Genomic DNA, 57,671 nt, shown 5'->3' on the forward strand with positions numbered 1-57,671 from the left:
AGAAGAGAGTCAGACTCCTTAAAAGACTTGATGTTGTTGAAAGCTTCAGAATGTCGGGCAACCGTCCCGAGTGGATGATTCTCGATGTTGTTCCGGTAATTCCGCCGGATATCCGTCCTATGGTTCAGCTTGACGGCGGTCGTTTTGCAACAAGTGACCTTAACGACCTCTATCGCCGAGTTATCAACCGTAACAACAGACTTAAAAAGCTCCTTGAGCTTAACGCACCTGAAATCATCATCCGCAACGAGAAGAGAATGCTTCAGGAATCCGTTGACGCACTCATCGACAACGGCAGACGAGGCAGACCGGTTACAGGACCTAACAACCGTGCCCTCAAGTCACTTTCGGATATGCTTAAAGGTAAGCAGGGCCGTTTCCGTCAGAACCTTCTCGGTAAGCGTGTTGACTACTCAGGCCGTTCGGTTATCGTTGTAGGACCTGAACTCAAAATGTATCAGTGCGGTCTTCCTAAGGAAATGGCACTTGAACTCTTCAAGCCGTTCGTTATGAAACGCCTTGTTGAAACTAAAGCAGAGCAGAATATCAAATCAGCAAGAAAAGCTGTTGAGCGTGCAAAGGACAATGTTTGGGACGCACTTGAAGTTGTAATCAAGGGACACCCCGTTCTCCTCAACCGTGCTCCAACACTTCACCGTCTTGGTATTCAGGCATTTGAGCCTGTTCTTGTTGAAGGTCGTGCTCTTAAACTTCATCCGCTCGCTTGTACAGCATACAACGCTGACTTTGACGGCGACCAGATGGCTGTCCATGTACCTCTTTCGGCAGAGGCACAGGCAGAAGCAAGATTCCTTATGCTCGCAGCAGGCAACCTTCTCAAGCCTTCTGACGGTCAGCCTGTTACAGTTCCTACACAGGATATGATCCTCGGTTCTTACTACCTTACACTTGATAAGGACGGTGAGAGAGGCGAAGGAAAGGTATTCCGTGATGTTGATGAGGTTATGATGGCTTATCAGACAGGCGTCATCGAGCTTCACTCAAAAATCAAGGTTCGCCGTGAGCTTGAAATTGACGGAAAAATCGAATCCGGTATTGTAGACACAACAATCGGTAAGATTATCTTTAACAATCCTATTCCTCAGGATCTCGGCTTTATCGACAGAAGTATCCCCGAAAACAGATTCAAGTTTGAGGTTGACTTCCTCGTTGGTAAATCGGGTCTTAAGAAGATTATTGATAAATGTATCAAAATTCACGGTCCGGTAAGAACAAGCGTTGTTCTTGACCACATTAAGGCACAGGGCTATAAGTATTCTACAAAGGGTGCTATTACCGTTGCCGTTTGTGACGCAGTTATTCCTCCTCAGAAGAAGGCGATTATTGCCGAGGCAGAGAAGGAAGTTGATGTTATTCGTGATGAGTTTATGATGGGTCTTCGTTCAAACGAGGAGCGTTACGAAGAAGTTCTTCGTATCTGGGAAAAGGCTACTAACGATGTAACCGACGCCCTCCAGAAAAACCTTGACCGCTACAACCCAATCTTCATGATGGCTGACTCAGGTGCCCGTGGTAGTATGAGCCAGATCAGACAGCTTGCAGGTATGCGTGGTCTTATCGCCAATACATCAGGTAAAACAATCGAAATTCCTATCAGAGCTAACTACCGTGAAGGCCTTAACATCTTGGAGTACTTTATTTCATCTCGTGGTGCTCGTAAAGGTCTTGCCGATACAGCTCTTCGTACAGCCGACTCAGGTTACCTTACCCGCCGTCTTGTTGATGTATCACAGGAAGTTATTATCCGTGAAGAGGACTGCGGTACTACAGAAGGTCTTGAAATCTTTGACATCAAAGCAGGCGAATCAAATGTTATCGAAGGACTCCACGAGCGTCTTATCGGAAGATATCTCCTTGATGACTTCTGCGATTCTAACGGTAATGTTCTTGTTTCAAAGGATGTTATGATGGGCGACAAAGAGGCTGACATTATCGTTAATTCGGGTGTTGACCACATCAAGATTCGTTCGGTACTTGAATGTCGTGCAAAACACGGCGCTTGCCGTAAGTGCTACGGTTCTAACCTTGCCAACCGTCAGCCTGTTACTGTCGGTGAGGCTGTCGGTATTATTGCCGCTCAGTCAATCGGTGAGCCGGGTACACAGCTTACAATGAGAACATTCCATACCGGCGGTGTTGCATCTGCCGAAGATATCACACAGGGTCTTCCGAGAGTTGAAGAGCTTTTCGAGGCTCGTAAACCAAAGAGCCTTGCAATCATCAGTGAAATCGACGGTGATGTTCGTTTTGAAGAAATCAAAAACGCAAAGCACGCTGTTATCTTTAACAAGGAAACAGGCGAAGAAAGAGCTTACCTCATTCCTTTCGGTTTCCGTGTAAAGGTATTTGACGGCGACCACATCAAAAAGGGTGACAAGATTACCGACGGTGCTGTTAATCCGCACGATATACTCGATATTCTCGGACCCGAGGCAGTCATGAACTACCTTATTTCGGAAGTACAGAGTACCTACCGTTTACAGGGTGTTGAAATCAACGATAAGCACATTGAGGTTATCGTTCGTCAGATGATGCGTAAGGTTAAGGTTGAGGACGCAGGCGACACAGGCTTTATGTCAGGTCAGACCTACGACAAGAACGAAGTTCTTTACGAGAATGAGCAGATTAAAAAGCGTATTGCCAACGGCGAAGAAGGTCTTCGTGAGGCAACATTCACTCAGCTCCTCCTCGGTATCACAAAGGCCGCTCTTGCAACAGACAGCTTCCTTTCAGCCGCATCATTCCAGGAAACAACAAGAGTTCTTACAGATGCCGCTATCAAGGGTAAGGTTGATCCGCTCGTCGGTCTTAAAGAGAATGTTATCCTCGGTAAGATTATCCCTGCAGGTACAGGTATGCAGAGATATGCAGATGTTCAGCTTGAGAGTAATTCTGAGGCAGAAATCGTTGAGAATGACGATACAGACGATGTTATCGTTGCTCTTGAAGACGATGAAATTATGGACTTCTGATTTAACTGAAAACATATAATGTATAAAAAAACCACGGTATGTGCCAAATGGTACATACCGTGTATTTTTTCGTTTGCAAACTGTCTGCCCGACCGCAATTTTCAATTTTCCATTTTCAACTTTCAATTTTAAAAAACTTTCGCTCTGGCATAATATGTTTTTACATTACAAACTGTCTTCACGAACAGGGAATGGCGACTCGCCGTATCACAAATAAAAAAGTCGGGAAACAGAAATTTTGCATTGAAAATCTGCTGCCCGACTTTAATTTTTAATTTGTAACTATTTTCTGCCGAGAATGTAATCTGTGGAAACTTTGTACAAATCAGCCAGTTTAATTAAATGCTCAACAGGAATTGACTGAAATCCTCTTTCGTAGCGTGAATAGACCGTCTGCTGAATTCCTAAATATTCGGCAACTTCACTTTGTTTCATATCATGATCTTCTCGCAAATCACGCAGTCTTTTAAAATACATATTATCACCTTGTATAGTATCTATCGGTACTATTGACTTTATCATAAATGGGTGATACAATGATTTTATAGTACTTAAAAGTACTAAAGCATTTAACTTAAAAGCACGCCGCAGTTTCAAGTGAGAAAAACTGCGGCGTGCTTGAATTTTAGGTTATAAAATTCTCAACATAATTTAATTCACGAAAATATCTTTTCTTCTGTCAAAATAAACCTTGTTGACAATTGCCATAACAATCGGTATAACGCACTGACCGACTGTTGACGCATCGAATGCCATGTAATCTGTTGTGCATGAAATTAAAATGGCATAAATAATCGCAATGGCAATATTAAGACCGTAAAGTGCAACAATCATTTTCGGACCGTTCTTTTTCAATCCTGAAAGCTGAAAACGGGTTACGATCATAAAAACGGCAAGTACAAGAAGCAATATGCCATACACGATGTCAACCGCTTTTACACCCGGATAAAGTGAATATACGGTAAGCGGATCAATTTGCTCGGTTTCGTAAATACTGCCTGTCATGTATAAAACAGCATAGCATACATTAAAGAACGCACCTGCAAAAAGTGCAAAGTAAATCAGAAATTTGTACCAACCCATCTGATGTCCGTTGAATTTATCGGGATACTGTGGATACTGCTGATATGGTTGATTGTACATCGGTTGCCGATACTGATTCGGTTGCTGATATTGGTTGTAATTTGGCTGTTGATATTGCTGATTAGGCTGCTGATAATTAGCCTGCTGATTGTTAAAATCAGGCTGAGTGTTTTGCTGTTGATTGTTTATGAGCGGTGTACCGCATGACTGACAGAATTTTGTGCCGTCAGGACATTGATTTCCGCAATTCGGACAAAACATAGAATCCCTCTCTCAAGTAAAATCAGAGATTAAATCTCCGAAAAAATTTTATCATAAATAATTACAATAATCAACAAAATTCTCAAAATGTACATTAAATAACCCTCCGAAATCATCGGAAAGGTAAATCTTTTATGATTTTATCTGTTTAAGCCCGATTTTCTTTTGTCAAGATAATCCTGAAGAATTATTGTGGCGGCAACCTCGTCAACGACATTTTTACGCTTTTTTCCTCTTGTATTTGTGGTGTTGAGAAAATTGTGAGCCGTAATTGTTGTTCCACGCTCATCCTGCATAACGCATTCAATGCCTGTTTCATTGCTCAGATTTTCGGCAAACGCTCTGGCATTCTGTGCGCTTTCGCCCTCACTGCCGTCCATATTTTTCGGAAGTCCCACAACAATAAGCTCGGCTTTTGTTTCTTTGGCTGTATTTGACACCTTTTCAAGCAACTGTTTCGGTGACTTTTCAAAAATAACCGTATATGGCGACGCTAAAAACTCGGTTTTGTCGCATACGGCAATGCCTGTGCGTGCTTTTCCGAGGTCAACTGACATTATAATCATTTTGTTTGTCCTTTCACTTTGGTTTACTCCATTATAATGCAAAATGAGAATTTTAACAACGGCTTTTTTTAATGTTGAACAATCTTTTGCGTAATTACTTTATTAAGTTTTTTCAAAGCTTTGTTTCTACAAAAGAATATAAAAATTCTCATTCACAAAAAGACAAAACTGTTACCCATAATATCCTATAATAAAAATACAAAAAGAAGTAAATCATTAAAGGGATGTTGATTTTTATGGAAGCAAAAACTACTTTGGCTCACAGACAGGACGCTGTTCAGGGCGATTTTATGCGGAAAATGCTCACAAACGCAGGTTGTCTGCTCTGCGGAATTTTGGTGTCACGGGGAGCGGTTCTCGGAAGCCTTGCACCGTTCGGGGCGTCATTTGCGGCGGCAGTTCCGAGAAAGTATCTTTTGTCATCACTCTTAGGCACGGCATTCGGCTACGTCCTGCTCAAACCCTCGGACAGCTTTCGTTACCTTGCCGTTGTGGCGGCAATAGGCGGTCTGCGGTGGCTGCTCGGTGATCTTGACAAGGTTACAAAAAGCAAGGTTTTTGCTCCGCTTGTGGCATTTGTTCCGATTTTTGCAACGGGTATTTCGTTGCTTTTTGTAAGCACAAGCACGCTGACAACCTTTGCCGATTGCGTGACCGAGGCGGTAATTGCAGGTGCGGTGGCATATTTTATCAGCACGGCACTGCACCTTGCAGGCGACAACAGAAGTTTTGAAGTTTTTTCGCAACAGGAAACCGCAAGCGTGGTTATGTCGGGGTGTATCCTGATTCTGGCTTTCGGCAGTATTGCGTGGCAGAATATCTCGCTCGGCAGAATTATTGCAATGCTCGTCATTTTGCTCTGTTCACGCTACGGTTCGGTTACGGGCGGTGCAATCAGCGGAATTTCAACAGGGGCGATTTTCAGCATTGCGTCAAGAGAGAACGGCTACATCTGCGGAGGTTTTGCATTCGGAGGACTTATGGCGGGGCTTTTTTCACAGCTCGGAAAATTGGGTTGTGCGATTGCCTTTGTAATCTCAAACGGTGTGATGTGCCTTGCGTTCGGTTCGCAGTTTGGAACACCGTCGGGTGTGCTTGTTGAAAGCCTTGCCGCAAGTGCGGTGTTTATGGTTCTTCCGAAAGAGGTCGGCAATGTGATTTCGCCCGTGTTTTCAAGCGACAAAAATACATCGCTCGGAGAGGCTCTGCGAAAAAATATTGTTATGCGACTCGACTTTGCCTCAAAGGCAGTCGGCAATGTGAAAAACGATGTTTCAAAAGTTTCCGAAAAGATGAAAAAGCTCTATTCGCCCTCATTTGACGCTGTTTGTGAGGGTACAAGAAATGAAGTCTGCGAAACCTGCGGACTGAAAATGTACTGCTATGAACACAAGGGCGGTGTCACCCGTGACGATTTTGCAAGGCTTGAAGAGTATCTTGAATCGAACGGCACAATAGGCGAAAGAGATGTTGAAAAATCTTTCGTAAAAAACTGCTGTAAAAAAGGCGAAATTGCCCGTTCAATGAACGCAAACTACCGTGAATATCAGTCGGCGCTTGAGGCACAACAAAGGATTACCGATGTGCGGAGCGTTGTTGCAGGGCAGTTTTCCGGAATCGGCGATATTCTCCACGATTTGGCTGATGAATTTCGCAACACAATGCGGTGCGATAACGAATCTGCACAACGGATAATCAGCGCCCTCACAAGCCTCGGTGCAATTGTTGAGGAGTGCATCTGCCTTGTGTCAAACGGCGGAAGAATGAGCGTGGAACTTACGCTCTCGAATAAGTCCGAAAAGCTTTCTAAGGGCGAGGTTATGCGTGAGATTTCACGCTGTTGCGGAAGAAGATTTGACCTTCCGACAATCAGCCGTGAGGGCAACAGAATCCGTATTGCAATGTGCGAAATGCCCGTGTTTGATGTTGAAATCGGAAGCGACCAGCACACCGCCGACAACGGTAAGCTCTGCGGTGACTGCATAAATTATTTCAATGACGGTTTCGGCAAAACATATGCGCTCGTGTGTGACGGTATGGGTACGGGCGGCAGAGCCGCCGTTGACGGCAATATGGCGGCGTCTGTTATGACAAGATTGCTAAGGGCGGGACTTTCAGCCGACAGCTGTTTGCAGATTGTGAACTCCGCCCTCATGGTGAAAAGTGAGGACGAATCGCTTTCAACGGTTGATGTCACAAGTGTTGACCTCTACACAGGCAAAACCACCTTCAAAAAAGCAGGCGCACCCGTAACATTTGTAAAGAAAAACGGCAGGGTAACGGTTCGTGAAATGCCGTCGCTCCCTGCAGGAATTCTAAACGGTATAAAATTTTCAACTGACACGGTAAATCTGACAACGGGGGATATGATTGTTATGGTATCAGACGGTGTAATTACGGGCGATGACAAATGGCTCGAAAAGCTTATTCGCACATGGAATGAGGGCAGTACCCAGGATCTTGCAAAGGCTGTTGTTGACGAGGCGGTAAAGCACCGTAAGGCCGACCGTGAGGACGATGTCACCGCCGTTGCAATCAGAATTACGGAGAACGGACATTGATTCAAATTAAGTTAAAAATTGAAAAACGGAAAATATAGCGGAGTTAATCGGACACACGCAAGTAAAGGCACAGAATTTATGTAAAATAAAAAGAAAGTACCCGTTTGAGTACTTTCTTTTTTGGTGCGCCAACAGGTGTTTTATCTATCTAAGTTATTCTACCTCGCTTGTTGCGGCTTGTTCAAAGCTAAAAATTCATCAACGCTCTCGCTAAAAACAGTCCGCCGGACTGTTTTCTTAACGCTCGCCTTCGAGTCCCTGTTCACGCATAACGGTAAAATAAAAAGAAAGTACCCATTTGAGTACTTTCTTTTTTGGTGCGCCAACAGGGACTCGAACCCCGGACCGACCGGTTATGAGCCGGTAGCTCTAACCAACTGAGCTATTGGCGCGTATTCTGTTTTCATTTGACAAATAGTTTATGCAATGTCAAATATCGTAATCAGCTTACGCAAAAAATATTATATCAAACTTTCCTTTGATTGTCAATGATTTTTATGCCGTAATATCCATTGTGGTTTTGCACAGTAAATTTAAATAAACTTACTTTTCACTTGTTCAAATCAACTGCTTGTGTTATAATTGCCTTATACGGACGGTGAAGATACACTTGACCGAAAAATAATTTGGAGGTTTTTAATATGGCAGAAATAAAAGCGTTCAGAGGAATGCGTTACAACACGGAAAAAGCAGGCGAAATTTCTCAGCTTTGCTGTCCGCCTTATGACATCATAAGCGAGGAACAAAGACTCGGTTATATCAGTGAAAACGAGTATAATATCATTCGGCTTGAGCTTCCGAAAGAGGGCGAAAACCCGTATCAGACAGCAAGAGAAATCCTTGATATGTGGCGGAACAGGGGTGTTCTTGTGAGCGAGGACAAGCCTGCAATCTATGTTTATGAGGAAGAATTCACGGCTTACGGCGAACGCAAGAGCATCAAGGGTATCATCGTCCGTGTTCATCTTGAAGAGTTTGAAAAAGGAATCATTCTTCCGCACGAGTTCACTCTTTCAAAGGCTAAAGAGGACAGACTTAATCTTATGAAGGCAACAAACTGCAATTTCAGTCAAATTTATGCCCTTTATATGGACAGCGAGCATACAACTCTTGCAACAATTGATAATGAATCTAAGAACGCACCAAAGCTTGAATTTACCGACGGCGAGGGTGTTACTCACAGACTTTGGATTGTTACGGATGAAAATGTAATCGCAAAGCTTTGTGCAGATTTTGCCGACAGAAAGCTCTATATTGCAGACGGTCACCATCGCTATGAAACCGCTCTAAACTATCGAAACTACTGCCGTGAAAACGGTCTTTCAAAGGTTGGCGATCCTTGTGATTATCAGATGATTTACCTTGTTGACATGGAGCATCCGGGACTTGTTGTATTCCCGACACACCGCCTTGTGCGTGATTTGCCGGACTTTAATGTTGAAAAAGTTCTTGACGGTTGCAGGGAATATTTTGATGTTACCGAAATGAACGGTACGGACAATATGGAAAGCGAGCTTGCAAAGCTCTATGACGAGGGCAAAAAGGCATTCGGATTCTATGTCGGAAACGGAAAATGGTACAGGCTTGTGCTGAAAAGTCTTGACATTATGGACAAGCTTCTTCCCGAATTGAGCGAACCGTCAAGACAGCTTGATGTTACCGTTCTCCATTCACTTGTGCTTGAAAGAATTTTCGGCATTGATAAGGAAAATATGGCAAATCAGATTAACCTTACATACACCAAATTTTTCTCAGAGGCTGTTGAGGGCGTTGACAACGGCAAGTTCCAATGCTCGTTTGTGCTTAATCCGACAAGAGTAACCGAAATCCGTGATGTTGCCGCCGCCGGCGAAAAGATGCCGCAGAAGTCAACATATTTCTATCCGAAGATGATTACGGGCATGGTTATGAACGATATCGGAGTTGAATAATGAACGAAAAGATGCGTAGAAAAGACAGGAAAACCACCGAAGAAAGAGCCTATGAAATCCTTAAAAACGGTGAATACGGCATTTTGTCAACAATCGGGGAGGACGGTTATCCCTACGGTGTGCCTGTAAATTTTGCCGTTGAGGGCAACAAAATTTATTTCCATTGCGCTCCAAATTCGGGTTTGAAACTGAAAAATGTTGAATACAGCAACAAGGTTTCGTTTTGCACGATTCAAAACAACAGAATTGACGGTGCAAAACTGACTTCAAAATACGAAAGTGCGGTTGTGTTCGGTACGATTGCAAAATCGGTTAAAAACAAGAACAGAGGTCTTGAACTGATTGTTGAAAAATATGCTCCCGAATTTATCGAAAGCGGAAAAAGGTGCATAGACAAATCGGGCAGTATGACAGGCGTTTATGAAATCACAATCGAAAAAATCACGGGCAAGGAAAATAAATAGTTTATTTATAATTGTTTAAGGGCAGAATATGAAAGAGGTGAGTATATGAAAATTCTTGTTGTCTTTACGGGCGGTACAATCGGCTGTGTGCGTAAGGGCGAGGTGCTTTCGCCCGACAATGAGCAGAAATATATGCTCACGCAGATGTATCTTGACAGGTACGGCGATGTTGATTTTGACACGGCTGAGCCTTATACCGTCCTCAGCGAAAATCTTGAGGGCTGTCACATGAACAGGCTTGCCGACTGTCTGCAAAGCTATGATTTGAACAGCTATGACGGTATTGTTGTAACTCACGGAACGGACACTTTGCAATACACCTCTGCATTTCTTGCTTATATTTTTGACGGCTTAAATGTGCCGATTGTGCTTGTTTCGGCAAATTATCCGCTTGATGACAGCCGTTCAAACGGCTTTGAAAATTTTGTCGGTGCGATTGACTTTATAAAAGCTGGCAGCGGAAACGGTGTTTTTGTTTCGTACAAGAATGCCGATTTGCCCGTGACAATTCACAGAGCGTCAAGACTGCTTGCACATTCGGCATACAGCGACGAACTGCACAGCATTTTTGACGAAAGCTACGGTAAAATTCAGAACGGACTTTTTGTGAAGAATACCCGTTATAAGGCATTAAAAAGCGAGTTTGCTTTTGATGAAAGCGTCCGACTTTCGGATAACAGCAATGTGCTGAAAATTTCCGCAACGGTTGGTATGCAGTATCCTGAAATTACGGAAAATGTAAAAGCCGTTTTACTTGAGGGATTCCATTCGGGTACGCTGAATACTGACGGTAAGGCTTTGAACGACTTTTGTCAAAAAGCAAAAGCAATGAATATTCCCGTATTTTTGACGGGTGCGTGCAAGGGCTTTTATTACGAAAGCAAGCTGAAATTTGACAGGCTTAATATAAAAGTTCTGCCTCCTGCATCACCGATTGCAATGTACATCAAGCTGTGGCTTTTGCCGAAAAGTGAATTTGACAAGGCTTTTTTGCCCTGTGCAGAAGATTTTTACGATAACGATTGACAATTTACAGATATAAAAATAAGGACAAATGACTTGATGGTCATTTGTCCTTTTAGGTTATTGTATTAAATTATTCGTCTTTGCTTTTATCTTTGAAATTATCTTCTGTGATGTTGTAGGTTGCACCTACAACTTCCTGAGTAAGATACTTTTCGTTTTCGGCAAGCTTTTCCGAACGGTTGTCTGCCTCCTCATTTTCTTTACCCGGCCATTTCTTGTAAACTACCTTGAGAAGAATAGGTGTTGCAAGCGATGAAACGATGATGAGAATAATAATAGGAGCAAAAAACTGCGGTGCCATAAGACCTGTGTCAAGTCCCTTTTTGGCAACAATAAGACCGACCTCACCACGGTTCATCATACCTACGCCGATTTTGAGCGAGTCGGGCATATTGAATTTGCAAAGCTTTGCCGTACCGCCGCAGCCGATAACCTTTGTCAAAAGTGCAACTGCAACGAGTGCAATTGAGAACCAGAGCATTGAAAGGTTGAAATCGTTAAAGCTTGTCTGAAGTCCGATACTTGCAAAGAATACAGGTCCGAAAATCATGTACGAGCTGACATCCATCTTTCTTTCGATGTACTGTGAATCCTTGATGTTACAGAGGATAATACCTGCAACATATGCACCTGTGATGTCTGCAATTCCGAAAAATTCTTCCGCACAATATGCACACGCAAAGCAGAGAACAAGGCCGAAAATCGGAATTCTTCTTGAGTGCGGCCAGAGCTTGTCGAGCCACTTGAAGAGAAAATAAAGTGCAAAGCCGAGTATAAATGCAAGAACAAAGAAAAGTACAATGTTGATGCAAACGGACGCAGGCTGAACATCGGGGCTTTTGAAACCGATTACAATGGTGAGAAGTACGATGCCGATAACATCGTCTATAATTGCGGCTGAAAGAATTGTTGTTGCAACCCTTCCTTTCAGGTGTCCCATTTCTTTAAGAGCCTGAACAGTAATACTAACCGAGGTTGCCGCAAGGATTGTTCCCATAAATACAGCCTCAAGCATCGCAAGGTCGCCGTCACCAAAGCCGAATACAAGGTAAACAGCCGCACCGCCTGCAACCGAAACGATTACACCGGCAAACGCAACAAGCAAGGCAACAGGTCCTGTTTTGATAAGCTCTTTAAGATCTGTTCCCAGACCTGCCGAGAACATCAGCAATATAACGCCGATTTCAGCCATACCTGAGATGAACCCGTCATACGAAACAAAATTAAGCATACAAGGTCCTACGATAAGACCTGCAATAATCTCACCCACAACCTGCGGTGCGCCGAGCTTTCTGGCAACAATACCGAGAAGCTTTGCCGCAACAAGGATTATGGCAAGATTCTTCAGAATATCAAGTGTGTTAATTTCCATAACTTCTTTTTCGGACAGACTTCAAACGCCTCCTAAACGGCAGTCTGACCGACTCTCCTTTCTCTCTTATAAAACCGAATATATTCTATCACAATCGACAGCGATTTTAAATAAATATTTTGAAGTTCGACAAAAATCGCACTTTGCACAAATTAATAAATAATACAGCTTGAAAAATATGCAAAAAGTATTTTTATGTATTATTGCTTTTAAGGGTTGGAATGCTTGCTTTTATGAGTTTTGTCATATGCTCGGAAATCACTGAAATCGATTCAATAAGTTCATCCGAATAATCGTTCGTGTTCTCCTGATTTTCAACAAAGGCATAGTATCCGCCGTAGATTGCGTAGTCAAGAAGTGTGCAGAATTTTTTATCATTTATGTACTCGGGATGATTTTCAAAGGTCATTTTCTTTAATGACTTTGAAATCTTCACAATAAGATTAGGATGCTGTGAACCCGAAAATACCGTGTCAATCAATTTCTTGTTTTCAGACACTGCGCCCAAAAGATTGCGATAAAATTTTACGGGCTCGTCAATCATCATCTGCGGATTGCTTATGGTACTTACAATGCCGTCAACTACCTCGCTCTCAATTTTGTCCGAAAGGTCGAACATATCCTCATAATATGTGTAGAAGGTCGATTTATTGATGAGCGCTTTTTCACAAAGCTCCTTAACGGTAATTTTGCGCAGTTCTTTTTTTGAACGCAGATTTACAAATGCGTCAAAAATACTTTTCTTGCTTTTCATAACTCTTATGTCCAAAGATAATCACCTGATTTTAAAATTAGTCGGTTTTCCAACGAAAGTAGCGTAATTGTCGCTTGTTTATGCTTTCGTTATTGTATATTATAACAGTATGGGATAAGTGTGTCAAAAATAAAAATTACGGATGAAACACGCATTCCATGACTATTTTTTGGAACGATTTTCACAGCAACTGACAATATTTCAGGCGAATCGACAAAATTATTTACATAAAAATCGTTTTTACCACTTGTATATTTGGTGAAAATATATTATACTATACTTGTATTATTGAAGAACTGCCTACAATCGCAGAAAAGAGGGTTACTATGGCTTTTAAAATCAATGACGAAAGAGCGCCGCTTGATCAGTTTTTACAGGGCGAATCTGTTCGTGCTTATGAATTTTTAGGCTCACACTTTGTGAACTGGGACGGCCGTCAGGGCGTTGTGTTCAGAGTTTGGGCGCCGAACGCATTGTCCGTTTCGGTGGTCGGTGATTTTAACGACTGGAACAATGACGCAAACTTTATGTATAAAATCTCGGACGGCGGCGTCTGGGAGTTGTTTATTGAGGGAATTCCTGAGTTTGCCTGCTATAAATATTGTGTCGAAACTCCGTGGCATGAGAGAAGGCTCAAAACCGATCCTTATGCTTTTCATTGCCAGACTCGTCCCGACAACGCATCCCGTGTTTACGAGATTGACGGCTACGAGTGGCATGATGAAAAGTGGTATGATTACAAAAAAGAGCATCCGCACAAGAGTATGCCTGTCAATGTTTACGAGGTAAACGCAGGTTCTTGGCGTAAGTATGAGGACGGCAATGTTTTCAGCTATCGCAAGCTTGCTGATGAGCTTATTCCTTATGTTAAAAATATGGGCTACACTCACATCGAGTTTATGCCTCTTACAGAATATCCGTTTGACGGCAGCTGGGGATATCAGGTTACAGGCTACTTTGCCGCAACATCCCGTTACGGTGAGCCGAAAGACCTTATGTATTTTGTGGACAGATGTCATGAAGAGGGCATCGGCGTTATCCTTGACTGGGTTCCTGCCCACTTTCCAAAGGACGCACACGGTCTTGGCAGATTTGACGGTACAGGCTGTTATGAATATGAAGATCCCCGTATCGGTGAACACAAGGAATGGGGTACATATATCTTCAATTACGGCAGATATGAGGTAACAAGCTTTCTCCTTTCATCTGCAATGTTCTGGCTTGACAAGTATCATGTTGACGGTATCCGTGTTGACGCCGTTGCATCAATGCTTTATCTTGACTACAACAGAAATGACGGCGAGTGGATTGCAAACGCATACGGCGGAAGAGAAAACCTTGTTGCCGTTGATTTCCTGCAGAAGCTCAACACGGTTGTACATATGTTCCACCCCGAGGCTATGATGATTGCCGAAGAAAGTACGGCATGGCCGAATGTTACACGCTATCCGATTAAGGATATGGGACTCGGCTTTGACTACAAGTGGAATATGGGTTGGATGAACGATATGCTTTCGTACATCTCACTTGATCCGTTGTGGAGAAATTATCACCACGACACCCTTACATTCAGCATGGTTTATGCTTTTTCCGAGAACTTCATGCTCCCGATTTCTCATGATGAAGTTGTTTACGGCAAGGGTTCTCTCATCAATAAAATGCCCGGCGACTATGACATGAAGTTTAGCGGTGTGAGGGGTTTCATAGCGTATATGATGGCTCACCCGGGTAAGAAGCTTATGTTCATGGGCAGTGAAATCGGTCAGTTTGACGAGTGGAATGCGAACGAGGAGCTTGAATGGAACCTTCTTTCATTTGAAAAGCACCGTCAGCTTAACCTTTTCTTTGCTGAGGTAAACAAGTTCTATCGTGATGTTCCTGCTATGCATGAGAACGACTATGATTGGGACGGTTTCCAGTGGATTGCACTTGATGACTACAAGAACAGCATCATTTCGTTCCGCAGAATTGCTTATGACGGCAGTGAAATCATCTGCGTGTGTAACTTCCAGCCTGTTCAGCACGATAACTATGTTGTTGGTGTGCCCGAATACGGTATTTATGAAGAAGTGTTCAACTCCGAGGCTGAAGAATTCGGCGGTTGCGGAATCAGAAACGAGGGCGAGCTCAAGGCTAAAAAGAAGAAAGACCACGAGCTCAACTATTCAATGGAAATCACAGTTCCGCCGCTTGCTGTTATGTATTTCAAGCTTAAAAAGAAGCTGGCTCTTCCCGTAAAGAAAAAGACTACGGCAAAGAAGGACGCCGCTCTTGCAAAGCTTAAAGCCGAAAAGGCAAAGAAATCGGCAAAGGCTGCTCCGAAAAAGGAAGATAAGGCAGAAAAAGTAAAGGCTGAGGCAAAGTCTGCAAAGGCAGAAGCAACCGCTGAAAAGGTTGAAAAGAAAGCCGAACCCGCTCCCGAAAAGCCCGTTAAAAAGGCAGTAAAAGCAGTTAAGGAGGAAATTCCTGCTCCTGCTGAGGTTGAGAAAAAAGCTGAAAAAACAGAAAAAGCAGTTAAGGCTGAAAAAGTCGAGAAAACCGAAACTGCCGTAAAGGCTGAAAGCAAAACCGTAAAAGCAGAAAAGCCTGCAGAAAAGAAAACAACAGCTAAAAAATAATCAAAATATTACAAATCATTTGTGCCGATGGATTTTTCTGTCGGCATTTTTGTTTGCCCGAAAACGCATTACATACAAAATTTTTGTAAAGTCTATTGTTATTGTGACCGTATTTGTGGTATAATCATTTAAATGCGGAATGCCGAAAATTGCCGTTTGAACGGCACAAAATTGTCGGCTGATTTTAATTTTGATTATTACGGAGAATTTTATATGAAAATCGACAACAAAAAGGCAAGAATAATTCTTGCGGTTATTATTGCGGTGAGCCTTGTCATAAGCACGGTTTATATGTTTGCAAAACAGGGCTTTCACGAGGACGAGCTTCTGACCTATAACCTTGCAAATTCCTCAAAACAGCTTAATGTTGACGGAGGTTGGAACAGTCCCGAGGATTTCAACGAGTATCTTGCCGTGTCGCCCGATGACAGATTCGACTATGCTCAGGTATATGAAAATCAGATTATAGATGCGTCGCATCCGCCTCTCTATTACGCACTTGTTCACACGGTCTGTTCATTTTTTCCGGGCGTGTTCTCAAAATGGCTTGCCTATTCAATAAATGTGCTTGCCATGGCAGGCATTTTGATTATGCTTTATAAAATCGGACGGAAAATCACGGGCAACAATCTTTACGCCTTGATCGGTGTGGGGGCATATGCTCTGAGTATTGCGTGTATTACCACGACAATTTATCTCAGAATGTACGCAACGCTTACCTTCTGGGTGCTTGCGTTCGTTTATATGAGCATAAAGCTCTATGAAAAAAAGAACACCGTCGGCATAAAGGACTGCATTCTGCTTGCAGTTACAGTGCTTTGCGGTGTGCTTACCCAGTATTATTTCATCCTCTTTGCAGGACTTACGGGACTTGTTTTCCTTGTGTTCAAAATCAAGGAAAAGTGCGGTAAAGACCTTATTAAGTACATTATTGCGGCTGTTGTCGGTGCAGGACTTGCACTCTGCATTTATCCGTACATAATCTCGAATGTACTCGGCGGCAACCGTGGACTCAGTTCGCTTGATATGTCGGCGCTTGATATGATTACGGTTGTGACCTATGTTTTCTACAAGCTTTGCACCTATGTTCAGATTCTTGCAAAGGATATGTTCATCAATCAGGTTTGGCTGCTCGGACTTTGTACAGCCGCAGTTATCGGATTCGGAATTTATTTCCGTTTTGTGAAAAAGGTAAAAATTCCTAAAAAGGCGATGTTTGCCGTAGTCCCGGCAGTTTGCTATTTCATCGGCATTTCACTTGTTTCACCGTTTAACAGCGACCGCTATGTTATGGCGTCACTTCCGCTGATTGCAATGCTTTTTGCATTCTCGTTCATCAGAATTTTCACACTTTTCAAAAATCAGAAGATACGCCTTGCCGTGCCTGTATGCATTTTGCTTGCGTCAGTCACAGCGTTTGTTACGGTTAAGCCCTATTACACATACGGCAAAACAAATCTCTATGAGCCAAAGACAGACAACTGCATTTTTGTCGGAACTGCAATGCTTGAATGGAACAAGTGTATTGACAAGTTTATGAACTACGACAGCACAATGATTGTTCAGAGTTCAAAGTTCTCTCCGACTCTCGGTGATGAGCTTGAAGAATTTGCCGAAAAACGAGGAGTTATCACCAACGGAAAGGTTTCTTCGCTTGCCGAGGCATTTATGTTTAACGGCGACACAAATAAGCAGGAAACCGACAGCATGGAAAAACTCAAAACGGACAAAAAGCTTGCGTCACTTGACGAGGTAACGGTTTATGTTTCCCGCCTTGCAGACAAAGATGATGTGCTTAAATACATAACGGAAAACACAAAATTTAAGAATTATGAGCTTATTCAGGCTGATTACAGCTTTGAAGATTTCTACAACTGGTACGACTATTTTGTTGAAACCGAGTCGTATTGCAATGTTTATCGTTTTTATTAACAGAGGTGTTTAAAATGAATTCGGATAAAATCGATCGCAAAAATTCTATCGGTGTAGCATTTTCGGGCGGCGGACTTCAAGGTATTGCTCACATCGGTGCTGTTCAGGCTCTTTATGAACTCGGAATCCATCCGCAGTATGTTTCGGGTACAAGCTCGGGTGCGGCAATGGCGGCAATCGTTGCAATGGGCTGTGATTCCGATGAAATGAAAAGAGTTGCAAAAAAGCATTGGAAAACTCTTGCCGAAATCGACAACGGCCTTATTTTCAAATCTCTTGCACAGCTTATTCTAAATAAAAAGATTCAGAAAGACGGCATCAAGTCGGGGGAACTGATTGAAGATGTTATCCGTGACATTATGAATGAAAAAGGTATAACAGGCTTTGAAAATCTTCCGATTAACCTTTCAATCTGTACGGTTGACACGCTTACAACCGATGAATGTATTTTTACAACCAAGGAAGAAAATCTTGAAAACGAGCATATTCACTACATAACAGGCGCTCCGCTTGAAACTGCTGTTCGTGCAAGTATGTCGTTCCCTGCAATTTACACAACCTGTCCTTATGACAAGTACAACTTTATTGACGGCGGTTCAAAGGACAATTTGCCTGTAAAAATTCTGCGTGATATGGGCGTCGGCAAGGTTCTTGCAATCGGCTTTGATATTATGACCTACAATCCAGACGCAGGCCTTGGCGGTCTTATTAAGGTTATTTGGCGTGCGCTTGATGTTTATTCAATTGACGGCACAAGAGAGTCAAAGAAAATGGCTGACCTCGCAATTGATATCAAGAACGAAAACACACAGCTTTTCTCAATGGACAGCGTTGACGAAACCATTCAGGAGGGCTACGATGCGATTATGGCTCACAAGGACGAAATTTTAAAGGTTTTCGGTGAGCAAAACAGTGCGGAATAATTAAGATTAAAGAGGACTTCTTTTTTGAGAAGTCCTTTTGATGTAGATGAAACGAGGATTTTATGTTAAAAATTTTGAATAAAACCCGAAAGGTATCGGGCAAAATGTCCGTACCAAAACAAATTATGACAACATTCTTTGCTCTGCTTTTTGGCGGTGGCATGGGAATTGTCGCAAAGTTTCTTGATTCGAACAGACTGCCGAGCTTTTTCGATTGGCTTGATTTGTCAAACTTTTTGGGCAGAACAGCACCGTGGATTTTTATTGCCGTGTGCCTTGCCGTATTCAGCAAATCACCCTTAAAAGCAGGAATTAATGTTTTTGCGTTTTTTGTGGGAATGTTAATAGGGTACTATGTGTGGACAAGTGTTTTTGCAGGCTTTTATCCCGATATTCCGTACCTTATGAGGTGGCTGATTCTTGCTGTTGTATCGCCGTTTTTGGCATTTCTGATTTGGTATGCAAGGGGACGGGGTGCGCTTGCAATCGGAATTTCTTCCGTACTCATGGCAATATTCTGTTGCTTTGCATTTAATCTCAACTTTGCCGATTTCAGAATTCTGTATCTCCCCGAATTTATACTTTGGCTTGCAAGCATCGGAATTTTGTTCAAGGATGTAAAACAGAGCGCATTTTCTCTGCTGATTTCAATTCCCGTTGCCCTTTCGCTTGAATACACGGGACTTCTCGGAATTATCGGCATTGGTTGATATTTTTAAATCTCTGTTGTATAATCTAAGTGCAGATTATTTGCATCTCTAAAGTGATGTAAATAATCATAGAAATTCAAAATGTGAAAAATGTAAAAAATTTGCAGGAGGGTGATTTTTGTGAATATCAGCGTTGGCGACAGAGTTGAGATGAAAAAACAGCACCCATGTGGTTGCAAAACCTTTGAAATTCTGCGTGTGGGAATGGATTTTAAGATAAAATGCGAAAAATGCGGCAGAGAGGTTATGGCGCCCCGTGCAAAGATTGAAAAAAATATTAAAAAAATTTTGACGGAGTAAGATATATATGTTTGAAAAAATCGAAATATTTGACAAAAGGTACTCCGAGCTTTCCGAAAGGCTCTACCAGCCGTCAGTAGCGGGCAATCCCGAGGAATATCAGAAAATTATGAAGGAAATCAAGTCGATTGAGGAAATCGTTTTGACCTACCGTAAATACAAAGAGGCTGTTCAGACCGAAAAAGACAGCCTTGAAATTCTTGAGGAAACAAGCGACAAAGAGCTTAAAGAGCTTGCTCAGATCGAGCTTGACGAGGCTAAGGATAATATCAAAAATCTTGCGGAAGATTTGAAAATTCTGCTTTTGCCGAAGGATCCGAACGATGAACGAAATGTTATCGTTGAAATCCGTGGCGGTGCAGGCGGTGAGGAGTCGGCTCTGTTTAGTGCGGTTCTGTTCAGAATGTACTCGATGTATGCCGAAAAAAAGGGCTTTAAAATCGAGATTATCAATGCCAATGAAACCGAAATCGGCGGTTACAAGGAAATTTCCTTTATGATTGAGGGCGAGGGTGCATACTCACGCTTTAAGTACGAAAGCGGTGTTCACCGTGTTCAGCGAGTACCTGAAACCGAAAGTCAGGGCAGAGTTCACACATCGACAACAACCGTTGCGGTTTTGCCGGAGGCAGAAGATGTTGAGCTTGAAATTGACCCGAATGACCTCAAAATTGACACCTTCCGTTCAAGCGGTGCAGGCGGTCAGCATATCAACAAAACAAGTTCCGCAATCCGAATCACTCACTTGCCCACAGGTATGGTAGTTGAGTGCCAGGACGAGAGAAGTCAGTACAAGAACAAGGACAAAGCCCTTAAAGTTCTCAAAAGCCGACTTCTCAAGGAAAAACAGGACAAACAGGCGAGTGAAATTGCCGAAAACAGAAAAATGCAGGTAGGTACGGGCGACCGCAGTGAGCGAATCCGCACATATAACTATCCGCAGGGCAGAGTAACCGACCACAGAATCGGTCTTACTCTCTACAAGCTTGAAGAAATTCTCAACGGCAACCTTGACGAAGTGATTGACGCACTTGTTGCCGCTGACAGAGCCGAAAAGCTCAAAGAAAGTATGGAAAAATAATCCGGTGATAATTGTGAAAACATTGTTGTTAAAAAATACAGAGGAAGATATAAAAACCGCCGCAGAGCTGCTTAAAAACGGCGGTGTTGTAGGAATCCCGACCGAAACAGTTTACGGACTTGCGGCTGACGCACTCAACCCCGAGGCCGTAAAGAAGATTTTTAAAGCAAAGGGCAGACCCGGGGATAATCCGCTGATTGTCCACATCTGTGATTTTTCCGATATTGAAAGACTTAACCTTGTGACGAAGATCCCCGACACAGCAAAAAAACTTGCCGATACGTTCTGGCCGGGACCGCTCACAATGATTATGAAAAAGTCGGATGTTATTCCGAATGAAGTTTCGGCAGGACTTGACACGGTTGCAATCCGTTTTCCGAGCCACAAAACCGCACAGGCGATTATCCGTGAATCGGGTACGGTTCTTGCCGCACCTTCGGCAAATATTTCGGGCTCACCCAGTCCGACAACCGCACAGCATGTTATGAACGATATGGACGGCAAAATCGACGCTGTTCTTGACGGCGGTGCAAGTGAGGTAGGTCTTGAAAGCACGGTAATTACTCTTGCAGGAGCTGTTCCGAGGGTACTTCGTCCGGGCGGAATTACTGTTGAAATGCTTGAAAGCGTTCTCGGCAAGGTTGAAGTTGATGATGCGGTTTTGCACAAACTTGCAGACAATGTTAAGGTTGCAAGCCCCGGTATGAAGTACAAGCACTATGCGCCAAGGGCGAGAGTAATACTTCTTAATTGCAACGATGAGCAATATATTGATTATGTAAACAAAAAGGCGGCAAAGGGAGTTGCTGCACTCTGTTGTGACGAGGATATTCCGCTTTTGAAAACTCCCATTTTCTCTCTCGGAAAACGAAACGACTATACAAGACAGGCTCACACGCTTTTTGACGAGCTTCGCAGAATTGATGAGGACGACAGCGTTAAGGTTGTATATTCAAGACTGCCAAAAACGAACGGCGTCGGAATGGCTGTTTACAACCGTCTTATAAGAGCGGCAGGCTTTGAGGTGATTGACCTTGAACAGAATTAAAATTGTCGGTCTTACGGGACAGAGCGGTGCGGGAAAAAGCACGGTTTCGGCATATTTTGCCAAAAACGGGATGTGCGTTATAAATGCTGACGAGATTGTAAAAAATCTTTACACTCCCGATTCCGTATGCTTAAAGGCTGTTTCGGGTGTTTTCGGTCAGGATATTATCCTTTCTGACGGCAACATTGACAGACCGTTGCTTGCCAAAAGGGCATTTTCAAGCAAAGAAAACACACATTTGCTCAATTCAATTGTTCATCCGTTTGTTACATATGAATTTATGCAGATGGCGAAACAGGCTCAGACAGACGGAAAAAGCGTTGTGATTTATGACGCTCCTCAGCTTTTTGAAAGCGGTGCCGATGTGTTTTGCGACCTTATTGTAAGCGTTACCGCAAAAAAGGAAATAAGGCTTGAGAGAATCTGCAAAAGGGATAACATTGACATTTCCCGTGCAGAGCTAAGAATGTCTGCACAGCTTGACGAGGAATTTTTCAGAAGTCACAGCGACATTGTCATTGAAAACAATTTTTCTATAGAGCAAGTCGAGCTTGCCACACAAAAGGCGGCAGAGGCTATTAACAACCTGATGAGGTGATAGGATGCCCCAATCAAGGCGATATAAAAAGAAAAAAAGTGCAGGAAAGGCGATTTTGGCATGGATAATTGTGCTTGCAATTCTTGCGGCGGGAGTATTTGTGTTTGTTTCGGTCTTTTACGAGGACGCAAAGAAAAAGCTTGATGAGATGAATTATCCACGCACCTACAGCACATATGTTGAAAAAGCCGCCAAGGATTATGACCTTGATCCTGCGTTGATATATGCCGTAATCCACACGGAAAGCGGCTTTGATCCGAAAGCCGAATCGGGAGTCGGAGCGAAGGGTGTTATGCAGATGATGCCATCGTCCTTTGAATGGCTGCAGGAGCAAAGAGGTTGTGCGGGACAGTACACCGAGGATGACCTGTTTGACCCCGAAATCTGTATTGATTACGGTAGTTATCTTTTAAAATATTTTTACGATTATTACGGCACGGAACGCTCGGCAATTGCCGCATATAATGCCGGCTTTGTTGTAAGCGACTGGCTCAACGATACTAATTACAGTTCGGACGGAAAAAATCTTGATTCCATTCCGTATCCCGAAACAGAGAATTATGTTGACAAGGTTGAAAGTGCCAAGGAAATGTATATAAAACTTTATTATTCACAATCTAATTAAGTGCAGAGATGTTCCGATGCCTTTGGCGGCGGATTTCAAAATAAAATGGTTTTGCCGTGTTTTACGGCACAGAAAGGACGGTTATTATGGCTGAAGAAAAGTCAAAGACAACTTTATTAAAGGAAAAAATTATGATGACCGAACCGAAGGGCGTTAAGGCTCTTTCGGAGGAAGAAATTAAAAAGGCAGACAGCTTTTGCGATGGTTACAAAAAGTTTCTTGATAACTCACCCGTTGAGCGTGAGGCTGTTCGCTATACTGTTGAGCTTGCCAAAAAAGCAGGTTTTGCAGAGTATGAGCAGGACAAAGAATATAAGGCCGGTGACAGGCTTTATTATGTAAACCGTGACAAGGCTATTGCTCTTGCTGTAATCGGTAAAAACGGTGTTAAGAACGGTGCAAGGCTTGCAATCGCTCATATTGATTCCCCGAGAGTTGACCTCAAACCGAATCCTCTTTTTGAGGCAAACAATCTTGCTTTCTTTAAGACTCATTACTACGGCGGTCTTAAAAAATATCAGTGGACAACAATTCCGCTTTCACTTCACGGTTCGGTTGTAAAGCTTGACGGTACAAGAGTTGACATCTGCTGGGGCGATGATGAGAACGAAAGCTGTTTCTGCATTACAGACCTTCTTCCGCACCTTGCAAGGGAGCAGGCGTCAAAGCCAATGGCAAAGGCAATTGAGGGTGAAAACCTCAATGTTATCCTCGGCTCTCGTCCGTATGATGCAGACAGCGACGAAAAAGACCTTGTAAAGCTCAATGTAATGGCTGTACTCAATGAGAAGTACGGTATCTGTGAGGGCGATTTTCTTTCGGCTGAGCTCTGCCTTATCCCGTCTTTTAAGTCAAGAGATATCGGTTTTGACAGAAGCATGATCGGCGGTTACGGTCACGATGATAAGGTTTGTGCTTATCCGGCTGTTATGGCGGCTCTTGATGTTGAAATGCCCGAGCAGACTTGTATCACATATCTTACAGACAAAGAAGAAACAGGCAGTGACGGCAACACAGGTATGCAGAGCGACTTCCTCCGTTTCTTCATCTATGACCTTGCAAAGCAGGACGGTGTTGACGGCTACCGTGTTCTTTCAAAAAGCACCTGTCTTTCTGCCGATGTAAATGCCGCATTTGATCCGACTTATGCGTCTGCATATGAGGCTAACAACTGCTCATACATTAACAACGGTGTAATTATTTCAAAATACACAGGTCACGGCGGAAAGTATGACACATCAGATGCGTCTGCCGAATATATGGGAAAAATCAGAGCTATGCTTGAGAACAACGATATTCTCTGGCAGGTCGGTGAACTCGGCAAGGTTGACGGCGGCGGCGGCGGAACAATCGCAAAGTATGTTGCCAATATGAATGTCGATGTTGTTGATCTCGGCGTTCCCGTGCTTTCAATGCATGCTCCGTTTGAAATTGTTTCCAAGACAGATGTTTATATGGCATACAGAGCATTTTTCACTTTTTTTGATACAAAAGATTAATTTCGGAAAAAATACAAAAAACACTTGATTTTTGCACCGAGTTGTGATATCATACTACTTGCGGCTGATAAAAGGCCGCATATGCGCCGGTAGCTCAGCTGGATAGAGTGTCTGACTACGAATCAGAAGGTCGGGAGTTCGAGTCTCTTCCGGCGCGCCAAGAAAAACGCACTTGTGTAAACAAGTGCGTTTTTCAGTTATATTCGCCTGTCGACGAGTGATATTGCCGTGCAGTGATATTCGGTCATACCGAGTGATATTGCCTGCGGCAGTTTTAAAGCGAATATAATATCACCGAGAGCGAAAGCGAGCGATAACACATTTATATCACGCCGAGTTAAACGAGGCATATCACCGATAACTTTACAGACATTCGGCTTTGTGATATATTGTATTTTGGGTGATGATTGTGTCTGAAAGTATTTTACGGAATAAATCAAAAGAATTTGCAAAACAGATTGTATATATGTGTCGTGATATCAAAGCAAATGCAAGAGAATCGGTTTTAACTAATCAACTTTTGCGTTCGGGAACAAGTATAGGTGCAAATATTCACGAAGCACAATATGCGCAGGGTAAAAAGGATTTTATCTCCAAGTTGGAAATAGCACAAAAAGAGTGCTTTGAAACTGAATATTGGCTGGAACTTCTTTTTGAAACAGGATATATATCCGAAACCGTATATAAGCCATTGCAAAATCAGTGCGGCACAATCAGGAGAATGCTGATTTCATCGATCAATACAGTAAAGAAAAACGATAAATGAAACATATAAACATTCTAACGCCGTAAGCGTTTCTGATGATTAAGTTTATCTAATCCTTTACACCTTAAAACTCAGACCTCATCCTTGTACAATAAACACTGTCTTTTAAAGAATGTAGATTAAATTTTGTGCAAAGTATGCATAAAATGAAAATTATTGTGTACAATGGCTTAAAAAAATAGATTATAAAGGCTATTTTCAGCATTTCTACTCTTTGAATTTGGAGCAATTTGTGATAGAATGTACATAAAGTGGTTACAAATAGGTAACAATCACTTTGAATTCAAAAAAAGGAGTGTTTCTTTGCGAAATGTTTTAAAAAGTGTTTTTAGCAAAAAGGTTTCTGCGGCAGTTCTTACGGCTGTAATGCTGTTTGTGTCGGTTTTCTCAATGTCGATGATTGCGAGTGCGGCATCGTTCTCACCGAGACTGTCTGCCCCGAGTTCAAGTAACAAATATTATTACAGTAATTTAAATGTTTTTTATAGGTACGATTACGGCATGCCTAACTGTACAGCATATGCCTACGGCAGAGCTTATGAGATTCTCGGCTCTGAGCCGAAGCTTTCGTGGAACAATGCAGAGCAGTGGTACGGCTACAACAAGGCTAACGGCTACTATAAGTACGGTCAGACTCCAAAGGTCGGCGCAATTGCCTGCTGGTCATACAGCTATGGCGGCGGTCATGTTGCTGTTGTGGAAAAGGTTGAAAACGGTGTGATTACACTTTCAAACTCTGCATACAGCGGTGATAATTTTTACATTTCCACAGCGAGTATCTCCGACCCGAAGGTTGGCGGTAACAAAGGGTGGAATTTTCAGGGCTACATTTACCTTGGCGATTTCAGCGGCAGTACAAGCACTACTCAGGCTACAACCAAAAAGGTAACTTACACAACAGGTACATATAAAACAAATGTTGACGATTATCTCAAAATGAGAAGCGGTGCGGGTACAAGCTATTCATCTATAACATTTGTTCCGAACAATGTTACTCTTAATGTAACAAAGGTTTCAACAGCCGGCGGTTACACATGGGGTTACACCTCGTACAACGGCAAGACAGGTTGGGTTGCTCTTGATTTCTGTACTTTTGTTTCTTCATCAACGGTACAGCCAACAACAGCAAAGCCTACTGTACAGCCTACCACAGCCAAAGCCACGGTTCAGCCGACTACTGCAAAGGCAACTGTTCAGCCGACAACAGCCAAGGCTACACAGCCTGCAACAACTGTTCCTGCTGCAACAGTACAGCCTACTACGGTACAGGCAACAACAGCTCCTGTAACTACACAGCCGAGCAATGACAACAACAATGATACTCCGTATATGATCGGCGATGTAAACCTTGACGGTCATGTCAATGTTATTGACGCAACTGAAATCAGCAAGTACATTGTTTCAATTTCAACACTTTCTGATGTTCAGAGAGAACTTGCAGATTACAACCATGACGGTGAAATCAATGTCGTGGATGCCACAGAAATCCAGAAACTTGTTGTCGGTAACAACTGATAACAACAAAACAGAACCAAAACACGCTCTGCATTTTGCAGAGCGTGTTTTTTGTTTGGAACTTTTATAACAAAGAGGGGTATGCGAGGATGCATACCCTTTTTGAGTTTAATATTTAAGCATTATGTCAACGAAAAATTCACCGTTATTGTTGCCTGCATCAAAAATTCCGTCATAGACTTCGGTTATGCTCTTCATGGAGTGAAGTCCGATGCCCTTGCCCTGATGCTTTGTGGACGAATAAGTTTCGCCGTCCATTTCCAAAGGCTTGCCGTAGTTGTTTGTTGAAACAATGTACAAACAGTCACCTTTTATTTCGGAAGTCAGGTTAAAATATCTTTTGCCTTCTTCTACGGTACAGCAACCGTCAATTGCGTTTTCGAGTATGTTGCCGAAATACTGCAGAGGTCAACATCAAGAATTCTCGATTTGTCGGGCAAATCAATCCGCCAGTTAATGTCAACATTGTTCTCAATCGCCTGTTGACGATAGTGATTGAACAAAGCATTGAGTGCGTCACTTTTGCAGATTCGCACAGGTGCTGTTACAGTCAGCGAATTTTCGTACTGGGCAATGTAGTCTTTCAGCGCCGAAAGATTTCCTTCATCTGCAAGTCGGCTCATAACATGAACTGAATGTTTAAAATCATGCCTTGCTTTTGAGGTGTATTTTATGTACGACTGCAACGATTCTGTGTAACTTTTCTGAATTTCAAGAATGTTGTTTCGTTCTGTAAGCTTTGTTTTTTCAATAGTAGTCTTGCTGAAAATGTAGAATAATATGAATACTATAAGATACAATGCAAGCTCAAATATTGTAATGATGAATCCTTTTGCATAAACCTTTCCAACACGAATATTTGCGTAGGAAATCGGTATGATATAGATGTTTGACACCATAAGTGCAATTGGCAAAATTGAAAACAAATACCACACCTTGCCGATATTTATGTTGTCAATCATCCATGCATAGTATTTTGTAAGCGGAACAAGCGCTCCCATTGCCGCAACCGAAAGCCCCATTTGAATCAGGCTATATGAGGTGTTAACTCCTCGTGAGATTTCTTCCTGAAAAAATGAGTTGATAAAATATGAATACAGCGAAAAGAATGAAATCAAACAGCACACACTTATAAAAACAAACAAACAGCGTGCTGTTCCGGCCTTTGTAACGCTTTTAATAAGGAAGAAAAATATTACAAGGTCGGGGAAGAGAACAAAGTTTAAATTCTGAATGTCAAAAGCCGTCATCACAATTGACGAGAGAGAACCGAGTATAAAAAATGAACACAAAAAGAGCGTTACTATCTTTGAAATCGGGTATTTTAATTGATTTTTTAACGGTAAAAGGCAGAATAAACTTAACGGTATTATTATGACAAAGCTGAAAAATGCCTGAAGAAATTTTATGAATGCGTCCATGTTCACCTCCGCTGGTTTTCTCTGATTTTTTTGAACATATATTCACGGATACTCTGTTCAATCCGAGTTTTTTCACGAATTTTAATCGGGAATCTTTCACCGTTGCCTGTAACACATACAGAGTCTTCAATGTCCTTTATGTAATCGGCATTCAGCACGATTCCCCTGTTTACGGGTATGAAACGGGTGTCGTTGTCTGCAAGCTTGAGAAACTCTGTAATGGTCATTCGTGTGCGATATCTAAGTCCCGAAACAACACCTATGTTGATATAATGTGCATCGGATTCAACAGAAACAATTTCCTTAAGCGAAATCAGCGTGTTTCGACGGTCACACATAACTTCAATGTATTTTGAATTATCCGATACATATGACGAGGCATCATCAAGTACCTTGTAAATCTGCTCAGCTTTGTAGGGCTTTGTTATGTAATGAAAAGCGTGAACGGAAAATGCCTGCATCATAAAATCGGGGCTTGTTGTGACAAATACAATAAGAATATTACGGTCTTTTTCACGAAGCTTTTCAGCCACGGCAATGCCGTTCATCTTCTCCATGAAAATATCTACAAAGGCTATTTTGTAGGTGTTTTCCTTGAATGAATTGAAAAAAGCTATTCCGTCAGGAAAACAATCAATCTGCACATTTTGCTTGTGTCCGCCAAAATATGCGTTGCAGATTGAGTAGAGAATGTCTGCCTGAGGCTTTTCGTCGTCAATAACTGCAATTTTCAAGATATCGCCTCCTTTGAAATAATTTAATTCGGGGCAATGATTAACTGCACTTAGATTATACCATAAATTTGAAAAATATTATATCCGATTGTCATATGTTTTTGCCAAAAGATTGATGTTTGTGCCAACTTGTTGAAATGTTGCATTAAATTGGCTATCATTGAGGTGATAAAAGCGAAACACGAAAATTGTGGTGTTTCGGTAAATCAAAATCGGAAAGTAAAAAATATCGGAAAGAGGTAATCAACTATGAAAAAAATCAAGAAGTTAGCTTTATTGCTTGCAATTTGTATGGTAGGTACAGTAGGTCTTGTAGGTTGCGGTAATGACGGTGACTCGTCAAGCAAAAACGAAAGTTCGGCATCACAGACTGCTGACGACAATGCAAACAGCGCAGATGACAGCGCCGCTGATTCAAAGGACGGCGATTCCTCGGCAAGCGTTGTAGGTACTTGGACTGTAACAGCACTTGAAGGTACGGACGGTACAGCCGTTTCAATTGATGACTACGCAACAGCAAACGGTGTTGACCCCGAAACTTTGAAATGTACATACACATTTGCAGATGACGGTACATTCTCAGGCGAAATGAGCGGTGTGACTGTTTCGGGCAACTACACATTTGAGGGTACAGATCTCGTTATGACAGTAGGCGAACAGAAGTTTAACTACACATATGACGCTGACAATGATATGCTCAAATACACAGATCCTAACACAGGCCTTTCAAGTTATTGCGAAAGACAGCAGTAATTGTAATCTAATCCCAATTTCCTAATACTACACTACACAAAACAACCGCTCACCGAAAGGTGGGCGGTTGTTTCTGTTTGATGACATGATTGTTATTCTATAGGAGCGGATATTATCCGCCCGCAAGTAATCGTCGTACAATGATATGGATAAATCCAATTATATAAATAGAACAGAATTACCGTTATTTTGTAGCGGCGAACACGGTTCGCCGCTACAGTAGGTCAATTACATCGTGACATTTATAAAATATATCTTAATATATAATTTGTGTCGTTACTTACTCGCCGTTAATTTACTTTATTTGTCGGAGTCCCGTTCAGAAAATTTTTGATGTTGTCCGAAACTATGCCCATAAGGCGTTCTCTGGTTTCAACGGGCGCCCATGCGATGTGGGGGGTGATTATGCAATTTTTTGCACCCATAAGAATGCAGTCCTCAACCATAGGCTCAACCTTGAGGGTGTCGATTGCCGCACCGCCGAGGTGACCGCTTTCGAGTGCCTCAAGCAAATCTTCTTCAACCATAACACCGCCTCTTGCCGTGTTTACGAACAATGCACCCTGTTTCATTTTGGCAAAGGCATTTTTGTCAAACATATTTTCCGACTGTGGATTTAGCGGACAATGAACGCTTACAATGTCGCTTGTTTCAAGAAGTTCGTCAAATGAAACATCTTTGATTCCGTCAATATTTTTCGGAGTTCTGCTCGATGCGATTACATTCATATCAAAAGCGTTTGCAATTTTTGCAACAGCCTTTCCGATGTTTCCGAGTCCGACAATGCCGAGTGTTTTGCCTGCAAGTTCATTCAGCGGATATACAAACGGTGAAAAAGTTTTACTTCTTTTCCACTTGCCGTCCTGAACAAACCGATTATATTCCGCAGTGTGATTGAAATGTTCAAGAATGAGTGCAAATGTGTGCTGTGCAACCGCATTTGTTGAATATGAACCTGCGTTGCAGACGGTTATGCCGTTTTTGGCGCAGTAGTCAAGGTCAATGTTGTTGTAGCCTGTTGCAAAAAGTCCTATATATTTCAGATTTTTCGCAAGTCGCATTGTGTGCGAATCAAGCAGAGTTTTGTTGCACACAACGATATCTGCATCTGCAATTTTCTCCGCAACCTCTTCATATTTCAAAAGACCGAACGACTCAACCTCACCGAACCGATTAAGCACATCGGCATTTACAATATCGTCAAGAACAGTCTGTGCGTCTGTTAAAACTATTTTCATCTTATCACCTCGTTTTTTACTGACTATAGTATATACCGGAAATTTTTTCCTTGCAATCCAAATCGAAATTTTGTATAATATTTGTGCATAAATTGAAAGGAACGGTATGTTAATGTATAAAAATTATCTTTTTGATTTGGACGGAACTTTGCTTCCCATGGATATGGAAAAATTCGTAAAGCTGTATTTTTCATCGCTCTGCAAGCGGTGCACTCCTGTTATAAAAATCGAACCAGACGCCCTTATAAAGGCGATGTGGGCAGGTACTGACGCTATGACAAAGAACGATAACAGCCGTACAAACCGTGAAGTTTTCTGGGAAACAGCGGGCAAAGTCAGCGGTGCCGACCTTGAAAAGTTTGATGACCTTTTTACCGATTATTACGAAAACGAGTTTATCGTTCCGAAAGATGCTACAAGCTTTACTCCTTATGCAAAGAAAAGCATTGATTTCATAAAGAAAAACGGCGGCAGACTTATTGCCGCAACAAATCCGATTTTTCCGTTTGTTGCAACAAAACGCAGACTTGAATGGGCAGGAGTTTCTCCCGATGATTTTGAACTTGTTACAACATACGAAAACTTTGGTTGCTGCAAGCCTAACCTCAAATATTTTGAAGAAATCTGCAAAAAGCAGGATATCAAGCCCGAAGACAGCATTATGATCGGCAACGATGTTGACGAGGATTTGTGCAGCGCAAAACTCGGCTTTGATACATACCTTATTACCGACACAATTGTGAACAGGGATAATAAGGATTATTCAGACTACAAAAACGGCAGTTTTGAGGAATTTTACAAAGATTTTCTCAAAGGCGATTGAATATGATTATATTGTGCGGTCAGACGGCATTTTGCTTTGTCTGACCGCTTTTTTTGTGTGCATTTAATTTTACTTTTACAGAATACCTTTTAATGCCTTAAATGAAATAAAAAAATAGTCGAATGTGGTATCATGTGATGTGATACAGGTTATCAGACGGGATTTATTTTGTTTTATATCTTAATTAAGCAGGTGAATGAATTATGTCAGAAGTAATCAGAATTTTTGTTGAAAAAAAGGATGGCTTCAATGTTCTTGCAAAGCAGACGCTTTGGGACATCCGCCACAACCTCGGTATGAAGTCTGTCGAAGATCTTCGTTACATTGTGCGTTACGATCTTGAGGGACTTACTAAGGAAGAATATGACAAGGCGAAAACCATTGTTTTGTCAGAGCCTAACGCCGATGTAATCTATGAAGAAACTCTCCCCGTTGAGGACGGCTGGAAGGTATTCGCAATGGAGTATCTCCCCGGTCAGTACGATCAGCGCGGCGACTCTGCCGAGCAGTGCGTTCAGCTTCTTACTCAGGGTGAGCGTTGCAAGGTTCTTACAGCAAGAGTAATTGCTCTCAAGGGCAATATTACAGACGAAGAGCTTGTAAAGGTTGAGGAGTACCTCATCAACCCTGTTGAAAGCCGTCTTGCATCTCTTGAAAAGCCAAAGACTCTTGATATGGAAATTCCCGTTCCAGAAAATGTTAAGAGGGTAGAGGGCTTCAACGGCTGGAATGACGATGAGATGCAGAAGTATTACGATTCAATGGGCTTTGCAATGACACTTGCAGACCTCAAGTTCTGCCGTGATTACTTCAGAGATACAGAGCACCGTGATCCGTCGGTTACAGAACTTCGTGTAATTGACACATACTGGTCGGACCATTGCCGTCACACAACATTCCTTACAAGACTTGAAGAGATTGAGATTGAAAAGTCTGCTCTCGGCAAGGTTATCGAGGACGCACTCAGCGAGTATTATGCAACCCGTGACGAGGTTTACGGCAAGGATACAAAGAGAATCGTTTCACTTATGGATATGGCTCTCATCGGTATGAAGTCACTCAAGAAAAAGGGACTCATTCCCGACCTTGACGAAAGTGAAGAAATCAATGCCTGCTCAATTCAGGTTCCCGTTACTATAGATGGAAAAACAGAACAGTGGCTCGTTCAGTTCAAGAACGAAACTCACAACCACCCGACAGAAATCGAGCCTTTCGGCGGTGCCGCAACCTGTCTTGGCGGTGCAATCCGTGATCCGCTTTCAGGCCGTTCATATGTATATCAGGCTATGCGTGTTACAGGCTCGGGCGATCCGACAATTCCTTTCAAGGATACAATGCACGGCAAGCTCCCTTCACGCAAAATTACAACAGGTGCCGCTCAGGGTTACAGCTCATACGGTAACCAGATCGGTCTTGCAACAGGTCAGGTAACCGAGCTTTACGATCAGGGCTATGTTGCAAAGAGAATGGAAATCGGTGCTGTTATCGGTGCATCTCCAAAGGAAAATGTTATCCGTGAAACTCCTCTCCCCGATGATGTAATCGTACTTCTCGGCGGAAGAACAGGCCGTGACGGCTGCGGCGGTGCAACAGGTTCTTCAAAGGCTCACGATGAAAGCTCAATCGAAACCTGCGGTGCAGAGGTTCAGAAGGGTAATCCTCCGACAGAAAGAAAAATTCAGCGTTTGTTCCGCAATCCCGAAGTTGCAAAGCTCATCAAGAGATGCAACGACTTCGGTGCAGGCGGTGTTTGCGTTGCTATCGGTGAACTTGCCGACGGTCTTACGGTTGACCTTGACAAGGTAACAAAGAAATATGACGGCCTTGACGGTACGGAGCTTGCTATATCCGAAAGTCAGGAAAGAATGGCTGTTGTTCTCGATAAAAAAGATGTTGACAAGTTTATTTCACTTGCATCAAAAGAAAACCTTGAGGCTACAGCCGTTGCGGTTGTAACCGAAAGTCCTCGTCTTACAATGAACTGGAGAGGCGACACAATCGTTGACCTCAGCCGTGAGTTCCTCAACACAAACGGTGTTACTCAGGTTGCCAAGGCTTATATCGAGGCTCCGAAGTGGGAAGGCTGCTACCGTAAGGTTGCTCCCGCAAAGCTTAAAGATATGCCTGCTGACGAGGCATTCCTTGAAAATATGTCAAGACTTGAAGTTTGCTCACAGATTGGTCTTGCAGAAAGATTTGACGCATCAATCGGTGCGGCTACGGTAATTATGCCGTTCGGCGGTAAGAATCAGCTCACTCCTCAGGAGGCTATGGCTGCAAAGATTCCGCTTGAGAAGGGCGAAACAGACGATGCAACAGCAATGAGTTACGGCTATATCCCCGGTGTTTCACGCTGGAGTCCGTTCCACGGCTCTGCTTATGCAGTTGTTGAGTCGCTTTCAAAGCTGCTTGCAATCGGCGCAAACCCGATGACAGCAAGACTTACATTCCAGGAATATTTTGAAAGACTTAAAGATGTTCCTTCCCGTTGGGGTAAACCTGCCGCAGCACTCCTCGGTGCTATGCAGGCTCAACTCAAGCTTGGACTTCCGTCAATCGGCGGTAAGGACAGTATGTCGGGTACATTTGAGGATATTGATGTTCCGCCTACACTCGTAAGCTTTGCCGTTGCAATGACAAAGGCATCAAAGACAATTTCAACAGAATTCAAGAACGCAGGTTCAAAGGTTATCTTTGTTCCCGTTCCCGAAAATAAAGAAACACTTATGCCTGTATGGGATAAGCTTATCGAAATGTACAACGCTGTTTATGCTCTCTGCGAGGACGGCAAGGTGCTTTCTGCATCGGTTGTTAAAGAGGGCGGTACTGCCGCAAGCGTATGTAAGGCTTGCTTCGGTAACGGCTTTGGCTTTAAGTTTGCAAACGAACTCACAAATGACGAGCTTTTCGCTCCGCTTTCGGGTTCGCTTGTTATCGAACTTGCAGACGGTGCAGAGCTTTCAAACGATGTTCTTCACTATGACCTCGGTACTGTTACGAACGATGCAAAGATTACGGTAAACGGCAAGGAAATCGAACTTTCCGCACTCCTCGAAAAGTGGACTGCTCCGCTTGAAAAGGTATTCCCGACAAAGGCTGAAGTGCCTGAAATCGAAGTTGATGTTCCGCTTTACAGCGAGAGAAATACATCTTCACCTGCAATCAAAACTGCAAAGCCTACTGTATTTATCCCTGTATTCCCGGGTACAAACTGCGAGGTTGATACGGCAAGAGCATTTGAAAAAGCAGGTGCAAATGTTGAAATGCTTATCGTCAAGAACCTTTCTTCAAACGATATCGAGGAAACAATTGACGAAATGGAAAAGCTCATTGCAAAGTCACAGATGATTATGCTTCCGGGCGGTTTCTCAGGCGGTGACGAGCCTGACGGTTCAGGTAAGTTCATTGCAACAACATTCCGCAACCCGAGAATTGCAGAGCAGGTTAACAACCTTCTCAAGAATCGTGACGGTCTTATGCTCGGCATCTGTAACGGATTCCAGGCTCTTATCAAGCTCGGACTTGTTCCTTACGGCGAAATCAGAGAGCTTAAAGCAAATGATCCGACGCTCACATTCAACACAATCGGCAGACATATTTCACATATGGCTTATACAAGAGTTACTTCCGTTAAGTCACCGTGGTTTGCAAATGTCAACGCAGGCGATGTGTTTGCTGTTCCCGTGTCACACGGTGAGGGCAGATTTATGGCTGATGTTGAAACTGTTAAAGAGCTTGCAAAGAACGGTCAGATTGCAACACAGTATGTTGACCTTGCCGGCAACCCAAGCGGTGACATTGAGTTCAACCTCAACGGTTCTGTTTGTGCAATTGAGGGTATCACATCACCTGACGGCAGAGTTCTCGGTAAAATGGGACACAGCGAGAGAAAGGGCGAAAACCTTTACAAAAATGTTCCGTTCGCAAAAGACCAGCAGATTTTTGAAAGCGGTGTAAAATACTTCAAGTAATTTATAACCGAATATTTTATATAAAAACTAAGGACATCCGTTTTTCGGATGTCCTTGTTGTTTGTGCGGTATAGTACGCAATAATATTGTATTGTTATTGTAGCATTGTGACATTAAAATATAATCGGAAATGTTACGCTCGGGCATTATAGCTTTGCATTTGTAAAACTGTCTGCACGAACGGGGGACGGCGACACGCAGACAATAGATGACTTACCGTAATCGGAAATGTTGTGCTCGGGCATTTATAGCTTTGCATTTGAAAAACTGTCTGCACGAAAGGGGTACGGCGACACGCCGTTAATAAATGCCTTGTACGGTGACTTCGCCTGAATTGATAAGTTTGGTGGTTTTGTCGGGAAGCTCTGCAATAAGCTCGCCGTCAGGGTTTACTCCCACAGCTTTTGCGGTAACGGACTTTCCGTCTTTGGTGAATGTTATATCTCTGCCGACTGTTGCGCAAAGGCTTGTGTATTCCTTTAATGCGACAGGGGAAAGCTTTAAATCGTTTTTGATGAATTCCTCTTCAATGTGGTTAAGTACACAGGCAAAGAATTTGTTCTTGTCAAAATGACCGCCTGTTGCAAGATAAATTGAAGTTGCCTTTTCTTTTATGTCATCGGGAAAATCCTGAGTATCGGCATTGATTCCGATGCCTGTAATTACATATTCTACGGCGTCAAATTCGGCACTCATTTCGGTTAGAATACCGACAAGCTTTTTCTTTCCGATGATGATATCGTTCGGCCATTTTATACGGCAGTCAAGTCCCGTGAATTCTCTGATTGCCTTGCAGACCGCAAGACCTGCAAGAGGGGTGATTGACGATACCTCTGACGGGGCAATCTTTGGCCTTAACAAAAACGAAAAGGTGATGCTGTCATCCTTTTTTGCTTTCCAAACTCTGCCGAGTCTGCCCTTGCCCTGAGTTTGTTCTCTGGCAACGGCAACCGTGCCGTTTTCGCAACCGTCTGCACCCAGCTTTTTGAGGTAATCGTTTGTTGAACCAACCTCGTCAAGGACGATGAGGTTTTTACCGATTACGGAGGTTTTCAGGTATTTTTCGATTGCAGGCTCGTTGAGGTGTGGGGGATAGGCAACAAGGCGGTATCCACGGTTTGTTACAGAGTCAATCTTGTAGCCCTGTTCCTTGAGATTGTTAATCGCTTTCCATACTGCCTGTCTTGACACACCAAGCTGTTCGGAAATTTCACTGCCCGAAACATAGCCGTCTGTTTTTGTTAAAAGTTCAATAATTTTCTTTTGCATAACATCACCGATTTTAAAATTTAATGTAAAAAATTACGGACGATTCTAAACAAAATCGCCCGTTTTTGAATGTTAATTATTTACTTTTGTTTGCCGCAACAATTTTCTTGACTGCAATGCTTACTGCCGAACCGACAACAAAGCAAGCAATGATTTCAAGAATGCAGTTGATTGAAAGAGCAGGGATAACCACGGCTGTGATTACATTAAGTCCCATAACTTCGATACTGCCGAAAAGGATTGCCATAAAGCCAAGGAAGAAGGCTGTGTTCATAACAGGGCAGAGTATAGTAGCAATAAGATCGTTAAGATTGAACTTGCCTACAGTTTTACCTTCAAACACCTTGCCCAGACCTTTTGCGATAAGTCCTGTGAACCAACCCATAAGAGCTCGTGCAACAACACAAATTATAAAGGTGTAAAACCAGTTGATTGAAAGCATTGCCGTGCCGAATGCGTCCATACCAAAGCATTGTACAAAGCTTGTGATACCAAAGAGTGTGCCGAGAATCAATCCTGCTGTAGGACCGAGAACGGTTGCACCGATTGCAATCGGAATGCAAAGGAATGAAATGGAGAGCGCACCGATCTTCAGATATCCGAGCGGTGTGAGCGCCATTACAAGCGTCAATGCGATAAGCACTGCAAGAATAACCATTCTTTGCACCTTTGAAAAGTTTCCTGTCTTGTTCATAAAAAATTCCTCCTGCTGTTTCCCTGCTCATTTTCCGCAGGTGAAACGCAAATAATATTTACAAGGGGAGAACCCCGTTGCATCAAATTAATAATTCAAAAACAAGTTGTATATTAAATTGTATTTATTTTTTATTTCTCTCGTAAATAATTTTGAGTCCGTCAAGAATAATATTCTCATCAAAGATAATATCGTGACGGCAGTTTTTGATTGCAAGCGGAGCAAGACCGCCTGTTGCAATAACCTTGCATTCTGTCTTGCATTCCTCGGTAAACATATCAACCATTCCGTCAAGCATACAGGCTGTTCCGAACATAATTCCCGAACGAATGCAGTCGGATGTGTTTGACGAAATTACCTTCTTTGGAGCTTTCATATCAACCGATGAAAGCAATGCGCCGTGATTTGTGAGTGCGTCAAGCGAAATTCCCATACCGGGGGCAATTGCACCGCCGTGATACGCGTTGCTTGCGTCAACATAGACAATTGCGGTTGCTGTTCCCATAAAAATCATAATGAGAGGACCGCCGTATTTTTCACACGCTCCCACACAACCGGCAACGATATCTGCACCCAAGGTTTCGGGATGTTCTATCTTGATGTCAAGACCTGTCTTGAGTCCCGGACCGATGAGCAGACTTTTTTTGCCTGTAACGGTCATAATCGCACGTCTGAGATTATATGTAAATTTCGGAACAACAGAGCTTATAATAGCGCCGTCAATGTTTTTTGCATCAATGTTGTAAATCTGCAAAAATGTGAAAAGTTCAACGGCAAGCTCGTCGCTTGTTTTGTTTTCATCGGTTGAAAAACGGAGTTTGAATTTTAAATTATCTCCGTCAAAAATGCCGAGCTTGACATTGGTGTTTCCGACATCGGCCGCAAGCAGCATTGCTGTTCCCTCCAAACGGTTTTTATAAATATGCTTTTACAAAAGTTTAGATTTAATCGTATTTTACTTTGCTTATTATATCATAAAAAATTATTTCTTCAAGGGCGAATTTAAGGAATTTATCCGATTTTTGGAAAATCAGAAAAAATTGTTGAAATTTGCGTTGGATTGTGTATAATTAAAATAGGTGTGTATAACACGGTCATGTATTACGCAAAATTCTGAAAGGAATGGTTTATTAAATGGACAGTTCAGAAATCAAGCAGCTCCGAATTCTTGCCGCAAGGTCAAGAATGGGCGCAATTCTCGGCACTTACCACGCCAAATCAGGTCATCCCGGCGGATCGCTTTCGGCAGCAGATATTTTCACATATCTCTACTTTAAGGAAATGAATGTTGATCCTAAAAATCCCGATATGCAGGACAGAGATCGTTTTGTTCTTTCAAAAGGTCACTGCTGTCCGGCTCTTTATGCAACACTTGCACTCAAGGGCTTTTTTGAATGGGACGAGCTTACAAAGCTCCGTCATGTAGGCGCTATGCTTCAGGGACATCCCGATATGAAGGGTACTCCGGGTATTGATATGAGTACAGGCTCACTCGGTCAGGGCATTTCGGCTGCCTGCGGTATGGCACTTGCGGCTAAGCTTGATAACAAGAGCTATCGCACATATACAGTTCTCGGTGACGGTGAAGTTGAAGAAGGTCAGGTTTGGGAGGCTGCAATGTTTGCCGCTCACAACAAGCTTGACAATCTCGTTGTAATTGTTGACCAGAACGGACTTCAGATTGACGGTACTGTTGAAGAGGTTGCAGGCATTGAGCCTCTTGATAAAAAGTTTGAAAGCTTTGGCTTTGAAGTAATCAAAATTGACGGTCACGACTTCAATCAGATTGAATCGGCTCTCGAAAAGGCTAAGACAGTAAAGGGCAAGCCTACCGCAATTCTTGCCAAGACAATCAAGGGCAAGGGCGTTTCATTTATGGAAAATCAGGTTGGCTGGCACGGCACTGCTCCCAACAAGGAACAGTATGAACAGGCTACTGCCGAGCTTCAGGCTGAAATTGACAGATTGGAGGGCAACTGCTGATGGCACAGGTAATTAAGAAGGCTACAAGAGAAAGCTTTGGCATGGCTCTTTGTGAGCTTGCAAAGACAAATAAGGACATTATTGTTTTTGATGCAGACCTCGCAGCTGCTACAAAGACAGGAATTTTTAAAAAAGAGTTTCCCGAAAGATTTTTTGACTGCGGTATTGCCGAGGGCAATATGGTAGGCGTTGCGGCAGGTATGGCAGCGGCAGGCAAAATTCCGGTTGCCGCATCATTTGCAATGTTTGCAACAGGCAGAGCATTTGAGCAGATTCGCAACTCGGTTGCTTACCCTCATCTTAATGTTAAAATTGCCGGCAGCCACGCAGGTATTTCAACAGGTGAAGACGGTGCTACCCATCAGTGCCTTGAAGATATCGGTATTATGCGTACAATTCCGGGTATGGTTATCCTTAACCCTGCCGATCACTACGAAATGATGGCCGCTACAAAGGCTGCAATTGAGTACAACGGTCCTGTTTATATCCGTCTCGGCAGACTTGCTGTTGACAGTTTTAATGATCCCGATACCTATACATTTGAGCTCGGCAAGGGTATTACTCTCCATGAGGGCAACGATGTGGCTGTTATTGCAACAGGACTTGTTGTAAACGAGGCTTTAAAGGCTGTTAAGGAACTTGAGGCTGATGGCATCAACGCTCGTCTTATTAACATTCACACAATAAAGCCTATCGACAGAGATATCATCATTAAGGCTGCAAAGGAAACAGGCAGAATCATCACCGTTGAGGAACACAATGTTATCGGCGGTCTCGGTGACGCTGTTTGTGATGTTGTAAGTGCAGAGTGTCCTGTTAAGGTTACAAAGATCGGTGTGAACGATCGTTTCGGTTACAGCGGTCCGGCTCTTGAGCTTCTTGACAAGTTCGGTCTTACACAGCCGCACCTTGCAAAGGTTGTCAGAGATGTTGTTAAAGAGGATAAATAATTTCTGAATTAATTTAATAATTGCAAAATATTAACGGTCGGTTTGTTCAAGCCGACCGTTTTTTGTATGTACCATTCAAGAATAAAAAGCAAAGGGCGGATATCGCAAAAAACGGCAGCCGCCCTTTTTATATTAAAACATCCTCAGCAATAAGCCGAATGGGGCTTTAGTCAGCGTGCTTTATCAGCAGCCGCAGCCACAGCTGTTGTTGTCACAACCACAGCCGCCGTTGTTTCCGCCGCAACAGCAGAGAACGATGATAAGAAGAATAATCCATGAGCAGCAACCGTTGCCGTTACCAAAGTTACACATACGCTTACCTCCTTTCGTTTACACTACATATTATTGCAAAAGGAGAAATGTGTGACATCAAAAAATGACGGCTGCGAAAATATTCGTAACCGTCATCAATTGTAATTATTTAATTAAACATTGAATCTGAAAAGAACGACATCGCCGTCTTTCATAACATAGTCCTTGCCTTCACTGCGGACAAGACCTTTTTCTTTTGCGGCTGTCATACTTCCGCAGGCGATAAGGTCGTCATATGCGATAACCTCGGCTCTGATAAATCCACGCTCAAAATCCGAGTGAATTTTGCCTGCTGCCTGAGGTGCTTTTGTTCCTTTTTTGATTGTCCATGCACGAACCTCCTGTTTGCCGGCTGTAAGGTAGGAGATAAGTCCGAGAAGTGCATAGCATTCCTTGATAAGTCTGTCAAGACCGCTTTCTTCAAGTCCCATATCGGCAAGAAACATTTCCTTTTCTTCCTTGTCCATCTCAACGATTTCTTCCTCAATCTGAGCACAAATTGGAAGAACACCGGCGTGTTCCTCGGCGGCAATCTTCTGAACAGCCTTGTAGCCCTCGTTTGAGTCGATGCCGTTTGAGAAATCCTCGTCACTCATATTTGCGGCATAGATAACAGGCTTGTTTGTGAGGAGTGCAACCTCTGAAAGAATTGCCTTTTCGTCATCGTCACATTCAACACTTCTTGCAGGCTTGCCCTCGTTGAGTGCGTCAAGAACTCTTTCAAAAAGGTCGATGTCTTTCTGATACTTTTTATCGCCCTTGAGCATTTTCTTTGTCTTGTCAATTCTGCGTTCGAGCATTTCAACATCGGAGAGAATAAGCTCAAGATTAATTGTTTCAATGTCACGGGCAGGGTTGATGTTGCCTTCAACATGGATAATGTCATCGTTTTCAAAGCAACGGACAACATGAACGATAGCGTCACATTCACGGATGTTTGAAAGGAACTTGTTGCCGAGTCCCTCGCCCTTTGACGCACCCTTTACAAGACCTGCAATATCCACAAATTCAATTGATGCAGGAGTATATTTGTCAGGATCATACATTTCCGCAAGTTTATCAAGTCTTTTGTCCGGAACTGCAACAACACCGATATTCGGTTCAATTGTGCAGAAAGGATAGTTTGCACTTTGAGCACCTGCATCTGTAATTGCGTTAAAAAGTGTACTTTTGCCGACATTTGGAAGTCCGACGATTCCGAGTTTCATTTATTTTCACCTCAAATAATATTCGGGCAATGCTTGCCTATTTTCACTGAATATTGTATTATTATATCGTATGGATACTTACTCTGTCAATTCACAGACGAGTAATGCACACTTTGTTAAGTATATCACATAAAATTGCTTTAAACAATAAGAAAGGAAATTTTTATGAGCGAAATAAATACATATTCTGTAACAATTAAGGTTGAAGAAGAAAATCTTGCTGTTTCAATGGGCAGCGGCAGTCTTTGTGTGCTTGCAACTCCGTGCGTTGTGGCTCTTATGGAAAATGCCGCCGCAGCTCTTGCAGACAAGGTTCTTGACAACGATGAGCTTACAACTGTCGGCACGATGATTTCAATTGAGCACACAAGCCCTACTCCTCTCGGTGCTGAGGTTACGGCAACAGCCGTTCTCAAAAGCGTTGACGGCAGAATGTTTAATTTTGAAGTTTTTGCCGAAGATAAAAAGGGTGAAATCGCAAGAGGCACTCACACAAGAGTAAGCGTAAAATCAGAAAAATTTCAGATGAAGGCGGACAGCAAGTTTGATGAATAAGTACAAATATTATCTGTTTGACCTTGACGGCACAATCAGCGAGAGCGCATTGGGCATAAGAGAGTCACTTGAAAACGCAATTAAAAGTATGGGCAAGCCGTTGCCGAATCTTGACGATTACACATTGTACATCGGACCGCCGTTGCTCGATACATTCCGCAATATCTGCCGTTTCAATGAGGAAGAATCGGCAAGAGGCGTTGAGATTTATCGTGAATACTATAACACCAAGGGCAAGCTTGTGAACAAGCTTTATGACGGCATTGACAGGGTTCTTGCAGAGCTTAAAAACAGCGGTGCAAAGCTTGCCGTGTGTTCGTCAAAGTATGAAAAGTTTGCCGAAGAAATTACAGAACTTCTTGGTGTGCATGATATGTTTGACGCAATCTGCGGTTCAACACTTGACGGCAGTCGAAAAGATAAAAAAGACCTTATTCCGTATGCAGTTGAAAGACTTGGTGGCAGCCTTGAAAATGACAGAGAAAATATCGTCATGATAGGTGATACTTGGTTTGACACAAAGGGAGCAAGACTTTGCGGTGTTGATTTTGTCGGTGTTGAATACGGCTACGGCGACCTTGAAAGCATGAAAAAAGAGGGCGGCAGGGTGTTTGTGAAAACCACGGCTGAACTCTTGGATGTTCTTACAAAGTAAATAATTTGAAATCGGACAAACGGAATTATCCGAAGATTTTTCGCATACATTTTATCAGAGAATAAAATGTGCGGAGGATTTATAATGTTCGTTTTTAATTTAAAAATTAAGGCTAAGAAAACGGTAATTTTGGCGGCGGTGCTGTCCGTAACAGCGGCAATAATATGTACAGCCGTCACGGTTGCAATAAATTCACGGTTGCCCGATACAGCCGTGAGTGATAAAACAGGGGAGTATTCTCTTGTACTTAATGACGGTGAGGAGAAAAAATTCCTTGAACAGTTCGGAGTTGAAACCGCCGACGCAAAGCCTGAGAAAAGGTCGGTTGTAATTCCGTCGGATTTTAATAAATATTATGAGGAATACAACGAACTTCAGAAGAAAATCGGACTTGACCTCGGAAAATTTAAAGGCAAAGAGGTTACGGAGATTACAGTTCCCCTGAAAAAGCCAAAGGATAACAATGCCGTTTTGCTTGTTTACAAAAACAGGGTAATCGGCGGACACATTACAAACGGAGAATACGGCAGTAAAAATCTGCCGCTTGTTGATTAAGATGGAAAGACTCGATAAGCTTATTTCGTCACAAAGAGCCGACGGCAGAAAAGAGGTTCAAAAGCTCATAAAAAGCGGTGCGGTTCTTGTGAACGGAAAAATCTGTAAAAAGCCTGATACTAAGGTTGACCCCGACAAGGATGAAATTGTTGTGGACGGACAGGCTTTGAATTACAGCAAATACATATATATAATGATGAACAAGCCTGCGGGAGTTGTGTCGGCAACCGAGGACAGGCAGTTTAAGACTGTTATTGATATTATCCCCGAAGATATGAAACGAAAGGGACTTTTTCCCGTCGGCAGACTTGACCGTGATACGGAGGGACTGCTTCTTATTACAGATGACGGTGACTTTGCGCACAGCATTACCTCGCCTAAAAAGCATGTGGACAAGAAGTATGTTGCAAAGCTTGACGGAGAAATCACAGAAGATACCGTAAAGGCTTTTTCTGACGGAATTGAGTTTTCTGACGGTACGAAGTGTCGCAGTGCCGTGCTTGAATGTGACGAAAATGATAAAAAAACAGGAATTGTCACAATTTGTGAGGGTAAATATCATCAGGTTAAAAAAATGTTTTTGTGTTGTGGATTAAAAGTTGTGCATCTTCAACGAATTTCAATAGGCGGTTTGTATCTTGATAGCAATTTGCACATAGGCGAGTGCAAATTGTTAACGGATTTGGATAAAAAGTCGGTTTTTATCGGCAATATACACTAAAAAATGCATCTGAATTTTATCCTGTGTCGGTTTTAAATAAAATAATGCATATATCTTTGGTCAATTTCGGTATGGTCAAATTGTGCGAAAAGTGGTATATTATTGTATGTAATAAAGCTAAGGACTTTATCGTTATCGACTAATTGGAGGTTTATACACAATGGCAAATGTTTCATTAAGACATGTTTACAAGATTTATGACGGCGGTGTAACTGCTGTTACAGACTTCAACCTTGAAATTGCCGACAAAGAATTTATCATTCTCGTTGGTCCTTCAGGTTGCGGTAAATCAACAACTCTCAGAATGATTGCAGGTCTTGAGGATATTTCAAAGGGCGAGCTTTACATCGGCGATACACTCGCAAACGATGTTGCTCCTAAGGACAGAGATATCGCAATGGTATTCCAGAACTATGCTCTTTATCCTCATATGACTGTATATGATAATATGGCATTCGGTCTTAAACTCCGTAAGTTCTCTAAGGAAGAGATTAAGAGAAGAGTTGAAGAGGCTGCAAGAATCCTCGGTATTGAGCAGTATCTTGACAGAAAGCCAAAGGCTCTTTCAGGCGGTCAGAGACAGCGTGTTGCTCTCGGTCGTGCTATCGTTCGTAACCCGAAGGTATTCCTTCTTGACGAACCGCTTTCAAACCTTGATGCTAAGCTCCGTGCTCAGATGAGAACAGAGATTTCAAAAATTTATCAGCGTCTCGGCACAACATTTATCTATGTAACCCATGACCAGACAGAGGCTATGACAATGGGTACAAGAATTGTTGTTATGAAAGACGGTTTCATTCAGCAGGTTGATACTCCTCAGCATCTTTATGATCTGCCTTGCAATATGTTTGTTGCCGGATTTATCGGTTCACCTCAGATGAACTTCATCAACGCTGTTCTCTCTAAGAACGGCGGTAAGTATACTCTTGATTTTGACAAGTATCACGTTCCTGTTCCGGAGTCAAAGGTCAATGCTGACCTCGACAACTATGTTGGCAAGGAAGTTGTTTTGGGCATCCGTCCTGAGCATGTTCACGATGAGCCTGAAGAAATTGCTAAGGCTGAGTGTCTTCTCAAAGCCAATGTTGATGTTACTGAGCTTATGGGCGCTGAAATTTATCTCTATGTAAATATCAACGGTACACCTATCACAGCTCGTGTTGAACCTACTTCAACAGCTAAGCCGGGCGACGAAATTGAGATTGCTTTCGATCTCAGCAAGATTCACATCTTTGATAAGGATACTGAGAAAACAATCACAAACTGATTATAATTTAATTTGGTTTTTACGGCGGAGCGTTATGCTCCGCCGTCTTTGCGTTTTGTGTAACAGTAGCGGCGGTCAGTGACCGCCAATCGAACCGATTTTCACAATCGGTTCGACATTACAAATGACCTGTTTAATTAACAATGATATAATAATGTATTTGCTGTGTGTCGTTTTGGTTTTGCAACCAAAACGATTGGCGTTCACTGAACGCCGCTACTGTATGTACTATCAATTGCAATGTTTCGCTCTGGCAAAATATGTTATGATTTTTTCAAACTGTCTGCACGAATAGGGAACGGCGGCTCACCGTGGTTGAATTTTAATGTATGAACATTTTTCGTATTTTGTCACAAAATCAACACAATGTTGTGATATATTAAAAAAGTAATAAAGTTATGTAACAATTGTTTAATTTTGCTTTCAAAACTGTAACTTGTTGCTGATTATGCAAATTCTCTAAAAAAATTCAAGAAAAATTGTAAATAGAGGTTGATTTTTTTCTCGTTTTTGTGTAATATGTATATGAGACAGATTGTATTTTATTGAACTCTTTTACAATCACAATATATAACTGCGGAGAAAACGAGGTAAAAATTTATGTCAAACAGATTATTTCAAGGTATTGTACACCAGATGAAAGACGCAATCGACAGAACGATTGGCGTAATTGACGAGACTTCGGTTGTTATTGCCTGCTCCGAGCTTGGAAAAATCGGCGAGGTAAACGAGAGCGTTAATTCCGAAACACTCAGCTCGACAGCACCGTTTGTTGTGAACGGCTATACATACAGATCTTTCGGCAGCAATGCAAAGTATGATTATGCAGTATTTGTTCAGGGTACCGATGAGTATGCTCAGAAGTATGCTCAGCTTTTGTCGGTTTCTTTTGCAAGCATCAAGCAGTATTATGACGAAAAGTATGATCGTTCAAACTTTATTAAGAATGTTATTCTTGACAACATTCTTCCGGGTGACATTTACCTTAAAGCAAGAGAGCTTCACTTTAACAGCGAGGTTTCCCGTGTGTGTCTGCTTATTAAAATTGTTTCAAAAACAGATGTTTCCGCTTATGATATAGTTCAGAATCTTTTCCCGGACAAGTCAAAGGACTTTGTTATAAACATTAACGAGGTTGAAATTGCACTTGTTAAGGAAATTAAACCCGACACAGAGAGCCGTGACCTTGAAAAGCTTGCAAGCTCGATTTCAGACACACTTTCGAGCGAGTTCTACACACACTGTGTTGTCGGCATCGGCACAACGGTTACAGGCATCAAGGATCTTGCAAGAAGCTTTAAGGAGGCTCAGTCGGCTCTTGAGGTTGCAAAGGTATTTGACACAGACCGTACAATCGTAAGCTATGATAACCTCGGCATTGCCCGTCTTATCTATCAGCTTCCCACAACATTGTGTGAAATGTTCCTCAAAGAAGTTTTCAAGCGTGGTTCAATTGAGAGCCTTGATCAGGAAACTCTCTTTACAATCCAGCGTTTCTTTGAAAACAACCTCAATGTTTCCGAAACATCAAGAAAGCTTTTTGTACACAGAAACACTCTTGTGTACAGACTTGAAAAAATTAAAAAGCTCACAGGTCTTGACCTCCGTGAGTTTGAGGATGCAATCGTGTTCAAGGTAGCTCTTATGGTTAAGAAATACCTCAACGCAAGTCCTACAAAATACTGATTTAGTTAAAGTGTGCCCGAGCATAGTGCGTTCGCTGTGCTCTGGGCGTTTTGACTTTTTATGAGTATTTGTACAATAACTACAAAACAAAGGTGACTTTATGATTGATTTTATAAATGTGTCTAAAACATACCCTAATGGCACTCATGCTCTCTACGGTATTACGCTGAGTATTGATAAGGGCGAGTTTGTATTTATTGTCGGTGCATCGGGCGCAGGCAAGAGTACATTTCTTAAACTCATTATGCATGAGGAAACTCCGACATCGGGCAAAATCGTTATCAACGACACTGATATTACAAAGCTGAGAAGGAGCAAGGTTCCTTATATGCGCCGTCATATGGGCATTGTTTTTCAGGATTTCAGACTTATTGACAAGATGAATGTTTTCGACAATGTTGCGTTTGCGATGCGTGCTGTCGGAAAACCTTCGGCAGTAATTAAAAAGCGTGTTCCGTATGTGCTTGAGCTTGTCGGTCTTAAAGATAAGATGAAAAACAGACCAAGTGAACTCTCGGGCGGTGAGCAACAGCGTGTAAGCCTTGCAAGAGCCCTTGTGAATAACCCCGAAATTATTATTGCCGATGAGCCGACAGGTAATGTTGACCCCGAGATGTCACACGAAATCATTGAGCTTCTCAATGAAATTAACGCAACAGGCACAACCGTTATTGTTGTAACGCATGAACATGACCTTGTTCGTGAGTTTGACAGACGAGTTGTTGTTCTTGACCACGGAAAAATTAAGAGCGACACCAAGGATTTGTTTGTTAAAGATGACTATGCTGACGATTACGGTGATGACAGCGGTGAAGAAGAAAATACACCGGATTATCCCGATAATGCAGTGGTTGTTCCGGAATAATGCGTTTGCGCAAATAGGATTTTGAAAGGATTTTTGATATGACCGGATTTGGTTATTTGGCAAAAGAAGGTTTCAAAAATGTGTGGAACAACCGTATTATGAGTATCGCTTCTGTCTGCGTACTTATAAGCTGTCTTGTTCTCACAGGTGCGGCGGCACTTTTTTCATTGAATGTTGACAAGGTTGTTGAATCTGTCGGCAAGTCAAACGAAACCTCAGTTTATGTTAAAGACGGATATTCACAGCTTGAGGCTGTTTATGTAGGAAAAGAAATTGAAAAGCTTGACAATGTTGAGTCGGCAACCTTCCTTTCAAAGGAAGATGCAATAAAGCAGTATAAATCTACTCTCGGCGATGATCTCTTTGCAGAAATGCAGGGCAGAAACAAACTCCCTGATTCATTTATTGTTGTTATGAAGGATTTGTCAAAGTACGATGAAACTATTGCACAAATCACGAAAATTGACGGTGTTGAGAGTTTCAGCAGTCACCGTGAACTTGCCAAAAAGCTTACGGACATCAGCAATCTTGTCAATATGATTTGTATTGCGGTCGTTTGTGCGCTGACAATCATTTCAATCTTCATCATTGCCAACACAATTCGTGCGACAATGTATTCACGAAGATTTGAAATCAGCATTATGAAATCGGTTGGTGCAACGAACTCGTTTGTACGATGGCCGTTTCTTATTGAAGGTATGATAATCGGACTTATTTCCGCAATTGTTTCAACAGGCGCAATTGCAATCCTCTATGAGACTGCACAGGCTCTTGTTTATCAGATTGTTCCGATTGATTTTATCCCGATTAACAATGTCATCTGGATTACAGGCGGCTTGTTTGCAATTGCAGGTATTGTTATCGGCTTCTTCGGCAGCTTTATTTCAATCAGAAAATACCTTAAAATGGAAGGTAACGAAATACTCGGTTGGTAATCCCGACAGAAATCTTAAAGGAGGAGATTACAATGAACAAATTAAAAAGAATTTTATGTGCAATGCTCTGCGTATGCATGATTTCAATTCCAATGGCAATACCGACTACTGTTTCTGCTGAGGACAGCATCTCAGACCTTGAACAACAGCTTCAGCAGCTTGAACAGGAAAATCAGAAGTATCAGAAGATTCTTGATGATACAAAGTCTGACATCGCAGAAAAGGAAGAATACAAGAGCGCCCTTGTAAGCAAGGTTCAGGTTCTTGATGAAAAAATTGCAGTAACCCGTGAGAAAATTTCAAGCCTTAACGATGATATTAAGGAAAAGCAGGACGCTTATGACAAGGGACTTTCGGAAGTTGAGGATCAGTTTGACGCACTTGCAAACAGACTCAGAATTCTCTATATGTCAGGCAATGCAACCGACCTTGAAATCATTTTCGGTGCAAAGGATTTTTCTGACCTTATTGATAAGATGGAGCTTGTAAAGAGCCTTGCAAACAGCGACAAGGAGCTTATCAGCGAAATCCAGACAAAGCTGGACGAGCTCAGCACCAAGAAGGAATCCCTTGAGGCCGACAAGAAAGACCTTGAAACTCAGCAGGCGTCATTGAAGTCGGATCAGGACGAGTTTAATAAACTCATTTCCGATAATGACGAGATTCTTAAAAATCTTTACGCATCAAATTCCGAGGCGCAGAATTCCTTGGAAAGTGCGGCTTTGCAGAGTGATGAGATTGAAGCTAAAATCAGCCAGTACTATGCCGCTCAAAAGGCTGCTGCGGAACACGCTGCTCAGGCTTCACAGAGCTCAAGCTCAAGCAGTTCATCAAGCAGCTCTTCAAGCAGTTCATCAAGCGGCTCAAGCAGTTCGGGTTCATCAAGCTCAGGTTCATCATCTGTAATTGTTCCGTCGGGTTCGGGCTTTGCATGGCCGACACCGGGCTTTGTAAGCCTTTCATCTGAATGGTTTGAGGACAGAGAAGTTTATAACCACGGCGGAATTGATATTGCCGGCGCAGGCATCATGGGAACTCCTGTTGTTGCGGCTGCCGACGGTACTGTTGTTGCAACCAACAGCAGTTGTACACACAACTGGGGCAAGAGCTACAGCTGCGGCTGCGGCGGCGGTTATGGTAACTATGTAATGATCAGCCACGCGGGCGGTAAGATGACAGTTTACGGTCACCTTACAAGTCTTACAGTAAGTTCAGGTCAGTCTGTTTCTAGAGGACAGGTTATCGGCTATGTCGGTTCAACAGGTAACTCAACAGGACCTCACCTCCACTACGAATGCCGTCTTAACGGTGTAAGATACAACCCGATGTCTGAGTATCCGTACATGTGATAATTTCTTTGATACATACACAATTTGATAATTAATTTAAAAGCCTTCGCATATACTTAAATAAGTAAATATGCGGAGGTTTTTGTTTTGATTACTTCATTGAATGTTGTGTTTCCCGAAAAGTGCGGGAAAATAAGGGGATTTTTTAACAGGCTGAGAGGGGACAAGGTGTGCCTTGAAATCAAAAGGGCAAGGGGCGTAAGCGTAAAACAGCTTACATACATCTGTCGCAGACAAAAGGTCAATCTCAATAAAATTGACAGGGCAATCGGCAATCAGCGCACAAGACTTTTGTGTTGCGAAGAAATGACTTTTCCGAACGACAGCGGTTACAAGCGTTTTTACTCGCCGCTTTTTTCAGCAAGACTTTGTACCAATATGGCACTTTTTGCCCTCGGCAAATTTGATACTCCCGAAAGGCTGACGGTCGGAATTTATGATCCCGATGCTCAATGCACCGACCTTGTTTCATTTGTGTTGAAATATACTGGCAATGTCTGTATTATCACAGACAACGAAGATGTGTTCTATGATGAGCTGAATACCATTGCCGAAGAAACAGGTGCGTGTGCCGTTGTTACTCACCACCGTGAACAGCTTTCAAATTGTGACCTTGTCATTGCACCGTTTGAAATTGAAGAAAATCTGCCTGTAAGAAATGATGCGGTTATCCTCACAAACGGCAGACCTAAGGAAAATATAAAGGGCTTTGTGTATTTTCGCTATTGCTTTAAAATGCCGAACGGATTCGCACTTTTGCGGCCTGAGGGATTGTCGGAGGAATACTTCTGCTCAGCACTCTATACACTCGGTTCACAGTACGAACTCGGTTCAATTGTTCCCGATTTGTGCCGTAATGATACAGAGGCGCAGACAGTGAAATCTCTTTGCAGTTATCTTGCCCGTTTTGCTTGACAATCGGTGTGAAAAAAATTATAATAAATCTATATGCAGTTTTTTGCTGATATGAAAGAATTTTATACCGTATGCACGCTTGTGCAGGTGCGGTATTAACTGAAAGGAACGATATAAAATGGCAGCTAAACCAACAATGCTTACTGCGGAAGGTCTTAAAAATCTTGAAGAGGAACTTGCAGAATTACAAAATGTCAAGCGTAAAGAAATTGCAGAGAAAATCAAGGTAGCCCGTTCCTACGGCGACTTGTCCGAGAACAGTGAATATGATGACGCAAAGAACGAGCAGGCTATTATGGAGGCAAGAATCGCTACTATCGAGTCTATCCTCAAAACTGCTCAGATTATTGATGAGTCCGAAACATCTAACGATAAGGTACATCTCACTTCTGTTGTTACAATCGAAATGGTTGGCACAGACAGACAGATGACATACAAAATCGTTGGTTCGGGTTCTAACGAAACAAATCCCGCACAGGGCAAAATTTCAGACGAATCACCTGTGGGCAAGGCTCTCATGGACAGATGTGTCGGTGATGTTGTTGAGGTTGAAACTCCCGGCGGTGTAAAGACATTTAAGATTCTTGAAATCTCAAAGTAATTTGTTTATCTATTGAATTTTTGCTGACGGATTCTGCTTTTGCAATCCGTCAGATTTATTGATGTTGAAAAGAGAGGAATGATTGGAAATGAGTCAGAAGCCACAGCAGACCGGCACAAGCGATGTTATCAAGGTCAGATACGAAAAGCTTAACGCCCTCAAAGAAGCAGGCAGAGATCCGTTTGTAATTACAACAAGTGCCCGTGATGTTCTCACGGAAACAATTAAAAACAATTTTGAAGAGTACGAAAACAAAGATGTATGCGTTGCAGGCCGTTTGCTTTCAAAAAGAGGCAAGGGCAAGGTTTCGTTTATGGACCTTTGGGATCGTTCGGGCAAAATCCAGATTTTTGCAAAATTTGACGATCTCGGTGAAGAAGAATACGGTTTCCTTAAAAAGTGGGATATCGGTGATATCGTTGAAGTAAAGGGCTTTGTTTTCAAAACGCAAATGGGCGAAATTTCTGTTCATGCAAAAGAGGTTAAGCTCCTTTCCAAATCACTCAAACCCCTCCCCGAAAAGTATCACGGTCTTACAAATACAGACCTTCGTTACCGTCAGCGTTATGTTGACCTTATTATGAATCCCGAGGTAAAGGATACCTTTGTAAAGCGTTCAAAAATTATCGGCAGTATCCGCCGCTACCTTGACAATCAGGGCTTTATGGAGGTTGAAACTCCAATGCTCGTTGCAAACGCAGGCGGTGCGTCGGCTCGTCCGTTCCTTACTCACTTCAACGCTCTTGACGAGGATTTAAAGCTCAGAATTTCTCTTGAACTTTACCTCAAAAGACTTATCGTAGGCGGACTTGAAAAGGTTTACGAAATCGGCAGAGTATTCCGTAACGAGGGTGTTGACACCCGTCATAACCCAGAGTTTACTCTTATGGAACTTTATCAGGCATATACCGACTACAACGGTATGATGGATCTTACCGAAAACCTCTATCGCCATGTTGCACAGGAGGTTCTCGGCACAACAACAATCACATACAACGGCATTGAAATGGATCTTGGCAAGCCGTTTGAGAGAATTACAATGCTTGACGCTGTTAAAAAGTATTCAGGTGTTGATTTCAACGAAATTCATTCTGACGAAGAGGCTAAGGCAGTTGCTAAGGAAAAGGGTGTTGAGTTTGAAGAACGCCACAAGAAGGGCGACATCCTCAACCTTTTCTTTGAAGAATTTGCAGAAGAGCATATGATTCAGCCTACTTTTGTTATGGATCATCCGATTGAAATTTCTCCGCTTACAAAGAAGAAACCCGAAAATCCTGATTATGTTGAGAGGTTTGAGTTCTTTATGAACGGCTGGGAAATGGCTAATGCATATTCAGAGCTTAACGATCCGATTGACCAGAGAGAGCGTTTTAAGGCTCAGGAGGCACTTCTCGCACAGGGCGATGATGAGGCTAACACAACCGATGAGGATTTCCTCAACGCACTTGAAATCGGTATGCCTCCGACAGGCGGTATCGGCTTTGGTATCGACAGAATGTGTATGCTCCTCACAGATTCAGCCGCAATCCGTGATGTTCTCCTCTTCCCGACAATGAAGACCCTCGGTGGTGTAAAATCCGAAAATGGTGTAAAGGATAAAGAAGTTTCTACACCAAATTCAGAGCCTGAAAAGATTGATTTCTCTAAGGTAAAGATTGAGCCTTTGTTTGAAGAAGATGTTGATTTTGATACATTCTCAAAGTCTGATTTCAGAGCCGTTAAGGTTAAAGAGTGCGTAGCAGTACCGAAATCAAAGAAGCTGTTGCAGTTTACTCTTGATGACGGAACAGGCACAGATAGAACCATTTTAAGCGGTATTCACGCATATTATGAGCCGGAAGAACTTGTCGGTAAGACACTTATTGCAATCACAAATCTTCCTCCGAGAGCAATGATGGGCATTGACTCTTGCGGTATGCTTCTGAGTGCAGTACACGAAGAAGAAGGCGAAGAAAAGCTCCATCTGCTTATGGTAGATGACCATATTCCGGCAGGTGCAAAGCTCTACTAAGAAGTACCGTTTTACCCTAAAAAACGGGATGTACTTCATTTGTGAAAAAGCTCTGAAAATACACAAATACACCAAATTTACACCAAATGGTGCTTGAAACGGTGCAGAGTCTTAAAAATCGCATAATTTTCAAAATATATGGGCAGTCCCAATCGGGATTGCCCATTTTCAAAAGTATGATAAAAGTCTAAAATGAAATTTAACAGAGTGGCTAATTATGAAGATTTGGGAAATCAAAGAAAATAAAAAACAATTCCTTTCATTACTGCTATTGGCAGATGAACAGGAAAATATGATAGACCGCTATCTTGAAAGAGGCACTATGTATGTGCTTAATGATAACGGTGTGAAAGCTGAATGTGTTGTTACGGATGAGGGCAACGGTATTCTTGAAATAAAGAATATTGCGACCGTTCCAGAATATCAAGGTAAAGGCTATGCCAAAGCCTTGATAGATTTTATTGTTAAAGAGTATGCCGACAATTATTCCGTTTTACAGGTCGGAACCGGCGATAGTCCTTTGACAGTTCCATTCTATGAAAAGTGCGGTTTTGTTCGTTCTTATATCATACCGAACTTTTTTACAGATTATTATGACCACCCAATATTTGAATGTGGCGTCAGGTTGGTGGATATGGTGATTTTTCAAAGAAACCTATAAACTAATGCATTCAAGCCCTTTGAGAGAGGAGAAATCTTTTCTCAAAGGGCTTTTTCTATTTATACAGATATTCGCAAACTACAAGTAAAAGCCAAAACCTCATATACTCTAATCACAGAGGAAGTGGAGGTTTTGATATGAGTAACCGTTTATCGGCAGTACATCCCGAATTAGTTGCCGAGTGGTCGGATAGGAATTTACCGCTGACACCGGACAGCATAACTTTCGGCTCGAATAAGAAAGTATGGTGGAAAGGTGCTTGCGGTCACGAGTGGGAAACAAGCGTAAAGGCTCGTTCCAACGGCGAGAAATGCCCGATATGTTCAGGTGCAAGAGTAGTCACTGGCATTAATGATTTAAGTACATTGAAGCCGGAATTGGCTTCTGAATGGTCTGAGAAAAATAAAATCAAACCGACAGAGGTATCTATTGGTTCACACAAGAAAGTGATATGGAAATGTAAATTGGGACACAAATGGATAGCCACTGTAAAAAGCAGAACCATCAACAAAACAGGCTGTCCGTATTGCTCTCATAATAAAGTGCTTGTCGGATTTAATGACCTTGCAACCCTGTTCCCGGAAGTTGCAGACGAATGGTCTGATAGAAACGAAAATAGCCCAACAGAAGTTATGGCGTTTACAAACAGCAAGGCTTGGTGGAAGTGCAGAACCTGCGGTTATGAATGGAATACTCTTATCGCTACACGCTCAGACGGCAGTAAATGTCCCTGTTGCAGTGGCTATACATTTATAAAAGGCAAGAATGACCTAAAAAGTACACACCCACAGATAGTCAAAGAATGGTCAGAGAAAAACTATCCTCTGCAACCGGATGAAGTCAATGCAAAGTCGAGGAAAAATGTATGGTGGCATTGCAGAAAATGTGGAAACGAGTGGAAATCAGTTATCAATGCCCGTGTGAAAGGAACAGTTTGCCCTGTCTGTGCAGAGCGAGAAGTGCTTGCCGGATACAATGACCTTGCAACGACAGATAAGCAGGTTTTAGAAGAATGGGATTATGAATTAAATAAGTTGAAGCCCACAGAAGTTTCAAGAAATTCGGCAAAGAGAGCGTGGTGGAAATGCAGATACGGTCATTCTTGGAGTATGAAGATAAACGAGCGTACTGTTCTCAATAAAGGATGCAGAATATGTGAGCAGGAGTATCTGTCATTGTTCCCGGCTCTTGCAATCAGTTATTATGCCAATTTGAAAGGATTGAAAGTTGAACTTGGCTCTGATAGGTTATTCGGCATTCCACTTGATGTATATATTCCACTGGAGCAGGTTGCCATTCAAGTGAATACGGACTCGGAGAAGATAGATATACTAAAGGAACATCTCTGTAAACAACGTGGAATCAAACTCATTAAGTTGCCGATGAAGCCAAACGAAGTGGAACCCGAATATGCCCAGCGTATCAAAGCGGCATTTCAGAGCGCACATATATTTATATCTTCCGATACAGAAGAAGATGTTAAGATAATCAGGAAAATGTTTAAGAACTGGAGGAACAGCCGATGAGAGAAAAGAAATATCACATTTACCTAACCGATGATGAGCAAAGCAGAGTGATACAGTCGCTTATCAATCTGAAAAATAACCTCATAGTACAAGGAAGATACACCGACGCAGTGGATGAAGTTCTTCTGAAAGTGCTGTCCGCAAAGAAAAAGAAACTGAAAATCAAATAATTTCAAGCATTTATGCCGTCTGTTTTTTAACCGAAACAGGCGGCTTTTTTTGTTGTCAAAAATTTTTTGAAATTTTTTTCGGAAAAGCAGCGATTTTGGGTGTCCAAAATGAAGCCTTTTGTGCAATGAGTGAAGGGGTTAATTCCTGATGATGAAAACGGAAGCCTTTTCACTTGTTCTTTGACAACTGAATACACAGGTCGTTAAGACTTTAATTCTGATGATAGCCACTTTAGTGGGTACGCCGAAACTTCTGAAAATTTCAGAACAGCGAGAACTCCTGCTATGAGTATCGGATTGCAACCGATATGGCGATGACAGTCAGAAAGATAATGATACTTCTCTACGGAGCTGGCGGAGTACCCGGCAGAGGTTAGATTCCTATGATACAGATAAGCAACCTGTTCCTTAACGACTTCCCGAAAGCGATATGCTTGGCAAGGGATATTGAGAATAAATATTGCCACGACCGTTTAGGAAATGAAACGGTCAAGTACATAGCCGTTTCTATTGGCTATGAATAACTTGAAAGGAGGACGCAAGAGGTGTCAAACTGCAAAACGATTGCCATATGCAATCAAAAAGGCGGAGTCGGAAAGACAACGACAACGGTTAATCTTGGTGTTGGTCTTGCAATGCAGGGTAAGAAAGTGTTGCTCATAGACGCAGACCCGCAGGGAGATTTAACTACTTGTCTCGGTTGGAGAGATACGGATAACTTGGGTATCACGCTTGCAACGAAACTTACAGATGTGATTAGTGAAACGATGAATGACCCGACAGACGGTATCCTGCATCACGAGGAAGGCGTTGACCTTTTGCCGGCGAACCTTGAACTTTCGGCGATGGAATATAACCTAATGAACGCTATGAGCAGAGAAACCACTTTGAGAAATTATTTAAGTCAGGTCAAAGACAGATATGAGTTTGTTCTGATTGACTGTATGCCCTCACTAAGTATGGTAACACTCAATGCTCTATCTGCGGCAGACAGCGTGATTATTCCGGTGCAGGCACAGTATTTGCCAGCTAAGGGTATGACCCAGCTTGTGCAGACCATTTCAAAAGTCAAGAAGTATATCAATCAGGATATTAAGATAGACGGTATGCTTCTCACTTTGGTGGATAACCGCACAAACCTTGCCAAAAGTACGGTGGAAGCGTTGCGGGAGAATTTCGGAAATCAGATTAAGCTGTATCGCACATCTATTCCGATT

General features: G+C 42.4%; 51 protein-coding genes, 2 tRNA genes and 1 pseudogene (2 of these 54 cut by a window edge). 39 read left to right on the forward strand and 15 right to left on the reverse strand.

Annotation, left to right across the window (positions count from 1 at the left end):
* Positions 1–2,880: pseudogene (gene rpoC, locus AC2HW8_RS05770) on the forward strand (DNA-directed RNA polymerase subunit beta'); its annotated part reaches 604 nt to the left of the window's first position; the annotation flags it as partial.
* A 395-nt stretch (positions 2,881–3,275) separates the two neighbouring features.
* Here the strand turns inward: rpoC and AC2HW8_RS05775 are convergent.
* The 3 genes from AC2HW8_RS05775 to ruvX form a co-directional block, all read right to left on the reverse strand.
* A complete protein-coding gene (locus AC2HW8_RS05775; protein ID WP_306540659.1) occupies positions 3,276–3,515 on the reverse strand; it encodes a helix-turn-helix domain-containing protein in 240 nt (79 codons plus the stop codon).
* A 129-nt stretch (positions 3,516–3,644) separates the two neighbouring features.
* Positions 3,645–4,337 carry a zinc-ribbon domain-containing protein gene (locus AC2HW8_RS05780; RefSeq protein ID WP_443951101.1) on the reverse strand — a complete coding sequence of 231 codons (693 nt, stop codon included), beginning with the start codon at positions 4,335–4,337 and terminating at the stop codon, positions 3,645–3,647.
* Positions 4,338–4,477: 140 nt separating this feature from the next.
* On the reverse strand, positions 4,478–4,903 hold the full coding sequence (gene ruvX, locus AC2HW8_RS05785) for a Holliday junction resolvase RuvX (protein WP_015522831.1): 426 nt from the start codon (positions 4,901–4,903) through the stop codon (positions 4,478–4,480).
* 236 nt (positions 4,904–5,139) lie between these two features.
* Between ruvX and AC2HW8_RS05790 the strand changes: the two genes are divergently transcribed.
* Complete coding sequence (locus AC2HW8_RS05790; RefSeq protein WP_309372757.1) at positions 5,140–7,464, forward strand: SpoIIE family protein phosphatase; 2,325 nt, start codon at positions 5,140–5,142, stop codon at positions 7,462–7,464.
* Positions 7,465–7,779: 315 nt separating this feature from the next.
* Here AC2HW8_RS05790 and AC2HW8_RS05795 read toward each other — a convergent pair.
* Positions 7,780–7,856: transfer RNA gene (locus AC2HW8_RS05795), tRNA-Ile, on the reverse strand.
* A gap of 249 nt (positions 7,857–8,105) precedes the next feature.
* Here AC2HW8_RS05795 and AC2HW8_RS05800 point away from each other — a divergent pair.
* Genes AC2HW8_RS05800 through AC2HW8_RS05810 form a run of 3 tightly spaced genes read left to right on the forward strand, consistent with a single transcriptional unit; the run spans position 8,106 to position 10,885 of the window.
* On the forward strand, positions 8,106–9,395 hold the full coding sequence (locus tag AC2HW8_RS05800) for a DUF1015 domain-containing protein (protein WP_484327273.1): 1,290 nt from the start codon (positions 8,106–8,108) through the stop codon (positions 9,393–9,395).
* Complete coding sequence (locus AC2HW8_RS05805; protein ID WP_117951703.1) at positions 9,395–9,859, forward strand: pyridoxamine 5'-phosphate oxidase family protein; 465 nt, start codon at positions 9,395–9,397, stop codon at positions 9,857–9,859. Before AC2HW8_RS05800 ends, AC2HW8_RS05805 begins: the two co-directional genes overlap by 1 nt.
* Positions 9,860–9,904: 45 nt before the next feature.
* The gene (locus tag AC2HW8_RS05810) at positions 9,905–10,885 is read left to right on the forward strand and encodes an asparaginase (protein ID WP_303663900.1); all 981 of its coding nucleotides are present in this window, start codon (positions 9,905–9,907) and stop codon (positions 10,883–10,885) included.
* Positions 10,886–10,955: 70 nt separating this feature from the next.
* On the opposite strand, the gene AC2HW8_RS05815 is transcribed toward AC2HW8_RS05810, so the two are convergent.
* Together AC2HW8_RS05815 and AC2HW8_RS05820 are read right to left on the reverse strand one after the other, a co-directional pair.
* A complete protein-coding gene (locus tag AC2HW8_RS05815) occupies positions 10,956–12,257 on the reverse strand; it encodes a cation:proton antiporter (RefSeq protein ID WP_118102187.1) in 1,302 nt (433 codons plus the stop codon).
* A gap of 193 nt (positions 12,258–12,450) precedes the next feature.
* The gene (locus tag AC2HW8_RS05820; protein ID WP_303663901.1) at positions 12,451–13,026 is read right to left on the reverse strand and encodes a TetR/AcrR family transcriptional regulator; all 576 of its coding nucleotides are present in this window, start codon (positions 13,024–13,026) and stop codon (positions 12,451–12,453) included.
* Between the two features lie 311 nt (positions 13,027–13,337).
* Here AC2HW8_RS05820 and glgB point away from each other — a divergent pair, with 311 nt between their 5' ends.
* From glgB to AC2HW8_RS05885, 13 genes are all read left to right on the forward strand, one after another.
* Positions 13,338–15,629: a 1,4-alpha-glucan branching protein GlgB gene (glgB, locus tag AC2HW8_RS05825; RefSeq protein WP_484327274.1), complete on the forward strand. Its 2,292-nt coding sequence runs from the start codon at positions 13,338–13,340 to the stop codon at positions 15,627–15,629.
* A gap of 213 nt (positions 15,630–15,842) precedes the next feature.
* A complete protein-coding gene (locus AC2HW8_RS05830; RefSeq protein WP_324497073.1) occupies positions 15,843–17,561 on the forward strand; it encodes a hypothetical protein in 1,719 nt (572 codons plus the stop codon).
* A 14-nt stretch (positions 17,562–17,575) separates the two neighbouring features.
* Entirely contained in the window at positions 17,576–18,484 is a 909-nt protein-coding gene (locus tag AC2HW8_RS05835) for a patatin-like phospholipase family protein (RefSeq protein ID WP_015522820.1), read from the forward strand.
* A gap of 62 nt (positions 18,485–18,546) precedes the next feature.
* Positions 18,547–19,194: a DUF6518 family protein gene (locus AC2HW8_RS05840; protein ID WP_295024380.1), complete on the forward strand. Its 648-nt coding sequence runs from the start codon at positions 18,547–18,549 to the stop codon at positions 19,192–19,194.
* Positions 19,195–19,314: 120 nt separating this feature from the next.
* Positions 19,315–19,494, forward strand: a complete 180-nt coding sequence (locus AC2HW8_RS05845; protein ID WP_101029820.1) for a DUF951 domain-containing protein — start codon at positions 19,315–19,317, stop codon at positions 19,492–19,494.
* 7 nt (positions 19,495–19,501) lie between these two features.
* Positions 19,502–20,575 carry a peptide chain release factor 1 gene (gene prfA, locus AC2HW8_RS05850; RefSeq protein ID WP_117847134.1) on the forward strand — a complete coding sequence of 358 codons (1,074 nt, stop codon included), beginning with the start codon at positions 19,502–19,504 and terminating at the stop codon, positions 20,573–20,575.
* A gap of 13 nt (positions 20,576–20,588) precedes the next feature.
* Positions 20,589–21,623: an L-threonylcarbamoyladenylate synthase gene (locus tag AC2HW8_RS05855; protein ID WP_484327275.1), complete on the forward strand. Its 1,035-nt coding sequence runs from the start codon at positions 20,589–20,591 to the stop codon at positions 21,621–21,623.
* A complete protein-coding gene (coaE, locus tag AC2HW8_RS05860) occupies positions 21,610–22,221 on the forward strand; it encodes a dephospho-CoA kinase (RefSeq protein ID WP_215639469.1) in 612 nt (203 codons plus the stop codon). The genes AC2HW8_RS05855 and coaE overlap by 14 nt, the downstream gene beginning before the upstream one ends.
* 55 nt (positions 22,222–22,276) lie before the next feature.
* On the forward strand, positions 22,277–22,846 hold the full coding sequence (locus tag AC2HW8_RS05865) for a lytic transglycosylase domain-containing protein (RefSeq protein WP_181984284.1): 570 nt from the start codon (positions 22,277–22,279) through the stop codon (positions 22,844–22,846).
* 86 nt (positions 22,847–22,932) lie between these two features.
* Positions 22,933–24,345, forward strand: a complete 1,413-nt coding sequence (locus tag AC2HW8_RS05870; protein ID WP_367999445.1) for an aminopeptidase — start codon at positions 22,933–22,935, stop codon at positions 24,343–24,345.
* 83 nt (positions 24,346–24,428) lie between these two features.
* Positions 24,429–24,505: transfer RNA gene (locus AC2HW8_RS05875), tRNA-Arg, on the forward strand.
* 249 nt (positions 24,506–24,754) lie between these two features.
* Positions 24,755–25,111 (forward strand): four helix bundle protein, encoded by a 357-nt coding sequence (locus tag AC2HW8_RS05880; protein WP_242956475.1) that lies wholly within the window; start codon positions 24,755–24,757, stop codon positions 25,109–25,111.
* Between the two features lie 303 nt (positions 25,112–25,414).
* Positions 25,415–26,626, forward strand: a complete 1,212-nt coding sequence (locus AC2HW8_RS05885) for a CHAP domain-containing protein (RefSeq protein WP_484327276.1) — start codon at positions 25,415–25,417, stop codon at positions 26,624–26,626.
* A 108-nt stretch (positions 26,627–26,734) separates the two neighbouring features.
* On the opposite strand, the gene AC2HW8_RS05890 is transcribed toward AC2HW8_RS05885, so the two are convergent.
* The 3 genes from AC2HW8_RS05890 to AC2HW8_RS05900 are packed head-to-tail and all read right to left on the reverse strand — an operon-like array spanning position 26,735 to position 28,781.
* On the reverse strand, positions 26,735–27,031 hold the full coding sequence (locus tag AC2HW8_RS05890; RefSeq protein WP_484327308.1) for a GHKL domain-containing protein: 297 nt from the start codon (positions 27,029–27,031) through the stop codon (positions 26,735–26,737).
* Positions 26,977–28,047, reverse strand: a complete 1,071-nt coding sequence (locus AC2HW8_RS05895; protein ID WP_484327277.1) for a hypothetical protein — start codon at positions 28,045–28,047, stop codon at positions 26,977–26,979. The genes AC2HW8_RS05890 and AC2HW8_RS05895 overlap by 55 nt, the downstream gene beginning before the upstream one ends.
* Before the next feature lie 2 nt (positions 28,048–28,049).
* The gene (locus AC2HW8_RS05900; protein ID WP_298762818.1) at positions 28,050–28,781 is read right to left on the reverse strand and encodes a LytR/AlgR family response regulator transcription factor; all 732 of its coding nucleotides are present in this window, start codon (positions 28,779–28,781) and stop codon (positions 28,050–28,052) included.
* A 249-nt stretch (positions 28,782–29,030) separates the two neighbouring features.
* Here AC2HW8_RS05900 and AC2HW8_RS05905 point away from each other — a divergent pair, with 249 nt between their 5' ends.
* Positions 29,031–29,534: a hypothetical protein gene (locus AC2HW8_RS05905; RefSeq protein ID WP_484327278.1), complete on the forward strand. Its 504-nt coding sequence runs from the start codon at positions 29,031–29,033 to the stop codon at positions 29,532–29,534.
* A 290-nt stretch (positions 29,535–29,824) separates the two neighbouring features.
* On the opposite strand, the gene AC2HW8_RS05910 is transcribed toward AC2HW8_RS05905, so the two are convergent.
* Positions 29,825–30,772: an NAD(P)-dependent oxidoreductase gene (locus AC2HW8_RS05910; RefSeq protein WP_304019844.1), complete on the reverse strand. Its 948-nt coding sequence runs from the start codon at positions 30,770–30,772 to the stop codon at positions 29,825–29,827.
* Positions 30,773–30,884: 112 nt separating this feature from the next.
* On the opposite strand from AC2HW8_RS05910, the gene AC2HW8_RS05915 reads away from it, so the two are divergent.
* Positions 30,885–31,595, forward strand: a complete 711-nt coding sequence (locus AC2HW8_RS05915; RefSeq protein WP_169923250.1) for an HAD family hydrolase — start codon at positions 30,885–30,887, stop codon at positions 31,593–31,595.
* Between the two features lie 203 nt (positions 31,596–31,798).
* Positions 31,799–35,566, forward strand: a complete 3,768-nt coding sequence (locus AC2HW8_RS05920; RefSeq protein ID WP_484327279.1) for a phosphoribosylformylglycinamidine synthase — start codon at positions 31,799–31,801, stop codon at positions 35,564–35,566.
* 300 nt (positions 35,567–35,866) lie between these two features.
* Here the strand turns inward: AC2HW8_RS05920 and AC2HW8_RS05925 are convergent, their stop codons facing one another.
* The 3 genes from AC2HW8_RS05925 to AC2HW8_RS05935 all read right to left on the reverse strand — a co-directional run bounded on the left by AC2HW8_RS05925 (position 35,867) and on the right by AC2HW8_RS05935 (position 38,421).
* A complete protein-coding gene (locus AC2HW8_RS05925) occupies positions 35,867–36,835 on the reverse strand; it encodes a biotin--[acetyl-CoA-carboxylase] ligase (protein WP_296642921.1) in 969 nt (322 codons plus the stop codon).
* 76 nt (positions 36,836–36,911) lie between these two features.
* Positions 36,912–37,529, reverse strand: coding sequence for an ECF transporter S component (locus AC2HW8_RS05930; RefSeq protein ID WP_015522805.1), 618 nt, complete (start codon positions 37,527–37,529; stop codon positions 36,912–36,914).
* Positions 37,530–37,653: 124 nt separating this feature from the next.
* Positions 37,654–38,421: a type III pantothenate kinase gene (locus AC2HW8_RS05935; RefSeq protein ID WP_484327280.1), complete on the reverse strand. Its 768-nt coding sequence runs from the start codon at positions 38,419–38,421 to the stop codon at positions 37,654–37,656.
* A gap of 242 nt (positions 38,422–38,663) precedes the next feature.
* Between AC2HW8_RS05935 and AC2HW8_RS05940 the strand changes: the two genes are divergently transcribed.
* Entirely contained in the window at positions 38,664–39,512 is an 849-nt protein-coding gene (locus AC2HW8_RS05940; protein ID WP_015522803.1) for a transketolase, read from the forward strand.
* Entirely contained in the window at positions 39,512–40,462 is a 951-nt protein-coding gene (locus AC2HW8_RS05945) for a transketolase family protein (protein ID WP_484327281.1), read from the forward strand. Before AC2HW8_RS05940 ends, AC2HW8_RS05945 begins: the two co-directional genes overlap by 1 nt.
* 183 nt (positions 40,463–40,645) lie before the next feature.
* Here the strand turns inward: AC2HW8_RS05945 and AC2HW8_RS05950 are convergent, their stop codons facing one another.
* Both AC2HW8_RS05950 and ychF read right to left on the reverse strand, forming a co-directional pair.
* A complete protein-coding gene (locus AC2HW8_RS05950) occupies positions 40,646–40,774 on the reverse strand; it encodes a hypothetical protein (RefSeq protein ID WP_015522801.1) in 129 nt (42 codons plus the stop codon).
* Positions 40,775–40,887: 113 nt separating this feature from the next.
* Positions 40,888–41,982 carry a redox-regulated ATPase YchF gene (gene ychF / locus AC2HW8_RS05955; protein WP_117847126.1) on the reverse strand — a complete coding sequence of 365 codons (1,095 nt, stop codon included), beginning with the start codon at positions 41,980–41,982 and terminating at the stop codon, positions 40,888–40,890.
* Between the two features lie 165 nt (positions 41,983–42,147).
* On the opposite strand from ychF, the gene AC2HW8_RS05960 reads away from it, so the two are divergent.
* From AC2HW8_RS05960 to AC2HW8_RS06035, 16 genes are all read left to right on the forward strand, one after another.
* A complete protein-coding gene (locus AC2HW8_RS05960; protein WP_015522799.1) occupies positions 42,148–42,537 on the forward strand; it encodes a thioesterase family protein in 390 nt (129 codons plus the stop codon).
* Positions 42,530–43,192, forward strand: a complete 663-nt coding sequence (locus AC2HW8_RS05965; protein ID WP_046433533.1) for an HAD hydrolase-like protein — start codon at positions 42,530–42,532, stop codon at positions 43,190–43,192. Before AC2HW8_RS05960 ends, AC2HW8_RS05965 begins: the two co-directional genes overlap by 8 nt.
* Before the next feature lie 84 nt (positions 43,193–43,276).
* Positions 43,277–43,747: a DUF4830 domain-containing protein gene (locus tag AC2HW8_RS05970; RefSeq protein WP_484327282.1), complete on the forward strand. Its 471-nt coding sequence runs from the start codon at positions 43,277–43,279 to the stop codon at positions 43,745–43,747.
* Position 43,748: 1 nt separating this feature from the next.
* On the forward strand, positions 43,749–44,468 hold the full coding sequence (locus tag AC2HW8_RS05975) for a pseudouridine synthase (protein WP_302516202.1): 720 nt from the start codon (positions 43,749–43,751) through the stop codon (positions 44,466–44,468).
* 160 nt (positions 44,469–44,628) lie between these two features.
* Entirely contained in the window at positions 44,629–45,735 is a 1,107-nt protein-coding gene (locus AC2HW8_RS05980) for an ABC transporter ATP-binding protein (RefSeq protein ID WP_303671698.1), read from the forward strand.
* A gap of 600 nt (positions 45,736–46,335) precedes the next feature.
* On the forward strand, positions 46,336–47,421 hold the full coding sequence (locus AC2HW8_RS05985) for a PucR family transcriptional regulator (RefSeq protein WP_015522795.1): 1,086 nt from the start codon (positions 46,336–46,338) through the stop codon (positions 47,419–47,421).
* Between the two features lie 100 nt (positions 47,422–47,521).
* Positions 47,522–48,286, forward strand: a complete 765-nt coding sequence (gene ftsE, locus AC2HW8_RS05990) for a cell division ATP-binding protein FtsE (RefSeq protein ID WP_021882665.1) — start codon at positions 47,522–47,524, stop codon at positions 48,284–48,286.
* Between the two features lie 56 nt (positions 48,287–48,342).
* Positions 48,343–49,221 (forward strand): permease-like cell division protein FtsX, encoded by an 879-nt coding sequence (ftsX, locus tag AC2HW8_RS05995; protein WP_303786652.1) that lies wholly within the window; start codon positions 48,343–48,345, stop codon positions 49,219–49,221.
* Positions 49,222–49,253: 32 nt separating this feature from the next.
* Positions 49,254–50,570 (forward strand): murein hydrolase activator EnvC family protein, encoded by a 1,317-nt coding sequence (locus AC2HW8_RS06000; protein ID WP_484327283.1) that lies wholly within the window; start codon positions 49,254–49,256, stop codon positions 50,568–50,570.
* An 87-nt stretch (positions 50,571–50,657) separates the two neighbouring features.
* Positions 50,658–51,485, forward strand: a complete 828-nt coding sequence (locus AC2HW8_RS06005) for a hypothetical protein (RefSeq protein ID WP_155130654.1) — start codon at positions 50,658–50,660, stop codon at positions 51,483–51,485.
* Positions 51,486–51,603: 118 nt separating this feature from the next.
* Entirely contained in the window at positions 51,604–52,086 is a 483-nt protein-coding gene (greA, locus tag AC2HW8_RS06010) for a transcription elongation factor GreA (protein ID WP_021882669.1), read from the forward strand.
* Between the two features lie 88 nt (positions 52,087–52,174).
* Positions 52,175–54,097, forward strand: coding sequence for a lysine--tRNA ligase (lysS, locus tag AC2HW8_RS06015; protein WP_484327284.1), 1,923 nt, complete (start codon positions 52,175–52,177; stop codon positions 54,095–54,097).
* Positions 54,098–54,314: 217 nt separating this feature from the next.
* On the forward strand, positions 54,315–54,758 hold the full coding sequence (locus AC2HW8_RS06020; protein ID WP_307769590.1) for a GNAT family N-acetyltransferase: 444 nt from the start codon (positions 54,315–54,317) through the stop codon (positions 54,756–54,758).
* Positions 54,759–54,895: 137 nt separating this feature from the next.
* Positions 54,896–56,284, forward strand: coding sequence for a zinc-ribbon domain-containing protein (locus AC2HW8_RS06025; RefSeq protein WP_484327285.1), 1,389 nt, complete (start codon positions 54,896–54,898; stop codon positions 56,282–56,284).
* Positions 56,281–56,454 carry a hypothetical protein gene (locus AC2HW8_RS06030; protein WP_004611713.1) on the forward strand — a complete coding sequence of 58 codons (174 nt, stop codon included), beginning with the start codon at positions 56,281–56,283 and terminating at the stop codon, positions 56,452–56,454. The genes AC2HW8_RS06025 and AC2HW8_RS06030 overlap by 4 nt, the downstream gene beginning before the upstream one ends.
* Before the next feature lie 545 nt (positions 56,455–56,999).
* Positions 57,000–57,671, forward strand: the 5' portion of a protein-coding gene (locus AC2HW8_RS06035; protein WP_002587791.1) for a ParA family protein. The gene runs 153 nt beyond the window's last position; 672 of the gene's 825 nt are visible here — the first part of the coding sequence; its start codon is at positions 57,000–57,002; the stop codon falls past the right edge of the window.

The organism is Ruminococcoides sp., from assembly GCF_057037865.1.

Excerpts from the sequence above, each read along its gene's own strand:
- AC2HW8_RS05920 (WP_484327279.1), top strand. The coding sequence starts at position 31,799 with ATGTCAGAAGTAATCAGAATTTTTGTTGAAAAAAAGGATGGCTTCAAT.
- AC2HW8_RS05970 (WP_484327282.1), top strand. The coding sequence starts at position 43,277 with ATGTTCGTTTTTAATTTAAAAATTAAGGCTAAGAAAACGGTAATTTTG.
- AC2HW8_RS05895 (WP_484327277.1), bottom strand. The coding sequence starts at position 28,047 with ATGGACGCATTCATAAAATTTCTTCAGGCATTTTTCAGCTTTGTCATA.
- AC2HW8_RS05915 (WP_169923250.1), top strand. The coding sequence starts at position 30,885 with ATGTATAAAAATTATCTTTTTGATTTGGACGGAACTTTGCTTCCCATG.
- lysS (WP_484327284.1), top strand. The coding sequence starts at position 52,175 with ATGAGTCAGAAGCCACAGCAGACCGGCACAAGCGATGTTATCAAGGTC.
- ftsE (WP_021882665.1), top strand. The coding sequence starts at position 47,522 with ATGATTGATTTTATAAATGTGTCTAAAACATACCCTAATGGCACTCAT.
- AC2HW8_RS05910 (WP_304019844.1), bottom strand. The coding sequence starts at position 30,772 with ATGAAAATAGTTTTAACAGACGCACAGACTGTTCTTGACGATATTGTA.
- AC2HW8_RS05945 (WP_484327281.1), top strand. The coding sequence starts at position 39,512 with ATGGCACAGGTAATTAAGAAGGCTACAAGAGAAAGCTTTGGCATGGCT.
- AC2HW8_RS06030 (WP_004611713.1), top strand. The coding sequence starts at position 56,281 with ATGAGAGAAAAGAAATATCACATTTACCTAACCGATGATGAGCAAAGC.
- AC2HW8_RS05925 (WP_296642921.1), bottom strand. The coding sequence starts at position 36,835 with ATGCAAAAGAAAATTATTGAACTTTTAACAAAAACAGACGGCTATGTT.
- AC2HW8_RS05965 (WP_046433533.1), top strand. The coding sequence starts at position 42,530 with ATGAATAAGTACAAATATTATCTGTTTGACCTTGACGGCACAATCAGC.
- AC2HW8_RS05940 (WP_015522803.1), top strand. The coding sequence starts at position 38,664 with ATGGACAGTTCAGAAATCAAGCAGCTCCGAATTCTTGCCGCAAGGTCA.
- prfA (WP_117847134.1), top strand. The coding sequence starts at position 19,502 with ATGTTTGAAAAAATCGAAATATTTGACAAAAGGTACTCCGAGCTTTCC.
- AC2HW8_RS05800 (WP_484327273.1), top strand. The coding sequence starts at position 8,106 with ATGGCAGAAATAAAAGCGTTCAGAGGAATGCGTTACAACACGGAAAAA.
- AC2HW8_RS05985 (WP_015522795.1), top strand. The coding sequence starts at position 46,336 with ATGTCAAACAGATTATTTCAAGGTATTGTACACCAGATGAAAGACGCA.
- greA (WP_021882669.1), top strand. The coding sequence starts at position 51,604 with ATGGCAGCTAAACCAACAATGCTTACTGCGGAAGGTCTTAAAAATCTT.
- AC2HW8_RS05815 (WP_118102187.1), bottom strand. The coding sequence starts at position 12,257 with ATGGAAATTAACACACTTGATATTCTGAAGAATCTTGCCATAATCCTT.
- AC2HW8_RS05780 (WP_443951101.1), bottom strand. The coding sequence starts at position 4,337 with ATGTTTTGTCCGAATTGCGGAAATCAATGTCCTGACGGCACAAAATTC.
- AC2HW8_RS05775 (WP_306540659.1), bottom strand. The coding sequence starts at position 3,515 with ATGATAAAGTCAATAGTACCGATAGATACTATACAAGGTGATAATATG.
- AC2HW8_RS05830 (WP_324497073.1), top strand. The coding sequence starts at position 15,843 with ATGAAAATCGACAACAAAAAGGCAAGAATAATTCTTGCGGTTATTATT.
- AC2HW8_RS05810 (WP_303663900.1), top strand. The coding sequence starts at position 9,905 with ATGAAAATTCTTGTTGTCTTTACGGGCGGTACAATCGGCTGTGTGCGT.
- ychF (WP_117847126.1), bottom strand. The coding sequence starts at position 41,982 with ATGAAACTCGGAATCGTCGGACTTCCAAATGTCGGCAAAAGTACACTT.
- AC2HW8_RS05935 (WP_484327280.1), bottom strand. The coding sequence starts at position 38,421 with ATGCTGCTTGCGGCCGATGTCGGAAACACCAATGTCAAGCTCGGCATT.
- glgB (WP_484327274.1), top strand. The coding sequence starts at position 13,338 with ATGGCTTTTAAAATCAATGACGAAAGAGCGCCGCTTGATCAGTTTTTA.
- AC2HW8_RS06000 (WP_484327283.1), top strand. The coding sequence starts at position 49,254 with ATGAACAAATTAAAAAGAATTTTATGTGCAATGCTCTGCGTATGCATG.
- AC2HW8_RS05975 (WP_302516202.1), top strand. The coding sequence starts at position 43,749 with ATGGAAAGACTCGATAAGCTTATTTCGTCACAAAGAGCCGACGGCAGA.
- AC2HW8_RS05835 (WP_015522820.1), top strand. The coding sequence starts at position 17,576 with ATGAATTCGGATAAAATCGATCGCAAAAATTCTATCGGTGTAGCATTT.
- AC2HW8_RS06020 (WP_307769590.1), top strand. The coding sequence starts at position 54,315 with ATGAAGATTTGGGAAATCAAAGAAAATAAAAAACAATTCCTTTCATTA.
- AC2HW8_RS05980 (WP_303671698.1), top strand. The coding sequence starts at position 44,629 with ATGGCAAATGTTTCATTAAGACATGTTTACAAGATTTATGACGGCGGT.
- AC2HW8_RS05805 (WP_117951703.1), top strand. The coding sequence starts at position 9,395 with ATGAACGAAAAGATGCGTAGAAAAGACAGGAAAACCACCGAAGAAAGA.
- AC2HW8_RS05905 (WP_484327278.1), top strand. The coding sequence starts at position 29,031 with ATGAAAAAAATCAAGAAGTTAGCTTTATTGCTTGCAATTTGTATGGTA.
- AC2HW8_RS05960 (WP_015522799.1), top strand. The coding sequence starts at position 42,148 with ATGAGCGAAATAAATACATATTCTGTAACAATTAAGGTTGAAGAAGAA.
- AC2HW8_RS05870 (WP_367999445.1), top strand. The coding sequence starts at position 22,933 with ATGGCTGAAGAAAAGTCAAAGACAACTTTATTAAAGGAAAAAATTATG.
- AC2HW8_RS05930 (WP_015522805.1), bottom strand. The coding sequence starts at position 37,529 with ATGAACAAGACAGGAAACTTTTCAAAGGTGCAAAGAATGGTTATTCTT.
- AC2HW8_RS05840 (WP_295024380.1), top strand. The coding sequence starts at position 18,547 with ATGTTAAAAATTTTGAATAAAACCCGAAAGGTATCGGGCAAAATGTCC.
- AC2HW8_RS05790 (WP_309372757.1), top strand. The coding sequence starts at position 5,140 with ATGGAAGCAAAAACTACTTTGGCTCACAGACAGGACGCTGTTCAGGGC.
- AC2HW8_RS06025 (WP_484327285.1), top strand. The coding sequence starts at position 54,896 with ATGAGTAACCGTTTATCGGCAGTACATCCCGAATTAGTTGCCGAGTGG.
- AC2HW8_RS05950 (WP_015522801.1), bottom strand. The coding sequence starts at position 40,774 with ATGTGTAACTTTGGTAACGGCAACGGTTGCTGCTCATGGATTATTCTT.
- ruvX (WP_015522831.1), bottom strand. The coding sequence starts at position 4,903 with ATGATTATAATGTCAGTTGACCTCGGAAAAGCACGCACAGGCATTGCC.